The organism is Legionella waltersii (assembly GCF_001468085.1).
Lineage (GTDB): Bacteria > Pseudomonadota > Gammaproteobacteria > Legionellales > Legionellaceae > Legionella > Legionella waltersii.
The window spans coordinates 297,648-355,318 of sequence record NZ_LNZB01000051.1 but is presented as its reverse complement, the minus strand read 5'-3'; the positions used below and the strand labels follow the sequence as shown (position 1 = coordinate 355,318).

Below are 57,671 nucleotides of genomic sequence, written 5' to 3'. Positions count from 1 at the left end.
AACAACCCTTTATTTATAAGGCCTATCGGCTTTTTTTATAGCACAACTACTTTTATTGTGTTTTAATCATTTCTTCGACACATATTCGACACGTTTGAATAAGAGGGAAAATGAAAATCACAAAATCAGTCGTTGATAAATTACCATTACCCATTTCAACGACTCAGGGCAGAACCGCACAAAAACGATATTACGATGATGCAATGAAGGGCTTTGGAATCCGAGTTACCTCCGGTGGAACAAAAGCCTTTTTTGTTGAAAAACTAATAAAGAATAAACTGTCTCGCATTACCTTAGGTCGTTATCCTGAACTGACAGTTGAGATGGCAAGAAAGGAAGCTCAAAAACTGCTCGGGCAAATTGCGACTGGAATAGATCCAGTTGCCGAAAAACGCGCTGAAAAAATGCGCCAAATCACCTTAAGCGATGTATTTAATGATTACATCCAAGTCCGTAAATCGTTAAAACACAATACACTTTATAATTACAAAAAAGTGTTAGCCACAGGTTTTGCTGACTGGGTTAATAAACCCTTGCTGACCATCACCAAAGACAACGTTGCAAAGCATCATAAAAAACTAGGACAAGAACATGGAGAGGCTTACGCGAATTTAGCCATGCGTCTACTGCGCGCCCTTTTTAATTTTGCAGCCGGTCAATATGAGGATTCACAAGGCCGATCATTAATTACCGAAAATCCCGTAAAACGTCTATCCCAAACCCGAGCCTGGTATCGTGTTGAGCGTCGCCAAAGTTTTATTAAAGCCCATGAATTGGCGGCTTGGTATCTTGGCGTTCAACAATTACAAAGTGAGGTTTTGCGAGATTACTTAATGTTAATCATACTTACGGGATTGCGCCGTCAGGAAGCCGCGACTTTACGCTGGGATCAAGTTGATCTAAACGCTAAAACTCTAACTGTACTCGATACTAAAAACCATGAGTCCCATACACTACCCCTTTCTAGTTATCTCTATGAATTACTAGCATCACGTAGTCAAAAGAAGACTAATGAGTATGTTTTTCCTGGCACGGGTGCAGCAGGTCATATTATTGAGCCACGTAAGCAAATGGCTAATGTAACCAAGCTCTCAGGTATTCATTTTACGGTTCATGATTTAAGAAGAACGTTTATTACTATTGCTGAGGGACTGGATATCTCAGCTTATGCTTTAAAGCGTTTGATGAACCATAAAATGAACGGTGATATCACAGCCGGGTACATCGTGACCGACGTTGAGCGGTTGAGAAAACCAATGCAACAGATTACCGATTATTTTTTAAAGTGTATGGGTGTCCAACCATCCGCAACACTAATAGCGATCCAACAACAAGAAGTAGTTCATGAGTAATAACCCCTACGTTTTTGCACGAGCTTATCCTGAATTCAAAATTGGTGCACAGGTTGTGCCCCAATTACGCCACAAGCTGTGTCGCAATTAAAATAAGGACATATTGTATGCCTGGCGCATATGGTAAAAGAAGAGCATGAGCGGCAGAATAAAAATTATTTACATGAAATTTTAATAAAATTTTTTGCAAATTAGACAATGGCTGTATATAATATAACCATGAATACATTAAAGCGTGACAACCTATATTCCCATATGAAAGCCGGCTTCGTTTACCGGAGAGAGGATTTGTTGTCTTTTTCAAGCAATCTGGATAGAGATCTCAATACCTTAGTAGAAGCAAACAAACTCAAAAAACCAGCAACAGGCTTATATTACAAGCCAAAGCATTCTCGTTTTGGATTACTACCACCAACTGATGAGGCACTTGTTAAAGGTTTTCTTGATAAGCCCTTTCTCATGTATTCATGGAATGATTACAATAAATTGGGTTTAGGCCTGACACAGCTTTATAACCAAGTAGTTGTTTATAACAGTGAACGACATGAAGATAAAAGGCTTGGAAATCGTGTTTTCTCTTTTAAACGTCCAAGTAATGGTTTTCCAACTAAACTGACTAAAGAATTTTTATTGGTGGACTTATTAAACAATGCAAAATATTTAACGGAAGATGTAAGCCAATTGCATTCAAAAGTTGCTAAAAACATCGATCAGTTTGATAAAGTCCAATTGATGAAACTATCTTCCAAATATGGCAAAGTTGCCACCAGAAAATATTTACATACCCTTCTTGGAAACTAATATGTTTTTACACGAATTACCTGATGCAAAAGATTTATTCATGGTTATTTCCGAAGAAAAAGGCATAAGCCCCAGTATTGTTGAGAAAGATTATTGGGTTATGCATGCCTTGTGGGGATTGCAACAACAGCATGATTTTGAATTAAAAGGAGGAACATCATTATCGAAGGGATTTAATCTCATTAATCGATTTTCTGAAGATATTGATGTCCAAGTACATCCCAAGCCAGAACTGAACTTGAAGATTAGCAAGAACCATGACAAGGCAAGCCACATAGAAGCAAGAAGCACATTTTTCGATGCTGTATCTGACCAATTGACAATACAAGACCTATCTTTTAGCCGTGATCACGAATTTGACGATAAAAAAATGAGAAGTGCCGGAATCAGAGGCCAATATACCTCTCATTTTGAGCCGCTCAAAGCCTTGAAAGAGGGTATTTTGTTTGAAATGGGATTTGATAAAACAACGCCATATGAAGAAAAGGATATTAGCTCATGGGCTTATGACAAGGTAATAGCGTCTGGTATTAAAGTATTTGACAACCGGGCATTGAAAGTAAAATGTTATTACCCTGAATATACCTTCGTAGAAAAACTACAAACTATCTCTACAAAATATCGGAAAAATAAAGCTGAAAAAACCACGTCACCAGTTAATTTTATTCGGCACTATTATGATGTCTACATGTTATTGCAAAATGAAAGGATATTGGACTTTATCAGTACGGAGGAATACAAAACGTACAAGACTGAAAAATTTGGTCGAGATGATGAATTAGATCTATGCAAAAATCCTGCTTTCTTATTATCTGTAGCTGGAGAGTTGGATACCTTTAGCAAACTTTATGATCAAAAATCAGAAATATATTTTGGCAATCACCCACAATTCAGTGAGATTCTTGAACTTATCAAGCAGTTCAGCACAAAAATATAGGAAATCCACATATAAGGTAAATTTTTCCTGCACCTTTAGGCATGAAATTCAGGAAGAGTTTATTTTAATTTCATTATTTCGAGTAATACTAGAAATTTTAGGTTAAATATAAACCCTTAAAGTGAATCGGGCGCGCATTTCCTGGAGTAGTTCTTGTTTGTTATGCACCAACCATTTTCTGAAAAGCAGGGTTCTAAATGAAATATTGAGTATATACGATGGTTTATTCCTTTACCCACGAATTGAATTTGCGAAACAGCCCGTTTCGCGATTGTTGTGGGGTCACATTGTACGGATAATGCAGATGATTAAACATGAGCGGGAATAGTTATATTATTCAAAACATTATCACGAGAGTATTTTAAATTCGTTTTATCCATAAGAACTTGCCTCTGGAGATGAAATATCTGCGAGTATCGCCATCAATTTCAAAATATTTCTCGTAATCTGGATGCATTTTTTCGGACCAACGAAATTGGGCGCCCTTTATTTTTATCTGCGGTAATATGGGGAGAAATATAATTCAGATCTACTTCAACTATTTCCTCTTTATAATCGTCCAACGCAACCATCCTTTTGTTGCATAATTTAAGTATATAGGCATGTAATTTTAAAAAGGCATCTTTGATTTTTAAGGAAGATAAGAAATCCATTAATTTCTCTGATAAATCAATTTATATTTCAATTATAGATATAATGCTAGAGCTTAGATAGAGCGCTCCATTTTCCTCATCTGGATCAAAGACATACCCTTTTCTAGAGTGACATCTCCTGACATGGGGCAAAATTTACTAGAAACTCTGGGGATCTCTGTTAAAAATATACAGTAGATGAAACGATTGCCATACTTACCTTACGTTAACAATTACGGCACAAGCTGTGCCGCAATATACCTTATCCAAATCAATTCCCACTGATTTGAAAGGCAGTTTACCGACAGTTGAAGAAATTGAAGCTGAGTTAAATGAATAAGTTAATTAATTTGTAGAGGTCATTGGCATAATCTCCCTATTAAAAAAATAATAATGAAGAATTGGTTTAGATGAATTGAACGCATTTTCAACAATGTAATATTGTGAAACACTAGCCCCATCACCTGATGAAGAGAGTGGAACACTAATACAGAGATATTCAAGGTTATTAAATATTATTTTTAGCCAATCTGAAGTGGGTGCAATATCTGCACCTGGGGTATAAGAAGGATTAACTGAATGATTTTGAGCTGTATTTAAATTGATACGAGAGGATTGAAGAATGAGATAGTTTTCATCATTACAGATGATCGATCCAAAATTAAAAGTTCCTTTTGTCGATTCAAAATGATTTAAACAACCAGTCTCATCGTCACCTAGGCCTGCAGGGGATATAAGTTCACTTACAGTAACTGATGGATTAACTGCTTTAGCATTTTTGCAAGATCCAATCACTTCGACAGGTATTTCTGATACCGCAGTTTGAGCAATGGACATACCTAAAAATAAAAGGATCCCTCGTATTATCGACATTGTTTCACCCCTTTGGCATTCATAAATTCGTTTGTGTATTTCCAAAACACTGTTTCCCCATACCCAGCTGTGGATTCATAGGTGTAATCATATGCACCGTTTGCGCCCTGCTTGTTAGCTGGCTGACTGTCGCCAACAGACAGTACATCGTGTAGGGGATTTGTAAATTTATATCCCTTAAGATAATGTGGCTGTTTCGTCCCCAGAGTCACTAAGTCAAAACCATCCCAAAAACATCCGCCATTTGCATAATCAATCCCATTTGGATCGAGGGCATTTGATACCGCTTTATATATTTCAGGATATTCAATTTCAACATCGGAGCACATGACTAGGCGGTATCTTATCACTCTATTTTTTACTGCAGAAGAATAATCGGGCTTTTTAGCAATTAATTGATTAACTGATTTATAGTGATAAGAATCTCTGAACCGGATAACTGCATTAGCAATTGCAGCTTTTTCTTCAATGGTACTATTAACAGAAGCCTCCCCATAGACGATAGCAGCAAGTAATTTTATCTCAGATACTTCAGATGGTTTTGAAGAACAGTTTGGTTCTGGACGAGTGCAATATAATTCATCCGAACTGAGAGACCAGGTATTGTTTAGACATGCATGAAAGACATTGCAACTCCACCACGGAACATTGTAATAAGCGAGGCTACCATTGGCACAGTACCAGGTATCCGCACCTAATAGCATATTATTTGAAGAGGAATAACAAGCTGGCTCAGGCCTTTTTGAGGGTAAGACTTTCCAAAGATACCCATAAGTAATTAATTGGCTACATGCATCTTCATAGTTACTGCCAACTACAACTTTAGGCCCACCATTGATTATATAGGCTAACTCACTTTTGTAGTTAATTATTTCTGTGGATGGAATAGTCTCAGCATGTGCTTGGCAAACAAAGAAAAGCAAAAAGCAAAAGCGTAAGTGCAAAAAACTCATGGCTCAAAATGATTAAAAATGGAACATTTTAATGTTGATTTAAAGAAAATGACAGCCAATTTTCATTGTTATTGCTTCAATTTTTAGAAAAATTTTCTGATTAAAAAATACAAGGGATAAAGGGGACGAGTGGGACACCCACGCCCCTAGTAGTGTTTAGCTGCCCCACCCCTGTTTTTTCATGATGGGGCAGCTGGGACAATTCGATTTTTTTAACAAATTTAATTATCAATCAATATCATTCGATAACATCTCTTTTAATTCGATTTTTTTTGCTTGACAAGATTTGAAAGAATGCGCAATACTTTTTTCAAGCTTGAAGTAGAAGCTTTCATAGCCAACAGTGGCTAGTGAATTTCAAGTACTCATCCAAGGACATAAGGATAGCCATTTGAATTCATACACAGGGACGTGCAGGTCGGTAATTATACTGAATGAATGATCACTTGCGGAGATCCCCTATGTCTAGCCAAAAACCATCCCGTTTACATCTATTAAACGAATTCGAATCAGCGCCACATTCTACGCTTTTCAATCAACAAACCATTGCGGCAGTATTAAGCTGTTCCACCCAGTTACTTGAACGTAACCGTTGGGCGGGTGGTGGTGTTCCCTATTTAAAAATTGGCCGCAAGGTGTTGTACCGAAAAAGCGATGTGCTGAATTTTCTTCAACAACAAAAAATTTATTACTCAACCAGTGACGAAGGTCGGTTACAGCTCGTTGAGAACGCGTAAATTTAAAATCCGTCAGAATGAATTCACTTCATTTCGATGCATCATATGTTGTTGGAGAATAACCAATGTCACAAAATCATATTATTGAGCTACCCAATACACCAAAGCAGCGCCCCATTGTCTGCGATTACGCTGGTGGTCGTTTTCGATTAACTGCTGAGGGGTTAACTTTTATCGGCATCGATAAAGATGGCACTCCATTACCACCTCGGTGGATATGCGCTCCCTTGTTTGTCATTGCCAAAACCCGCGATGCCCAAAGTGGTGAGTGGGGGCGTTTGCTGGAATGGCAGGATGATGACGGAATCACACATCAGTGGGCAATGCCATTGGCCTTGTTGCAAGGTGATTCATCCGATGTGAGGCGAGAGCTGGCACGATTGGGATTGAGTATTTCTCCCAATAGAACTGCACGCGATTTATTGGCCTCTTATTTACAGGTCTTTCCGGTAGATGCACGTGCACGATGTGTTGATAAGCTGGGTTGGCATGGGGATGTTTTTGTAACAGCTTCCCAATGTATCGGGCAATCAACAGAGAAGATTGTATTTCAGAATACCAATGCCATTGAACCAGCAGTGTCTTTCAAGGGAAGCGTTGACGAATGGCGCGACTCAATAGGCCGTCTGGCATCAGGCAACTCAAGACTGGTCTTTGCCATATCTGTAGCTCTTGCACCTGTACTGTCAAAGATTGTTGGAGAAGACTCAGGCGGTTTTCATTTCAGAGGCGCATCCTCATCAGGCAAAAGCACTGCATTGAGTCTGGCGGCCTCTGTTTGGGGAAACCCACAATCCTATTGTCGTTTATGGCGTAGCACCACCAATGGGCTTGAAGGTTTGGCGTCATTACACAATGATGGATTGCTTATTCTTGACGAGCTTAGTCAATTGGATCCGAGAGAAGCTGGTGAGGCTGCATATTTACTGGCAAATGGTCAGGGAAAAACACGTGCCTCTCGAACTGGTACGGTTAAGCAATCTTCCCGATGGTCTTTATTCTTCTTATCTGCTGGTGAAGAGTCATTGACAGCACTTATGGCAAAATCAGGACAGCGCATTAACGCAGGTCAGGAAATCAGGCTTGCTGATATTGAAGCGGATGCGAGTTGTGGGATGGGGATCTTTGAAACCATTCATGATCAATTAAGCCCAGCTAGCATGGCCTTATCGCTAAAGAAATACAGCAGTCGATATCATGGCGCAATCGGTATGGCGTGGTTGAATCAAGTGGTTACCAACCGACAAACAATCAGCCGATATATCACCGACACCATCCAAACCTTTGTTGATGCAATTATTCAACCCGATGCAACAGGCCAGATAATCCGTGTTGCCAGACGCTTTGCATTAGTTGCTGCTGCCGGTGAACTGGCCAGTCAATTTGGTCTGACAGGATGGCAAAAAGGCGAATCGTTCCATGCTGCGAAGATTTGTTTCATTGCATGGCAGGATGCTTTTGGAGTTGATGGCCACCGCGAAGATCGCGCCATTATGGCGCAGGTACGTGCTTTCTTTGAGTCTCATGGTGCCAGCCGATTTGATAATGCCAACTCACCCAACAATGACAAAATTCTCAACCGAGCAGGATTTTATCATACAGATAGCGAAGGATTTCGAATCTACATGGTGTTAACCGAAACGTACAAAAATGAACTGTGCAAAGGCTTTGATCAACGCACAGTGACAAGAGTTTTATTGCAAGCTGGCTGGTTGAAACCCGCCTCTGATGGCAAAGCCTCACACAAACCAAGAATCAAAGGGATTGGCACACCAAGACTGTATGTGTTTACCGGTAAAATTTGGGGAGGTGAATAAAAATTGACTATATCATCGGTTTTTACGTTGAGCACCGAAGGTGTGAATAAGACTCGTGAAGTTTGGCAACCAGCTCGCTGGTTAGCTAACTTCACCTATCTTGCCCTGCATTTTGAAATTTATTTTGGAGCTGCAATTGGGTAATTATTCGTAATTGTTCGTCATATAACGATTAGTAACGAAAATAATCATGAATAAACGGAAATAAATAATAAATTACCGAAAATTACCAAAAAGGACTTTGCCAGTGACCAAAAAGGTCGAAAATAAATAGAAATAAACGATAAAACTCAAAGGATTGAATAACCATTTTTACGGAGAACCGCTGATGAAAAAATCCTTAACTGAAATAATCACGACTCGTGAACAGAACCCACAAAAAACCAACGCCAGAAAAAGTAAGGTTGAATTTCTAGCCTTAAGCGAAGAAATCTCTGAAGCTTTGGAAAAAGGGTGTTCCCTTACCTCCATATGGGAAACCCTGCACGACGAAGGAAGCTTCTCCGCCAGCTATAACACTTTGCGCTTATATGTATTGAAATACCTAAACGGCCAGATGCCGGGTTATAGCCAGAAGGAAAGCATTGACCGACGCCATAAGAAACAGGTAAACAAACCCTTTCCGGAGAAAATGACCGCGCCCATACCAACCTTTACTTACAATCCTATCCCAGATCCTGAAAAACTCCTCTGAAAGTGAGACGATTGAAACATGCTTTTATATAATTGTCCCTACTGCCCCATCTTGAATTTTGAGGTGGGGACGTCTCAAACCCAGTAAATATGCGGTTGCCCCAATTGTCCCCAGAGTCCCTGTAATTTTTAATAATTTTTCAATGGAATCAGAAATACCATTCGTAAATAGGCGTAGATACTGTCTTGCTATCAACGGTAACCAAAAATCAGCCAGCGTTATCAGATGTTCACTTGAAAGCCGTGCATAAAGCACTACCATTTCATAAGTTGACTTCATCAACCGTAACTTACGCAAAAATTTTCACTCTTTTGCAGTCTATTTTCAAGTTCATTAACTAAAACTCTAGGTAGAGAGCAGCCTGGGCTACCGTCTCTTTTTTTATCCACTTCTGCGAGGGATTTGCAAGTATTGGCCCATTCTTCTTTATATAATTCATAAATGTTTTGCAGGCAGTTATCAGTTCTAGTCTTTGTCCAGGCGCCATAGCCAAAAAATGCAATAACAGCAAAAACAATCGCGCCACCTATGGAGATGGAACTGGTTGTTTTGGAATTATCTGTGGGTGAGTAATCATTCATTTTTACCTCAGTTGCAATTTTTTCGATTTGTAGTAAGTGCCTTGTTTGGCCCAGGAGAATGGTCATATAGTACCCATGTATGCAAAAAATGTCCAATAGTGGGTCTTTTATACTCATAGTAGGTACTTATGCAATGTTGGCTAATGCTTTACTTCATGATCCTTGATGCTAATAATCAAATCTAAAAATCCCCTATACCCTACGTAGATAATTTGAGGTGGGAACGGTGTGAAGTTTTATTTATTGTGGTGTCCCGATTGCCCCGTGTATTTTTTATATGTCTGCAAATAAATTACTATAATGAAAGTTTGATTTCCCCATTTGAAATCAAACAGGCTCGCTAAAATAGGGAATGATGTGTAATATCATTCCCTGCATTACGCCTGCGGCTAATGCATCTACGCTTGCTAATTGAGCAGGTGTAATTGAACTTCCCGGACACAAGTAAGCGGGCTTGTATTATTTTAAATTATCTTCTATTAGCTTTGCTTTATTTAAAAGATCATTAAAACAAGTTTTTAACTCTTCAGAATCAGAGTCTGCAAAGACATATTTTTTGCATTCACAAAATATTTTTTTATTATAAGATTCAATTAATTCTTTTAGATTAATTTTGTTTCCATTTAAATTGGGCGGGTTGTTTATGTCATACACAACATTTTCATTAAAATTATTTCTGTTTACCATCAGTAGGCTCAAATTTTTAGAGAGTGGCATGTAAACACATACATCACACATTGCCAAACCTAATCCATAAAAACCTGTGCTGAGAGTGGGATGAGAAACATGCATGAAATTATCTGAGGTTATAAATGGTAGCCCCTTATTAGTTTCAATTAGAACCCATTTCATTTTTTGTAATAAAGGGGCTATTGATAATCCTAACATTACCATAGTTGCTAATGTGTAATCTTTGTTTTCAACAGAAATCTCATTGTTTAGAATATATTCCCTGTCTTTTTCTATGGCAGTTTCATCAAGTTCCGGATGTATTTTTTTGTAAACTGAATGAAAATAATTTTTATTGGAAGCACCTGCTTTTGCTCTTGTATTTAGCTCCCTTGAGTGCTGCATACGCAAGCTATCAATATAAGCAGGAGTTCTAACCATTAACATGCCAAAAAATAAAGATAATTTTTGTTTATCAGTCTCATTTGGAAATTCTTTATTTAAAAGTCTTTTAAATGCGGGTGAAGTTGGAGTTTCAACAGTTTTTTCAAAGTAATTTTCAATTTCATCTTTAGCATTTTCATTACTTTCTAAATGGTATAACTTTTTAACCAATCCCATATCACCGGGTGCACCATCAACAGGTTGCATAGGATTTGTTTTATCGTACATCCAAACCCGAGAATTAGAATCACAAAAACCCTTAAGATAGAAACGTGGAAGATAATGATTTCTCTTTTTTGTTTTAATCATAAATTTTCTCCCCGGATTTACCCCAACACCTATAAATTAATTTGTTTGTATGAAAAGTTAAAATTTGACCTCCAACAATTGAGCTAGCCCAGATAAGCAAACTATAGACCCAGAACCAAGCTTTAAATATTAAGGATTCAGATGGCGTGGATAAAATTTTAGATATTTGATCTTGTATTTGTTCTGTTTTCCATTCAATTAATTTCAATCTGATGAGATAGTTTTGTTCAGTAATAGGGAGTTTTTCAATTTGCGGGTCTATATTTAATTCTGCTTGAAATGTGGATTCGTTTTGAAAGGATTCTGATAGCTTTGTTTTAAATTCTTTATAATTTATTGGGGACGAGCTCTGAATGAGTGAATTAACTGACGCGAAATTATATTGTTCACTTTGTACTTGACTGGCACGAGCAACTGATTTTGCCATACCGATTATTTGACTAATTGAGAAGACAATCACAATAAAGCAGGCAATGAATACAAGCAGCGGCGCATAAATAGCTGCTAACTTATTTTGATCTTTAGTCGTCATTTCCATAACTCATCCTTGTTATAAATTTTGAAAAAGATTATTAGCGTGATTTTAAAGCACCCATCCACAATCTTTTTAAAATAGATCAGCATTCTGGTAATTGCTCTAGATTGTCCGTTTCTATGCCATTTGCAATAGTTCGGAGATATGCATCATTAGGTGTTAATATCCCATATCCGCGATTTATTACAATTACATTTATGGGATTTTGGGTGATTTGATCTTTAACATAGAAAGTACATTGCTTATTTGTAATCATTTGAATTGCTTGTTGAATACTTATTATTTGCTTTGATTGTCCATTTCTGTAACATATATGTGTGATTTTGTCATTTCCTAGTAGTAATCCCTTTGGTTTTTGTATACAAACAATTTCATATGAAATCATTATAAATCTTCCTTAATAAAATAGTTTTATAATATTCAGATTATAGATTATGAAAGAGGTAACAAAATATTAGGTGGTAAAGAAAATGACTTTCGGCATTTCACTCCAAACTTCGACACATATTCGACACGAAAAATTTAAGATTTAGAACAGAGAGTTTAGAAGCCTTGTGGGAATTGGCTCCCCGGGACGGGCTCGAACCGCCGACCTAATGATTAACAGTCATCCGCTCTACCGACTGAGCTACCGGGGAATTGAGGCGAAATCTTAAAACGATTCCGCGTTTTAATCAAGTATATTTTGGAATTAATTTTAAATTAGGTACAAAAACGATGTAATCTATTCAATGCGTCTTTTAATACATCAATTCCAGTTGCGAAAGATAAGCGGATACATCCTTCTGTTCCAAAGGCTGAGCCTGGAACTAAAGCGACCCCTACTTCATTGAGTAATTTTTCAGAAAACTCAATGTCATTGGCGTAGCCTCTTTGCTCGATAATGGATTGCACACTTGGGAAAATGTAAAACGTACCATCAGCAGGCGTCACTTCAATGCCGGGAATTTCATTCAGTCTGTCGGCTACGTAATCGTGTCGCTGATGAAATGCGTTGACCATTTCATTAACACTGTCATTACTGCCATTTAATGCAGCAACTGCTGCTCTTTGAGCAATGGAGCATGGATTCGATGTTGATTGGGACTGAATTGTTTTCATGGCATTTATTAAAGGCGCGGGACCACCGGCATAGCCAATTCGCCATCCCGTCATGGCATAAGCTTTTGAAACCCCATTTAATACAATCGTCCTGTCATAAAGTTCTGGGCACGCGTTTAAAATATTGGCAAACGGTTGGGTCCAAAGGATATGCTCGTACATGTCGTCGGTCGCAATCAATACCTGAGGATGATTCTTTAGAACCTTGCCTAACTCTTTGAGTTCCTCAAGCGTGTAAGCAACTCCAGAGGGGTTGGATGGGCTGTTCAAAAATATCATTTTTGTTTTCGGAGTGATGGCTTTTTCAAGCTGCTCAGCGTTGATTTTATAGCGTTGCTCTGGCGTTGTTTCAATGATGACAGGAACACCGTCAGCCAGCAAAACCATGTCCGGATAGGATACCCAGTATGGAGCAGGGATAATCACTTCATCCCCAGCATTTAAAAAAGCTTGGCAAAGGTTATAACAGCTTTGTTTACCGCCTACGGAAACTAAAATTTGATTTAACTGATAGTCTAGACCATTGTCTCGGCTGAATTTATTTTTTATCGCCTCTTTCAGCTCTGGGATTCCATCCACTGCTGTGTATTTGGTTTCACCCGCTTCAATTGCAGCAATTGCAGCTAGCTTTATGTGTTGCGGCGTGTCAAAATCTGGTTCACCTGTTCCTAGGCCAATGATATCGAGACCTTGGGCTTTCATTTGTGCAGCTTTTGCAGCTACAGCAAGCGTAGGGGAAGGCTTTACTTTTTGTACCCGCTTTGCCAATGCAATATTCATCAATTGCTCCTGTGAAATAGATTTAACCTAGCATATACTATAAATTATGAAAAATCTGTTTAAAATTTATTCTAACTTTGAACCCGCTGGAGATCAACCCTCCGCCATAAAATCGCTGATTGACGGCCTGCAATCTGGTTTAGCCAAACAAACACTGCTTGGAGTCACTGGCTCGGGTAAAACCTTTTCCATAGCTCATGTCATTCAGGCCATGAAAAGACCCGCCATGATCATGGCGCCGAACAAAACTCTCGCCGCACAGCTTTATGGCGAGTTTAAAGCGTTCTTCCCAGACAATGCCGTGGAGTATTTTGTTTCTTACTACGATTACTATCAACCCGAAGCTTATGTTCCAGCCTCTGATACCTTCATCGAAAAAGACTCATCCATTAATGAGCACATTGAACAAATGCGCCTCTCGGCAACAAAAGCACTTATAGAGCGCAAAGATGCCATCATTGTCGCGACAGTATCTGCTATTTATGGACTTGGTGACCCCGACTCATACCTGCGTATGGTATTACATCTATCCCGTGGAGAACAATCCGGTCAGCGTAAAATATTAAAGCGTCTCGCAGAAATGCAGTACGTAAGAACTACTTTAAGTCTTGAGCGCGGACAGTTTAGAGTTCATGGAGATGTCATAGACGTCTTTCCAGCTGACTCGGAAAAGGAAGCCATTCGCATCGAATTGTTTGATGATGAAGTGGAAAATATTGCGTGCTTTGATCCATTAACCGGTGAGGTTCTCCAGCGTTTACCACGGGTTACCGTATTCCCGAAAACACATTACGTTACCCCCCGTGAACGAATATTAGAAACGATAGAACACATTAAAATGGAGCTCCAAGAGAGGCTTGCTGAATTAAACGCCCAAAACAAGTTGGTTGAAGCTCAACGCTTGGAGCAAAGAACTCATTTTGATATTGAAATGATGTTAGAGCTTGGTTATTGCTCGGGAATTGAAAACTACTCGCGCTTTCTATCGAACCGCGAAGCTGGTGAGCCACCCCCAACTCTTTTTGATTATCTGCCTCCAGAAGCACTTTTAATCATCGACGAATCTCACGTCACAGTACCCCAAATTGGAGGGATGTACCGAGGTGACAGGGCTAGGAAAGAAACGTTGGTCAACTATGGTTTTAGACTTCCATCAGCGTTAGACAATAGACCGCTTCGTTTTGAAGAGTTTGAACAGTTATCCCCACAAACCATCTACATCTCGGCAACACCTGGGCCCTATGAATTGGAACACTCGGGAAATATTGCTGAGCAAGTGGTTAGACCTACAGGTCTTGTTGATCCTGAAGTAGAAATTCGCCCAGTGAAGACTCAAGTGGACGATTTGATGTCGGAAATCAATCTGGTGATAAAACAAGGTGGGCGTATCTTAGTCACAACCCTGACCAAGCGCATGGCGGAAGACTTAACCGATTATTTAAACGAACATGGAATTAAAGTCCGCTACTTACATTCAGACATCGATACCGTTGAACGTGTAGAGATCATCCGAGATTTACGCCTCGGGGAATTTGATGTCCTTGTCGGCATCAACCTCCTAAGAGAAGGTTTGGACATGCCAGAAGTGGCCTTGGTAGCTATTCTTGATGCCGATAAAGAAGGTTTTTTACGCTCCGAGCGATCCTTAATACAGACCATAGGAAGGGCTGCTCGAAACCTCCAAGGACGAGCCATTTTATACGCGGATAAAATCACCGGATCGATGGAAAGAGCTCTAGCAGAAACAAGCAGACGGCGAGATAAACAGCAAAAATACAATGCCATGCATGGTATCACCCCTACTGGAATCAATAAATCGATCGATGACATCATGGAAGGTGCTTACATCGGCAAACGAAAAACCAGCGTTGCTGAAAACACACCGAAATACGAGCATTGGTCAGTAAAAGATTTGGTTAAAGAAATGAATGCCCTTGAAAAACAAATGCATGAATACGCCAAAAACATGGAGTTTGAGTTGGCGGCTAAAGTTCGTGACGAGTACTTATTGCTAAAGGAACGATTGATTAAGGAGTAACCCGACAGTTATCGATTTTGAACCCTTAGGTTCAAGTGGGCAGCGGATGAATTGGTTCAGGCTTCCCACTAGATTGTGGGCTTGCACAACGCCAATTTCAGGATGCTTCCCAAGGTAATGAGTGTTGGTTCTAAAATCACTCACTATCGGGTTAATTAAATTATAGCATTGGTGATTGATTAAACATAGCCATTAAAACTTATGCGGGTCTCCCATTTCCCAGAACCTCTTATAAGGCTCTGGAACATCTCCAGTTAAAAATTGACCTGGGCGAACATAAGTATAAATTTGGTCCAAAGTTTTCGCTAGCCCAACACCTACTCGCCTCATAATATGATATGGCCTCAGATCGCTTGGGTTACTTAATCCTAAAGCACCGACCATTTCTAAGAAACTCTTAATAGTATTGTTGTGGAAATTAGCAACGTGTTGCTTTTTCTGATCAACCACCAAGCCATATTGCAGACGCTTTTTCTGGGTTGCTACCCCAGTTGGGCAGGTGTTCGCATTGCATTGCTTAGTTTGCAAGCAACCAATAGCCATCATCATTGCCCTAGCTGAATTACACATGTCAGCACCCAGTGCAATATTAGTAAGCATATCAAAACCATTTGCCACCTTCCCACTACAAATAATTCTTACCTTATCGCGAACACCTATCCCAACTAATGCGTTATGAACATATACTAATCCCGCTTCTAAAGGAGTACCAATGAAATTGACGTACTCCACAGGAGCAGCCCCTGTTCCACCTTCAGCCCCATCAACCGTGATAAAATCGGGTAATATGTTCGTTTCAAGCATCGCCTTACATAGACCAAACAGTTGATCCTTTCTACCTAGGCACATTTTAAAACCAATGGGTTTACCCTCAGATAAATCACGCAGCTTTTTCACAAATTGCAACAACTCCACTGGATTGCTGAAAGCGGAGTGAGCTATAGGTGATAAGACATCTCTACCCATGGGAACTTTTCTAACTCGAGCTATTTCCTCAGTTAGTTTTGCTGCAGGTAATATACCCCCATGCGAAGGTTTTGCTCCTTGTGATAATTTAATTTCGATCATTTTAACTTCTTCACGTCTTGCTTCTTTTATGAATTCCTTTTCATCAAACCGACCTTCATCATCGCGGCAACCAAAGTAACCTGTTCCAATTTGAAAAATAATGTCGCCACCCTGTAAATGATATGGGCTTAAACCACCCTCCCCTGTATTGTGTGCAAAACCACCTAGTTTAGCCCCTTTATTCAATGCCATGATGGCATTCGGTGACAACGAGCCAAAGCTCATGGCGGAAATATTCAATCGAGAGGCGTTATAGGGCTTCTTGCAATCAGGACCACCAACCATAATCCTTGGTTCAACTTCACCTAAGTGCTTTGGAGCTAATGAATGCAAAGCCCAGGTATAACCAACACTTAAAATGTTCCGAGTTGTACCAAAAGGGATAGTATCGCGACTATTTTTAGCTCGCTGGTATATCAAAGAGCGAACCTCTCTGTTAAAAGGCAGCTCTTCCTCATCAGTGGCAATAAAATACTGTTGGATTTCTGGTCTTAGAAACTCAAGAAAATAGCGGAAATGGCCCAGAACTGGAAAATTACGAAGAATAGTATGCTTTTTTTGAAGTACATCATAAATACTGAGTAGGAATACAGGTATCATAAAACCTATAAACCACTTAATGTCATGCAGCATTGCAAATAAAGCGAATATTGCTAAAAGAATGATCCCAAATCCAATATACCATTGGCGCCGCATGCTAACTCCCTTTACTTGGACGTGATTATTTTTGAGCAACTAACTCTGTTTCACCTTCTACAACTTTATGAATTCGGTTCTCTAATGAAGAAATAAACTGAGTGACTTGTTGACGTTGCTCCTCTTGAGCTTTTTTACAAACAACCAAATCATAGCTAATATCCAAGGCAGCAAGCAACAAGGTATGAAAATTATCGAGTTGTTTGAATTTACTTTTATTTTGTTGCATTTTCTCATTTAATTTTTCAGCTGCAAGCAATAAATTCGTTTCCTCTCCTTCTGGACATTTGATTTCATAGAATTTATTCAATAACTTAATTTTACAGGATTTAATGGTTGTCATCGCTAAGCCTTTGCAATTCCGGGATACAATGTAAATAGTAACAATTTTGGCTTACATCAGCAAATGAGTTATCATTGTGAATTTTAATATCGGGTTGCCTATGTCCTCTGAAGCTGATCATTTAAATTTGCCAAGTTATGATGATTTTACGGGTGCGATAGCGCCCTTGGCCCTCCCCATTTCAGGGAGCGAGCTACATGGCATCATGTGCGGTTACCTATGTGCTGGTGCAGATGCTCAAGGCGAAGCTTATATTCGCGCGCTACTCAATAACAGAAAAGATGAAGCAAGCCGTAATGGTCTTCTCACCCTATTTTCGGTTTTTTCAATTAGCCAACAACAAATCAATCACTTTAATTTTGATTTTCAAATGTTGTTGCCCGAGGATGAAGAGTCGCTACTTCTGCGTGCCAAAGCCTTTAGTGAATGGTGTGAGGGATTTACCCAAAGCTTAAACATTGCTGGAATCGGCGCCGATGAGTTTTATGAAGAAGAATCACAGGAAGCCTTTCAACATTTAATTGAATTCGCTGAATTGGACTATGAATCTCTTGATATTGGTGAAGATGATGAGAAAGCCCTTATGGAAGTCAGTGAATATGCTCGCATGGCTGTTTTGCGTTTACACAGCGATTTAATTATGCAAGAAAAAGAAAATAAAGATGACTCAGGTAGGCATCACTAAACCGATTAAATAAGGAAATGGATATGATTAGCCAAGCAGAATATCAGGCCAGAAGAAACCAATTGGCCTCACAACTACCTCCTGATAGTGTGGCTATAATCCCAGCAGCTCATGAGTTACTTCGTAATGGAGATGCCCACTATCGGTTTCGACAAGACAGCGACTTTTATTACTTAACTGGATACAATGAACCAGATGCCTTGTTGATTATTGCAGCTGGTAAAGACAATGAAAGTATATTGTTTAACCGCTCAAGAAATCCTGCTGAAGAACAATGGACTGGAAAGCGCTTAGGCCAAGAGGGTGCAGTTCATGAGCTGGGGATGAGCAGAGCTTTTCCGATAACTGAGCTTTCAGAAGAATTACCCAATCTCTTATGCGGAAAAACATCAATTTATTACAACCTTGGCCATAATCCCGCTATTGAAAAACGAATTCTGAATTGCATTGCTTCCATCAAATCCATGGTTCGCAAAGGAACAAAGTCCCCTGAATCATTTTGTGATTTAGAGCCGATTTTAAGTGAAATGCGACTGATAAAGAGCGATTCAGAAATTGCCCTCATGAGAAAAGCAGCGAGTATTTCAGTGAGTGCGCATAAGAAGGCAATGAGCGTCTGCCGAGAAATGGACTATGAATATCAACTTGAAGCAGAGCTCCTCTATGAATTCAGTCGACATGGTTGTAGAAGCGTGGCCTATGATCCAATCGTAGGGAGTGGAGCAAGCACATGTGTCCTTCATTACACGGACAACAACAAACCGTTGCGCAAGGGAGATCTTGTATTGATTGATGCTGGAGGAGAGTATGCCAATTACGCAGCTGATATCACTAGAACGTTTCCTGTGAATGGTGAGTTCAGTTCTGAACAGAAGAGCATCTATCAATTAGTGCTAAAAGCACAAAAAGAAGGGATTGCTGCGATTAAACCAGGTCTACCATGGAACCATGTTCAACAGATAATGCTACGAATTTTAACTTCTGGACTCTGTGAGTTAGGCATTTTAAAAGGGGATGTAGACTCTCTTATTCAAAGCGAAGCCTATAAACCCTATTACATGCACAACTCCGGGCACTGGTTAGGCTTAGACGTTCATGATGCAGGGCGATATAAAATTGATAATGATTGGAGACCCCTCGAGGCAGGCATGGTTCTGACTGTAGAGCCCGGCCTGTACCTGAGCGAACATATTGAAGGGCTGGATAAGCGCTGGTGGAATATTGGTGTAAGGATAGAAGACGATGTACTAGTCACCAAAACAGGTCATGAGGTATTAACAAAAGAGTTACCTGTTGAAGTGGACGAGATTGAGGCCTTAATGCGTGGTTAAAAATCAAGTTGATATACTGATTGTTGGTGGCGGCCTAACCGGCGCCACTCTATCCCTTGCCCTACATGGGCTCGGGGTTTCCTCTCTCTTGATAGATGCTAAACCCCTACAAGATAAAATAAATCCTGATTTTGATGCACGCTCGCTGGCTTTATCTCCAGCAAGTCAACGCATCCTAAATATGCTAGGACTATGGGAAACCCTTGAGCAATATGCCACGCCAATAGAAATGATTCACGTGTCGGACCAACACCGTTTTGGAGCTTCGCGCCTTCAGGCCGAGAAGAATAGGCCTCTTGGCTATGTCATTGAAATGCAATTCATCAATCTTGCCCTTTCAAAGCGTCTGGATAAAGAACAAATGCGTTGCCCTGCAACTGTCACGGCAATTGATTTAGCTCAAAGTCATGTTACTGTCCAAACCCAAACGGGTGAAGAGATTATTTCTGCTCAATTAATTGTTGCTGCTGATGGTACAGACTCTCATTTACGCCACTTATGTGGATTAAGTGCAAGCATTAAAGAATATAATCAATGCGCTATAGTTGCCAATGTCGGCTTAGCAAAACCTCATGAGTTTAAGGCCTTTGAACGCTTCACCACAAACGGTCCATTGGCATTATTGCCCATGCAAGACCATAGAATGTCCTTGGTTTGGGCATTAACACCCAATGATGCTAAACAATTAATGTCCCTAAACGATGCTGAATTTTTAAAGCAATTACAGAATGCCTTTGGTTATCGTCTTGGTCGCTTTGTTAAAATCGGTAAGCGGCATACCTTCCCTTTAAGCCAAGTGATTATGCCCCAACAAACCAAATGGCCTGTTGTGTTTGTTGGCAATGCAGCACACACATTGCATCCAGTTGCGGGTCAAGGTTTTAACTTAGGTTTAAGGGATGTAGCAACTTTAGCACAGTGTATTGCAGCTAATGGATTGAGTTCAAACATGCTTGAACAGTATTTGCAACTAAGAAAGCATGATCAACAATCAATTACCGCATTAACGGATGGACTTATTCAATTGTTTACGAAGCGCATACCAGGTATCGGTGTAGCACGTAACTTAGGGATGATCGCATTTGATAATCTGCCCCCATTAAAAAAGCTTTTTGCTCGTTATGCCCGTGGCTTTGGTGGAGTCATACCTGATTTGGTCTGTGAAATAGCATTAAATGGCAAGGAGGTCCAATGAGTCCAACTTACGATGTACTCGTAATCGGTGGAGGAGTTGTTGGTCTTAGTGCTGCTTTAGCAATGGCAAAACGCCAACTTCATGTAGCCGTGATAGACGCCGGCCCGATTTATAAAGAGTCGGACTCCATCGATTTGAGAGTCTATGCAATTAATAGGGCTTCGCAAGCATTGTTCACCGAGTTGGAAGTTTGGGAGGAGATATCAGCAAACCGTACAGCACCCTATCAAAAAATGCATGTTTGGGACGCAAGTACTGGTGCACATATTGATTTTGACTCACGAACAATTGCTGAGTCGAGATTGGGTACGATTGTCGAAGAATCCTGTATTAAAAAAGCATTGATGTCTAAAATATCAGCGATATCAAACATCAAACTATTTCCTCAACACAAAATTGATAAGGTGATGACCTTAGACCACTCTATCGAGGTTGCAAATGGCACTACTGTTTGGGCTGGGAAGCTCTTAATGATCTGTGATGGAGCAAACTCGACGACAAGAAATTTATTGAATGTGCCTTTAACCACATGGTCTTATCAGCAAAATGCACTGATTGCCATGGTTAAAACAGAACTCCCTCATGAGCGTACTGCCTATCAAGTCTTTAACGCAGATGGCCCTTTGGCATTTCTACCTCTGGAAGAAGCCCATCACTGCTCAATTGTTTGGTCAACCACCCCCGAACGAATTGCCCATTTAATGGCATTAAGCTCCGACGAATTTAATCAAGAGCTTGCCATTGCTTTTAATCATCGTTTGGGTAGGGTTGAATTAGAAAGCGAGCGCCATCAATTTCCTCTGCATATGAGACACGTGAAACAGTATGTTGGCACTCGCTGGATGTTATTGGGTGATGCAGCGCATACCATTCATCCCTTAGCCGGGCTTGGTTTAAACATAGGTCTTGCTGACGTTAAAGCATGGATGAATTGCTTAGAAAGAAACACTGGGGCTTTAGTTTCAAATAAAGTTCTCAGAGCCTACCAACGAGAACGTAAACATGCTGTCTGGCAATCCATTTTACTCATGGATGCTTTCAAACGCTTATTTAGCAACACGTCTTCTCCCTTATCGAACTTAAGAAAGCTTGGTTTAAATTTTTGTAATGAATTTACTCCGATCAAACGATTGTTTATTCAACATGCAGCGGGCAATTAAGGGCGAAGTTTGGGGACGGACCCCAGCGGGGTCCGTCCCCGTGTTGGTCATTTCAACTTCTTCTAAAAATAACTCCAAAGGCTCCCTAAGCGCTGTAAAATCCTTTGCATTTGAAGAAGTTGCTTCCATGACTAGTTGCAAGTCGTCTAGTTGGTAGCGTACCTTATAGTCTAATTTGTGCTTCATCGTTTGTTTAACTCGTTCGCCAAACCCCTTTCATCACGACAAGATCAATCACAAATCAAAATGATCAACATTTAAACCACAAGAAGAAAATTATATATAAATAATAGCTTAGAGATCACCATGCTTAATTTTCAGTTAATAATTGGCTGGTACAATTCCTTTATCAGAGCACCAATTTTAGACAAAAACTAAGAGGGCATCATGTTTTCTAAATTTACCTTGTTTAAAGGGGCAATGAAAGGGATAGCATTTCGCCAGCCAATGACAAAGTTTGCGTATTCAACAACAAAAATGAACTTCGGTTTAAAAGAGACGTTTTTTAACTATTCAGAGAAACTTATAAGGATAACAAATCCTACAATAGGTAAGGATATGCTTAAACTTGAAAGTTCTGGTGTGTTTTTACGTGTCGATGGGAGAGACCCTTCCGTATTTCACAAAGAGGGTGGACTTAAACCTCGGGTGGATAAGAAGCACTTGGATGCACTGACATTCGATGACGTAGTACAGTACCAACGTTTCAACCAAAATCCCTTTGGTTGGGGCACCTGTAAAACATTCGAAGAACTGGCTGTATTTATTAGAAACAATCAATCACATGTTGATTCAAAATGGATATTTGCCTTTTATGGAAAAGGAACTTCATTGCTTGAATTAAAATTCCACACGGGTATCGAGTCGGATGGGTATGATATCGAAGCAGAGCATATCGTATTTAGCCATGTCCCCTTTGATAACATGCTAGCAGCAACATGTCCAAAATACAGAACGAAATTTATGGAAGACATGTTAGTTCCTAATGCCCTGCATGATTTCAATCAATCTCTTCCTAAAGTACTAAGAAAGGAAGATATTTCGTCGAGTAAAAATGTATTGTCTTGGTTATTGAAACACAATTCAGAAGATGCATTTATTAGTGTTTGTACTCATCTATACCGAGGCAAGTCTGAGGACACTTTAACAATGATGTTGGAAGGCGACAAGTTTCTTGTTGCAGCAGTTAAAACAGCTCTGAAAAAAGCCGAACAAAATCAAGAATTGCGCATGGATATGTAATGCTGTGAACAGCAAAAAGAGGGGCTAGCTTACTAGCCCCTTTTCATTCTAAACTAGACTTTTAGACTACTTCCAGATGTTAGCTCAGCGCTTTTCACTAATTCAGCACTGTAATCAGGGTGAATTTGCACACCAACGTGGTTCTCAGGTTCAAGAATCCTAGGATTTGTATGGTGAACCTGGTCCATTCGTAATGAGGAGTTAAGACCAATCATGGCTTCAACACTTCCATATCCCCATTCATTCCCAGTAAGGGCAAATACATCTGATGGATTAACAAGGCACGGGGTAAACTCTTCTATCTCCTGCTCGGTGAATTCAAGCACGTCTCTTCTTGTTCGGTAGACCTTGACTGGGCCTTTATAGTCTTCAAAGACGCCGTCGAACTGCATTTCTTGTAGTTCATTAAATACAGGGAATTCAATTTGCGCCACCCAAGGATAAGTATGCTCTTCAAGCAGCTTTTTATAAGCTCTTAAATAATAAGGGAATAACAAATGTTGTATGTCATAAGCTCCGTCAATCTTAGCAAAAAATCCCATTCCCACAGCAGTTGCTTTTAGTAAAGCGGGCTTTCCTGCTTCGTGTGCGGATTCGTTTGTTGCACTAAGAAGCATGGAAATATCTTCTAATTGATGTCGAAAATAGGGTTTGGTTAAAAATATAACGGAACTGTCTTTTCTAAACGTTGGATAATACACACCAGAGCCAGTCCTGGCTAACAGAGTAAAACCAAGTCTTATCCGTGACAAATCATCTGTTCCATCGTAATTCCCAATTTCTTTTTTAGCGGCGCTAAAGTCGATTGGAACTCCTTTGAACAATGAATCAAACGGAGTACCCTGCTTAATCGCGGGGTTATAAAGATCCAGCATGAATAATCTGCTGTGCAGATAGTCGTTCTCAAATGAGGCGCCTGCCAACGAAAAAATACGTGCGTGGAATGGTTTTTTATAGAGTCTCAATGGATTATTGGAGGGATAACCACCTCTAGCAAAAACCACACTGTCTGAATGTACTATCTTTTTTCCTGCATTAAGCCTTTCTTGGGGTGACAACAATTCAGGATGTCCTTCAGGTATTTGCTTAAAATAATCACGCTTACCAGTAAATGGGACTCCACTCTGAAATACGACATCTCTATCACCAGAAACGTTGATTGCCGGTACTTTAACTAAGGAATCATGCACTTTTCTTGAATCTTGCAAATAGTTTTTATTAAAATACACTTTTGTAGAAGGGAGTGACTTTTGGAGTTGGTTTCTTGATATTTTTTGCATCAAACCAACCGAATCCAGCTGAGATTTAAACCAGCTAGAATGGACACCTTTTGGAGCATGTGATGAAAATCCCTTAACTCCGTGCACAAATAATGAACCGCCTTTTCTAAAAAACATACAATTCCTTTACTAGTCTATGTTATAGTATATTCCATTGTGGCACAAAATAAAACCAAATATCAAATAATTTCTCAAAACTAATGTTTACAAGCTAAATTCATTTTGCAATACTTCATAACCAGGACTTACGAAAAACCCTGAGCTCAAGGCAAAAAATGGTTTGAATAAGGAAGTTTAGATAACCTAAATGACTCAATTAAAACCATTTTAAACGAAGAGATCCGGTTTTTTGAGTAAGCCCTGATAAAAAATGGATATTGAGGTGAACCTATGCTTTGGAAACTCTGTAAATCGTTTTTAGGAAAATCGAGCTCTAAGGATCTACCCAAAGTTTTTATTGGCCGTATGCCCGCAGATATGACTCATGCAGCTATCAAAACAGAACTGGAGTTTGAAGTAAAACAACATGGTCTAAGAAACCTTGGAAAGACCATTGAACAAGAACAAGTTGCTTTGAAAAAACTACTCCTTGAAAAACAGGAAGCTGAACAGAAAGTCCAAGAGGTATGCTTAAACCCATTACTAAAGAGATTTGAACAGGGTTATGACATTAAAGGCTTAACCTGGCAATTAAATCAAGAACGTCTTCATAAGATCTTACCCACTGAAGAGCTTATGGAAAGGGAGGAAAAAATTGACTGGATAAGAACGCGATACGCCTTGTTCAAATCGATGGAAAAGTCTCCTAAAGTAGACTCTAAATACATGGGGCTGTTTATTCACTCTACCCCCTAGAAAACTCCTGTCGACAAAAATTGACTTTATCTAATGTAGATTCATTTTGAATCTCATGAAAGCGCTCTTCTATAGCCCTATATCGCTTAAGACCGCCTTCTCTATTGGCGATTTGAATGTTTAGTCCGGGCCTAGCATTTAATTCAAGCATTAATGGTCCATTGTCTTTATCAAGAACGATATCCACCCCAAGATATCCAAGACCAGTCAATTCATAACAGCTAGAAGCGATTTCTAGAATTTTTTCCCAATAGGGTACTTCAATACCTACAATAGGATTTAATGTATCTGGGTGATAATCAATAGGATCATTATGAAAAACTCCACCTAGAGTTTTACCCGTAGCCAAATCAACTCCCACTCCGATGGCGCCTTGGTGCAGGTTTGCCTTACCACCTGAAAGTCGAGTTGGCAACCTAACCATGGCCATCGCAGGATACCCTAATAGAGTGATTACTCGGATATCAGGAATACCTTCATAACTTACTTCTGCAAAAACAGGATCAACAACGACTCGCTTTTCAATGATCGCGTAATCGGATGATCCGCCCAAGCTATACGCACCAGAAAGTAAGCGTGATAAATGATAACTAAGCTCTTGAACGGTCGTTAACTTTCCGTTTATCTGTCGGTAGCGACCATACACTTTGTCTTTAAAGACTAAAATACCGTCTCCACCCGAGCCTCTTGCGGGTTTTATAACAAAATCGCTATAGGGTGCCAACCTCTGTTCTATGGACTTGATTTGTTGTTCTGTTTCAATAATGTCGTAAAGCTCTGGTACACAAATCCCTGCCTTCAACGCCAATTTTTTGGTTTTTAATTTATCGTCCACAAGCGGAAATAGCTTCCTAGGATTATAGCGCAAAACAAAATCAGAGTTTCGCTGGTTGATGCTCAAAACCCCTTGATTTTTTAAACGACGAAATAAATTAATCATTGTACACTCGCCAATGATTTAAAGCGTTTAAGTTCAACCAATCGATACCCTCTATATTGGCCAAACCATAAAATCATGGCTAAAAGCACGAGCAACAATTCTGGGAAAGCAAAAATCAAGTACTGTAAAGGCTCATAGCTCATCGCCCAATAAGATAACACCGCAGCCGCTAAGCTCCCAATGCCTGATTTAATGGCTTCTGAGGCGCCTCTCTCATCCCAGGTGATGCACATGCGCTCGATAGTCATCGTTAAAATAACCATGGGGAAAAGGGCGACAGACATTCCCGTATCTAAATTAAGATTTTGTGAAAACACACTGATAAATATCATGAGCAATATAACTACGGTTAAAATTGCTGCAAGCCTCGGGACAAGGAGCAGACGCAATTGATCCAAATAAAATCGGGCTAACAAACCAAACGATATAATGATGATGAATAAGCTAATGCCCCAAACAACATGCGTTTCCCTAAAAGCTAAAGCAATCAGTACCGGCATAAACGTTCCAAATGTCTTGATCCCCACAAAATTGCGCAAGAGCAGGATAATAAATGCCCCGATGGGAACAGTTAAAAGAATTTTATAGATTCCTTGGACATTGACTGGAAGCTGCAGCAGTGAAAAACGCAACAGCTGAGAATCAGATTGCAAACCTCTGGATTTTGCAACGCTTAAGGCGTTTATTGGTGTTGGAGAAACCGTTAATGAAAATTGGGCCTTGCTTCCACCAGATACGGTAAACAATGGATTATTACCGTATTGCCAAATTAAAAATTCCTTAGGCAATCCAGCACTCCCTGTTTTAGGATTAATATAAATCCATTTTTTCCCCGTATAAACTGCTAATAAGGAACTCAACTCGGCTTTTCTCTGTTGAGTTAAATAAATGCCCTGCACTGGAACAGCCGCTATTTTTGATTGATTCAAAACAAGAATCGCTGCATTTAAAATGTGCTCGTCGTCAAAGTTGTTCTCTAGTAAGAGTTTGACATTACCCTCTTTCTTATTGAGTTCTTTTATAGTGCCTTGTGCAAAAGTCTGTATATCCGCTGAAGTAGAGCGAACCTGATTAACAATCGTATCTACAGCTGCTCGCTGGCTTTCATCCAACGGTTGTGATTTCACTGCTGAGGGTTTTGGTAGAGCTGATTCATTGCTGTCCGTTTCTCTAAAAATGACTCGATAGTACAGTGATTGGGCTCCATGGCCTCTTCTAATGGACCATACTGTTTCACGATTGCTTCCGTTTAAATTCGTTGTTACCCCATAGTTTCTTGAGACAAAATACTCATCCAATATTGCAAAATGCGGTGGCAAATAGGGAATGTTAAAACTTGCTTTTACAGGCATGTTGGGGTCAGCTGTAAAACGTAGGTTCGATTCAACCATCCAACTATTGATCGTTTCAGTATCTGTTAATGGAACATCCAAGGCAAAATGTCGATATAAAAAGAGTGTCGACCCTATAACAAGTAGGGTCAAAATTAAACCATAAACATGACGAGTATTGTTTTTCATTCTATCACTTAGCTCTTGATTTCGAAGTTGTAAATGTTAAGGCCGGATTTACTGCGCCATTAAAGTCAATGATTGCATCACGCCCCAAAAGCAATGGATATATAAATCGCTTTCTATTGGTTAAATTCACTTGTATTGCCCGCACTTTATCGCCTAGTTTCACATTGAGTAATACAACAGGGCGTTTCATAGGAGTTGACTTTAATAATCCGGGGTTTGCCTCACTTTCACGAACCTTAATTTTCACCTTACCGATGTACTCCCCTTCAAAGGTAAAATCACCCTGCTTAGTCGGAACAGTAAAACGCAAATAGGGAATACCCTTTTTTTCAATTTGTATAATATTCACTGCATGCAGCGAAGCTGATTTGGCCCCTGTATCCAGCTTTGCTGATAGAGCCAATTTGTGATCAATCAAAGTCACTTTCTCAACGTAACCATAAACTTGGGCTTCACTTTTTGCCATAAGAGCTCCCGTCATCATTGACATAATAAAAAAGAGAGCAAGTGTTGATCTCATTTAATCCTCATTTCAGGAGTAATATTTTAGTGCAATATCCTAACAGGTTTAAACCTTTAGTCACAGTACACGAGTCATTTTTGGGGTTAATTTTTTTCACTTCAATTTGTCATTTTCTTAATTCGATGTGATATGATACCAAATTCCATCCAAGATCTGTATCCTTTTGATTCAGGGTGAAAATTAAATTGACATGAAGATCAATAATACATAGAATAGCGCGCATTCTTATCTAATGCCCATCAAGAGCAGAAATGGCTCAAGTGAGTGATGATAAACCGCCCCTAAAGCATAAAGAATTAGTTTTCATTCTAGCAATTGCTGGACGAATCGACGCGCAAGCAAGATTACTCGCCAAAGAACTTGATAAAGATCAATACGTTTACTACACCTATGCTGTAATTGACTCGCTAAGCTCGTCCTACACCATGTTCAAATATTTCTTTGACGTGTTTATATCAACCAACAACACCGATTTGATGCACGAGGTTCTTTGTTCACCTGTCGGAATGCTTACAGTTGCTCTTGAGTCACTCTTTTTAGTTTCCTATTCCTTCTTTGCCTTTAAATATGACAGTGAAAAGGAAGATAATTTCAAAAAATTCATTGCAACTTCCTGGCCCTATTTCAGAGATGTCATGAAGGGCTTAAAAAATGCCTACAAGGGCTGGCGAGCTGCTGTTGTTGCCTATAGCTTAATCTCTGGTCTCGACACAAAATATTTGATAGTCCCAGTGGGTTTGGTGCTCGGAGTACTTTCTGCGGCAAATCGTTTTTGGATTCGGGGGATGTTAGAAGCCCGGAAACAGATGATGATTTCTAATGCTGCGCTGTTGACTGAGATAAAAAAACTCTCTTCGTTAACTCATGAAGAACATGAAGAATATTTAAAACGCATTCAATACCAATCCCTTGATACTCGCAGAGGAGCTTTACTCTCTGCCGCAGCCGGTGGACTGATTGATGGATTATACTTGTACGTTGGAGTATTAAGCCTAGCCACACTGGCACCACCTACCTTAACAATCATGGCGACAATATGTGTTTTTTATACGATTTCTACCATCATCACGAGACTCTATGAAGAATATGATTTTCAGTTGAAACTATTAATCACTCACTCTAAATGCAAGCTAGCTTTAACCAGTAAAGAATTGGAAACCTGTTATGCCAATTTATTAGGACTAAAATCTCAAGAGCATAAATCCCGCAAAGATCTTCTAGAAATTGCTCGTCTTGAAAGGGAATTAAAAGGTTTAATGAATCAGTTTGAAGAACAGCGTAAAATTTTATCCGAGCAATTAAACCGTGGATATTACTCCTCATTCTTGTTGGGCTTAAAAAATGGGTTATATGCCTATGGGGCACTAGCAAGTCTTATGTTTTTTGTTGGAAGTGCAATTGCTTTAGCAGGCATTGCTTTCCCCCCTGCATTGCTTATTGCCTGTGTCAGCTTAGGATTAATTATCATTGCTGGTTTTTTAGCTGAGGCCATCATTAGTGATCACTGGAATTCAAAGAATCCCCCTCCCCAAAAAGAGGAACACCTGTATCAAAATATTCTTGTGTTGAAAGATGAACTCGAACACGGTTTAGATTCAACACTCCCTTCCAAAGAAGAATTTAAAAAGGCCATCAACGATGGCCTAGATATTAAACCCGCACATCAATATTTCTACCAAGAATGGTTTGAAGTGTTTCGCTCGCTATTTTCTGGTTTTGGTAAAGGACAAAAATTTGTAAGTTTTGCAGGTAACTCCTTTCAGGAAATGGATGATCAAGGACATTATCATGATACCTTCATCATGAACTGTCTGGCAGTAGTCAGTGGCCTGTTTTTTGGAGCAGTACTTGCTCTCAGGGCCTTAGCTAGGGGGCTTGGAAGGCAGCAATTAGGCCAGGTAAGCTTAGTATCAGAAAGTGAATCCCCTTCCCCACCTCCTCCCAAAGAACAAACAAATAAACAACCCACTACTTCACCTGCACCCAAACCTAAACCTACAAAATCAACCTTTTCAAACCCCCATGCAGACACCCTATTTAGAGTGAAATCTGCCAAAGGCCCAGTGGATAAAACCCTACCGTTTCATCGCTCCACCAGTGTACCAGCCCTCCATCAAGGGGATTCTAGTGAGGAAGAGGATGATATAATTCTGGGTTTAAATTAGGATCATTATACATTTTAAATTGATGATATACTCTAAACGTGCGTGTTTCTGTTCTAACATCGTCAAACAATTGTTTCAGGCACAAAGAGAGTTGATTTAATTGTTGATAAATGACTTCTAACTTCATCGCACAGTTAGCCCTATGTTCATCTGACGCCTCTGTACGATTTGCCTGTAACTCCATGTGGTAGGACTTTAAAGACAAAATGGAAAGACGATCGATAATCATTCCAGGAGACTCTGAGTTCACGGGGCAATTCGCAGGCGAGGCTGGTTTTAACGACATGTACAGCCACTCATCCATTGCTTCCATCCGATTGTTTCTTTGTTGATTGCAAGCATCTATTTCTCTCTTTGCATGATAGACAAACTCAAACCCCATATCCTCACGCCGAGCTCTGTCTTCAGCATGCCATAATTTAAAATTAAACGCATGGTTCTCCTCCACCAATCGAAGAAATGCTTCCTTTTGATAGGTAACCCCTTGAGCTTTCCAGTGCACTATTGATTGTTTATGGAGATCAGTAATGATCAATGGATCAATTGTTTCTTGCATTCTAGTTTCCACCACGTTTAGTTTGGCAATAGTTTAACTCGATGCAAGCATTTATTGAACTATTTACTGCATTCAGATAGGCTAGGTATTTATTACGCAACTGGATCAAGACACAATCAGATCACTTTTATCAACAACAGGAATGATAAACTGATTCAATCATGCTAAAAACCTCGTCTTTAAAACATAATTTTTTTAATCGAACGAACTCATCGATACCTGAATTATCTTTTACGGAAGAGGAATTTAATTTATCCCTGTTGAGTTTAGAGTTTTCCACGCTGTATGAGCTCTTCTTGTCCAATAAAGAACGATTGCAAGCAAACAATGGAATGGTTTTGTATTTGAATTTTCTGTGCAATTATTTGATTTCATACTATCAAACAGATTACGTTGCTGAAAATTTAAACCAACTTTTGATGAAGAAAAACGAACTGGATCGTTTTATTGAAGAACAATCCATTCAAAACAAAAGGAATAAAAGGGAACCTCTTGAAGCAAACTGCAAAGCGCAACCCAAGAAAAGCTCCGACGAATTTATTCATTCTTTTGTAAGCAGTTCGAAAATTCGCAAACATCTGTCAAGCTTTATCAGTAATCGTTCGTACTGGAATTACAGCCGCGCACTTTCAAATCATGTGATCAACTATCTGCAGAAAATAGGAGCTGTTGATTCCTTAAAGGAAATTAATGAGCTGTTTGGTCTCAATTACTCACCAGAAGAACTAACAGCCCTATTAGACAAACCTCAAATAGCTCTTCGACTTTTAGGATTTATTTTGTATGGTCTACGATTCGCATTAAATCTGCTTATCATGACCAAACACGTTGTTCTCGCTGCACTGAATCCCAAATTATCCAGCAAAAAAGTATTGGTTCAAGAAGTAGAAAAACGAAGCTACACCATGAGCACTGATCTATTTTGGGGGACGGTTAATTTATTTAACTTTTTTGGTCCACATTGGGGAATAGATGCATTTCTACTCGCAAAAGTTAATTTGTTTTTTTTGATGATTGATATTGCCCTATTTTTTGTCCTGTGGCATATCGAAAATAGCCAATACCAATTCTGTGTGAATGAATTGCTGTTGCAGAAGCATGAAGCAACCTCTTCTCTAGAGCGTGCTATCATTGAGCGACAGATTGATATTCTTAATGATCAAAAAGAAATTCAACAAAATTACTATCTTTTTAATATCGCAGCAGCCAATGTGTTTGTGTTGGCTTTTGCAGCGTCATTAATAGTATCAGGCCCCCTCACTTTAATTGGTTTAGCCGCCGCAAGCATGCTGGGAAATGCCATGTACAATACTGCTGAAGAGTATAAACAGTATAGACGCTCTATTGCTGATCTTAAGCGCGAAACACTGAATGGAACCCTAGTGGCGGATGACTATCATGATGTGTTAATGCAGAATTTACGTGTGGAGCAAGCAGCAGCCCAAACTAAGTTTTGGAAAAATCTAATGTTTAACACTGGTTTCACTGCTCTTATTATCACAGCAGCTGCAGTGTCTTGGCCAATTGCACTCAGTCTAACTCTTGTTTACATTGGCTGCAAAACAAACAATGAGGATCGATGGCAGCCAAAACAATCAGAATCGAAACCTGAGCACTTGAATATTTACCGTTTGTTTAATGCCAATAGCACAAACAAACCACCAAGAGCAGAAGAAGCAGTGTCTTTGCCCTTATCGATAACTGAGTAATCAGTAAGAACTCAAGGTTGAGACAAGAATTCATGTTAATGAGTGAAGCGGAAGTCGTGATCACTTATTGGCTAAAATACGCATTGTATATATTCATGTAACTCCCATCATTTTCCATGTTTAAAAGAGCCTGATTAATTTGTTTAATTAAATCAGCGTTTGTCGTTAATGCAAACATCGCATACCCTTCGCCAATAGTAAATTTATTGCCAACTGTTTTAAAGTTATTCACCATGTTGCTGATGATGAATGAGGCGGAGCGTTGGTTGATAATCACCGCATCAATCTGTTTATTCAATAAAGCGGTACCCATATCAGCAGCTACATTATACTCTTTTAAATTAAACATATTTGCGTATTTGGAGTTGGAAAGGTTATCGTAGAACGTATAGCGCAACACGCCCACGTTTTTCCCGTCAAGGTCTTCAACTTTATTAAAATTGCTTGATCTTAATGTAAGTATCTGCGCCTCACTCGGCAAATAGGGCAAGCTAAAAATGTGTTTATCGCCTGTATTAGTATGGATTGGAACAGGAGCAGAGATAACATCCACTTCTCCACTATCAAGTTTAGGAATCAACTGAACAAGTGGTAATCCTATAATTTTGCATTGAATGTTCAGATGATCACAAATACCGTTGGTAAGATCCACATTAAACCCGAAGAACTCCTTTCCATCTCCAGAAGGACTAGAGAAAGGAGGTGCATTATTTACCACTCCGAAAATGATGGGCCGTCCATAAGCAACTAGATTAGTAGTAAAAACTATTAAAAACATGATTATTTTCATGTTTAAAATCCTTTTTGGTTGTACTTAAAATCTAGGAGCAATGAGCTGATTTGTCAAATATATCATCACATTGACCACATAAAAACCCATCATTCGTTAACCATGGGATGTTCCACACCCTTACGGTGCAGCTCAGTTGGGATGCAATTCAGGAGGAAACCATCCAACTTGCTCGAAGGTATATTGCAAATTAAACGGATCAAGGTATAGTAAAATTGTTGTTTGTTTAGGATTTATTCAGGATATTCTAGGGAAACGTTGTAATGAAGTTGCTGATAGCCTCCATAAAGGAATACATGCATCAAATCTCAATAAAGGAAGTACTCTCTTTATTATCAATCTATTTGACTAGACCAGAAACAGCGACAAATGACGCCCGTGATGAAAAGCCCTTGGCCGATATACTAAACACCTATCAACAGGCTTGGCCCCTATTGATGACCTTAAAGGAACAGGGGGCATCGCAATTAATTCATGTCCTTGAAAACGCAGAGCCTACCTCATTAAAAGCATTTAACTCACTCACAATAGGTACTGAGCTCAATGAAGTGGTAAAACCATTTTTAATTGAGAATCATTACGAATTATCCTCTTTTGATCGTTCCAGAGTCATTCAATTACTCAGTCAGCACGATTTACAAAAATGGCTTGATTCATTTTTAAATGCATTCATTGAAGAATCTTCCCAGTTTTTTTCAGCTCAGATTCTTCTAGATTGCTTTATCCCTCATGATAAAAACAGCTATCGAATGAAGGATCTCACCAATCTACTTTCTACAAGTTCTCTTGAGATTACACCTGAGTGCTTAAGTGTTCTTATTAACTACTATGAAGGTTTATCGGAGCCCCTTTCTCCAGAAATCAGTGCGCAAATCGATCAGCTATTGGAGTATTTTTTCAGAAATTCTAGTATCGAAAAACAAGTTCGGTGGATCAGAAGCCTCAGTAAAGAATCCTTATTAAAACTCATTGACCGCTTTTTAGTGCCATTCGATGAACAACATGAGCTGGCGCTACAACTTATCCCATTGCTATGCTCTGAATGGATTGTTGCTAATCCAAATTACTTAAAGGAAATAAGGCTAAAACTAGAATCGAGCACATTAGCATCTGATCCCTCCTTTGAGCTAGCCTACAAAGCACTAACAAGTGCTGAAAAGCACTCCCATGAAAGCGCACTAAATACCTCAATTGCTACTTTATTAAATTCACCAAAGTTTGTTAGCACGACTTCCCCGGAAAAACTGCGCCAATTATCAAACCGATACCGGCTATTTTGTTTAACCTTAAGTGCAAAAGAATTTGCCAACTCTGAATTTTTCAACTCTTTATCCCCATTTTTTACTGAACTGAATGAGCAGCTACGTCAGATTGAAACAGCTCTTTCCGTACAAGATAGGAACACTACTGGAATACTAAGTGATAAGGCTAATCTCATGGTGTTTAGATCAAATGAAAGTTTATTTGCTCTATTAAAAAATCTTGAGTTACAATGCCTCAATCCAGGCCAGCTTGATGCTCGTATTGCCAAACAAGCATTAACCTCACTGTATCATTTATACTGTCAGGACTCGCAATGCATCCGCCATGATCTTTATTTAAGGATCATTGATCATTTCTATTCAAACTCATTGATCAACAAATACACACAGCCTCCCCAAAAACCTCTGATGATCAGATGGTTAGAGAAGCTACTCTTGGCAGCAAGAAAACCTGTTGAAGTATTAGCCCACACTCATGAATATTGCCTATATAACTCTGAAGGCAGAGCCGTGGCTTATCTCACCGAAGACAATCAGGCTTTTACCTTTAGAAATGGGGCTTTACTTGAATTCAATCCATCTCCAACAACGGATGGTACAAATCGATTTTACGATAGGGACGGAGAAGTCCTTGGATATTTCCTTAAAACTGGACAATTTGTGTATTATAACGACTTCAGCAAAAGGATCTTAGTTTACATTCTTAACGGAATTTCAGAATGGGAGTTAAGTAAGTACCCAGAAAGCTTTGACCTGCTTCTCCGTCAAAGCCTCTATGATTCATCCATCTCAAAGGTGTACAAAGAACAGGTATCCCGAAGAAACCCAAATGTACTCCCTTGGCTGGAAAGGCAATTAACGAGAGTATTAACTCAACAAGGCCCATTCCCTATTCAATCGGTCAAATCATTATTTAGTGTGTTGCGAGAGGAGTATGCCTTTGAACTTCTCGGACTTATTAGAGATAGACAGGTTGCACTAGAGTTGCTTGACAGCCTATTATTGAACAAAGTTTGGAGAAAACATTTACTGTTAAGTCTTTACGCAAGCGACGTTCATCAATTTCTAAAAATACACGATCCCGTAGTTTGTCTCGCATACTGTTTATTAAACCATTATAAATCTCCATGGATTTTTGATCTGATTAATCGCTTTACTTTTTATGGGAACAAAACTGATCAACCCTATTTATTCTTGGAGGCCTTGTCATTGGTTGCACAGCAAGCTGCTCATGACCCAGCAAAAACGAAAGCACTTCATTTACTCTTGCTAAAAATAATCAAATCCGATTCAGGCATCGCTTTGCTTATGAAAGAGATAAACACCTATGAAATAAATAAGGAATCAAAACAAGACCCAACACCAGAGATCATTCATTTCTTTAACAAGAATCACCTCATAGCGGCATTAAAGTTAATCCATAAGACAGCTGATCTAGAATACAGCAAGCAATATCAGTTTATAGTGTATCTATTGGCCAATAACCATGATGCGTTGTTTCAATCCGGCAGTGGCGATCATGAAATGCGCAATTTATTTACTGCCAAAGAAATAGCACTCTTAATTGAGTTTACAAATCGCCAATTAAATAGTGAATCAACCAATACCACCAATTCACTTATTGGAAATCGCATCCTCGGAGATTTATTATTCCGCTCCGCTAGAAAAGGGATCATTTCTTTATTCTATTCAAACAACCGGTTTAATCCAGCAATGACTAGAAAAGCCATACTCATGCCTTATTTTAAAAGCTTACTGTATAAATTTTGGTTGCCGGAAGAAATAAAACAAAACCTACCTCACACACGAACATGGACAGAAGATACCCGAAAAGTTGAGGTTCAATTAAAAGAATGTCCGCTGCTCTTTGATTTGTTTCAATTAAGCAAACAAATTTGGAATAAGGCTGATTTAAAACAACTACCAATCATCTGTGTGTTTCTTTTAAGTTATCAAGGAGAAAAGGGAACCCTGTTGCAATTACTCAACGACTACATTCATTATTTCCAAGATAAAAAGTTGTATATCTATACATTGGGTAAACTCCTTACTATGTATCCGGGTCGCCAGGTTTCAGCGGTTATCTATGAAGCCTTAGAAAGAGCGATAGATAGAAACACAAGTCTATTGGATGCTAATCTATTCAATACCATGGCCATTTATCGTGGCAAGCAATCCAACTCGCAAGATGACGACAAACTCAATCTACTCAAGATATGGGGGCAAAATAAGCAATACTCACTGGTGGAGGCAGCCTGTAATCTATTGATAATTAACGCTACTAAAAACAAATCGTTATACGTACGCATCAGGAATGAAGCCCGAGCAGAGCTCCTGCTCGAAACTTTTCAAGAAGGATTTCCTTTTAATGTCATTAAATACTTTTTGCGATTATGGCATTATGGATGGAGCCCTGAAAAAAATTGTACCCAAATCGTTAGATTCTGTGACGATGGTTTACCCACATCACATTATAACGCCACTCTATCGTGGATTGATTCGCCTGTAGACAATCATGAACAGTTATCTCTAGCAACATCCTTTACAAACAAGCATAAGCAATTTATTAATCTACTCAATACCATTGCAACTGGCCCAAGAACTTATGAAAAGTCACAAACGTTATCTGATAAACAACACGTATTTTTTGGGCGCTCCTGTACAGAGATTAATACCCCTGAAGTCAAACCTACAAGTAGCCAGGAACTTCCGATGTCTATATAATGGGTAAAAACACGTTGAGGAAAATAAATGAGATCCCTTTTCTCTTTATGCATATTGCTCTTTTCCAATGCATTGGTTGCCGAGACAATCATGCCCGATGGATGCCAAGGTCTTCAGGTACAAGGAGAAGCCGTAACCATAGTCGCCAAAAAGAGCAAATTAATACTAATACACAATACATCACAACATGATATCTGGATTACTCATCCTGTAAGTGATCCCGGAGCTAGCGCTGGATGGACAAGTAAAATATCAACAGGCAACTGGTCTGCGTTAGTCGTTGATAAGCCAAACTTTATTCTCAATTGCATTGAATCTACACCTGGACATGAGCAACAAACTCCATGTGAAGGAGCAATTGTAGCCTGTAAATGGAAGGGAGTGAAAATTCCTACTAGTAATCAAGGCACTTTTTGGGCCGGTGAAGACATGTCTTTATCAGGGCTAAAAACTGCTTTGGGTGGTCGTGGTTTTGTTATACCCAATAAGTAGTTAAATGCGATGGTGATCAGTGAGTAGAAAATCTAAAGACCCTTATTATAAAAGGGAAAGCGAAAAATACGCGGAACCCATTCCCAGTCGAGAATACATCCTGCAAATTCTTGATGAGTATGGAAAACCTATGTCTCGCCATAAATTGCTGGATAAATTGCGTTTGCATTCTGACAGCGAACAAGAGTCGCTGGGATTTCGTTTACGCGCCATGTTGCGTGATGGGCAAATCATGCAAGATCGCAGAGGTCGTTTTTGCCTCCTGCAAAAAATTAATTTGCAAAGAGGAACCGTTCAAGGACATCCAGATGGATATGGTTTCTTTATTCCAGATGATGGCAAAGAAGACATGGTGCTCTCTGCCAAAGAAATGAAAGAGGTTATGCATGGTGATGTTGTATTAGCCTTCCAGACTGGGCTAGACCGCCGAGGAAGACCTGAAGCGAAAATTCACGAAGTTCTTGAGCATGCAAATGCAACCGTTGTTGGCCGTTTTTTTACTGAGCATGGTATTGGCTTCGTTATTCCTGATAGTAAAAGACTCACTCAAGACATATCAATCCCGCCTGAATTTTACAGTGACGCTAAAAACGGACAAATGGTATTGGTTGAGTTAATTGCCTTTCCAAATAAACGCTCCAAAGCCATTGGAAGAATCATGCATGTTTTAGGGGAGCACATGGCCCCTGGCATGGAAATACAAGTTGCTATTCATGCTCATGGAATTCCTTTCGAATGGCCAGAAGATGTTCTTGTTGAAGTGGCTAAAATTCCTCAAAAAATCGAAGAGCATCAACTAAAAGGGCGCACTGATTTAAGAAATCTTCCGTTTGTAACAATTGATGGTGAAGATGCAAAAGATTTTGATGATGCAGTCTATTGCTACGAGAAGCCCAAAGGCGGCTTTCAGTTGTACGTTGCGATTGCGGACGTTAGTTTTTATGTTGCAAAAAATTCCGCTCTTGATAAAGAAGCTGCGCGACGAGGAAATTCGGTCTACTTTCCAGGCAAAGTGGTCCCAATGCTACCTGAGGCCCTCTCGAATGGGTTATGCTCTTTAAATCCGCATGTTGACAGACTATGTATGGTGGCTGAATTGTCGATTAGTCCCGAAGGAAAAATCGCTCGTTCACGTTTTTACAGGGCAGTGATTCATTCTCATGCTCGCTTAACTTATACGAAAGTTGGACAATGGCTACAAGATGGCAAAACCGATGAACAACATGAGAAACTATGGCCTGCATTACAATCGCTCTATGCACTTTATAAAGTCCTATTAGATACACGCAAACTCCGTGGAGCAATGGATTTCGAGACAACAGAAACCAAAATAGAGTTCGATGAAAACAAAAAAATAAGATGCATCGTTCCAGTCATTCGCAATGATGCGCATAAATTAATTGAAGAGTGCATGCTTGCAGCCAATGTAGCAACGGCGCGTTTTCTTGAAAAAGCTGAAATTCCAACTCTGTATAGAGTTCACGCTGCGCCTGAAGAAGACAAGGTCACTGCATTGCGACAATTTTTAGGTGAAATGGGTTTGCAATTAACCGGAGGCAAAAAACCAGGGCCCAAAGATTTTCAACGCACCATGAACATGATTGGAGACAGGCCTGAAAAGCACCTCATTGAAACCGTCATGCTGCGGTCATTGAAACAGGCCATGTATGTTGAAGCCAATGAAGGGCATTTTGGACTTGCCTATTCCGCATATACTCATTTTACCTCTCCTATACGAAGATACCCAGACTTGCTGATCCATCGTGCAATAGGACATTTGTTAGATAACCATCCGGTCTATGAGTTTGAGTACAGTCATGACGACATGAATCGTCTTGGAAAGCATTCATCCATGACCGAAAGGCGTGCCGACGAAGCCACAAGAGAAGTAGTAGCTTGGCTCAAATGCGAGTACATGCAAGATAAATTAGGCCAAGTATTCAAAGGACGCATATCAGCGGTGACAAGCTTTGGCATATTTGTTGAATTGGATGACATCTACGTTGAAGGGTTAGTACACGTAACTTCATTAAAGAATGACTACTACAATTTCGACCCCATTAAACATCGTCTCATTGGTGCAAGAGGCGGTCAAGTCTATCACCTAGGAGATAAGATGACCGTGATGGTGGCCAAGGTTGATTTAGACGAGCGTAAAATCGATTTTGAACCCGTGGAGGATGAAGCTCCACATGACTGATCATCTTATTTATGGCGTTCATGCAGTAAATGCCGTACTAAATAACCCACACAGAGCCATTAAAAAGCTCTATATTAATCAAGAGCGAATGGATAAACGGCTACAAGACTTGTTAGCTAAAGCTGAAAAAGCTCACCTTGATATTGAAAAGCTAAGTGTCCAAAAAATGAATCAACGTTTTGCCGAATATTCTCATCAAGGTGTTGTTGCACTGGCAGCTCCTTTACCTGATTATGGAGAAGCAGATCTGCTTTCCCTTTTAGAGTCTTGCAAAAAACCGGCTTTAATATTAATTCTAGATGGAATTACTGACCCTCATAATTTAGGCGCCTGCTTGCGAACTGCAGATGCTACAGGGGTCGATTTTGTCGTCATTCCCAAAGATAAAAATGCAAGCATTACTCCCGTAGTGAGTAAGGTAGCTTGTGGAGCTTCTGAGTCCATTCCCTTGGTGAAAGTAACTAATTTAGTGAGAGCTATGGAGCTTTTAAAACAACAGGGAATCTGGATTTATGGAGCAGCTGGAGAAGCGACCAACTCTTTATATCAAGTAGATTGCACCGGTAACGTGGCCATTGCCATGGGGGCAGAAGGAGAAGGGTTAAGACGATTAACTCGAGAGCATTGTGATGGACTATACTCTTTGCCAATGATAGGAACCGTAGAAAGCTTAAATGTATCCGTTGCTACGGGGGTTTCCTTGTATGAAATAATCCGCCAAAGAGGAATAAATAGTGAATGAATTAAAAATACAGGCGGCTAAAGCAGCCCTAGCTTTTATCGAAGAAGACAGTATTATCGGTGTTGGCACCGGATCAACCGTCAATTGTTTTATCAAAGAATTAGCAGCAATTAAACAAAAAATAGAGGCTTGTGTAGCAAGCTCTATTGCCACTGAAAAATTGCTTCGAGAAATAGGCATTCCGGTTGTTGACCTAAATTCAGTACCCGATTTGCCGATTTATATCGATGGGGCTGATGAGGTTACTGAGCAAGGAGAGATGATTAAAGGCGGCGGTGGTGCACTAACTCGTGAAAAAATTGTAGCGAGTGTGGCTCAACAGTTTATTTGCATCGTCGATCAATCAAAGGTGGTAAAACGCTTAGGAGAGTTTCCTATTGCAGTTGAAGTCATTCCAATGGCTCGTAGCTATGTTGCCCGAGAAATAGTAAAACTAGGCGGGGATCCGCAATACAGAGAAGGATTTACCACGGACAATGGCAACATTATTCTCGATGTATTTAATATGAATTTAATGCCTCTCACCCTCTTAGAGGATAAAATGAATGTCATTCCGGGAGTTGTTGAAAATGGCTTATTCGCGAAGCGTATCGCTGATAAAGTTCTCGTCGCCTCACCAGAGGGTATAATAAATTTGAAATAAGTAAGGTTTTATCGAATGGAAGATCACAAGGTTTTTGTTAATCGCATTCTCAATATGAAGAAAATCAAACTCATCGGTTTGGATATGGATCACACGTTGATTCGCTATCACACTAAGAATTTTGAATCCTTGGTTTATGATCTGATTAAAGAACGCCTAGTTGAGCATTTTAGCTACCCTGAAGAAACGAAAGCGTTTAAATTCAACTTCGATGATGCCATTCGCGGTTTAGTGATCGACACCAAGAATGGAAACATTCTGAAACTTAGCCGTTATGGAGCAATTCGACAAAGTTACCACGGCACAAAGCAAATCAGCTTTAGTGATCAACAATCAATTTATCGCAGTATCTATGTTGATTTAAGCGATTCGAATTACATGGCGATAGACACGTCGTTCTCGATTGCTTTTTGTGTTCTTTATGGGCAATTGGTGGATTTAAAACAGAAGTACAATCATGAAATGCCTAATTTCCAAACCATTGCCCATAACGTGCAATATTGTGTGGATAAGGTACACTCTGATGGCTCCTTAAAAAACATAATCATCAAAAACCTCGATAAATACGTCATTAGAGAAAAGGCTGTTGTTGACGGATTAAAACATTTTATCCGCCACGGTAAGAAAATTTTTATATTAACCAATTCCGAATACTCCTACTCAAAACTGCTTCTGGATTACGCGCTATCGCCATTTTTGAGCAAAAATGAATCTTGGCAAGATTTATTTCAATTTGTAATTACTTTAGCGTATAAGCCCCGATTCTTTTATGACAATTTACGATTTTTATCCATTAACCCAGAAAATGGCACCATGTGTAATGTCAATGGTCCAATAACTCCAGGAGTTTATCAGGGGGGAAATGCCAAAAAATTCACCGAGGATTTAGGCGTTGGAGGGGACGAGATATTGTACATCGGGGATCACATCTATGGAGACATTTTGCGATTGAAAAAAGATTGCAATTGGCGAACGGCTCTGGTCGTAGAGGAACTTGGTGAAGAGATAAGTGCACAAACTAAAGCCTTGCCTACTGAGAAAAAAATTGTCGAGGCCATGGCCATTAAAAAAGAGCTTGAGCAACAATACATAACCCTTTGCACGCGCAGCATTGATGAAGACTCCGAACAATATGACAAAGAGATCCAAGCATTACAAGCCCAAATTTCAACTGTAGATACTAAAATAGCAAAGCTACTCACCGAACAAAGTCGTTTTTACAACCCCAAATGGGAGCGGGTGTTTCGAGCTGGAGCAGAAGAAAGCTATTTTGCTTACCAAGTTGATCGATTTGCCTGTATCTACATGGAAAAACTATCCGATTTATTAGAACACTCCCCCATGACCTACTTCAGAGCGAATAGGCGACTACTGGCTCATGATTTGGATGTATGAAAATCACAGTGGCATTTTTAGGCTTAATTGGCTATAATATGCCCAGTTTTGAATTGGGAGTAAACAATGGGTCCAACACAATTGCTTCGCTTAATTGGTGCAACAAAAAAAGAGTCTTACACAGAGGTACAACAAAAATATCAGACTTACCTAGAGAGTGTAAAATTACAAGAAAAATTAAAGAAAAAGGGGGCAATAGATACCCTAGCACACATGGATGTACAAGTTCAAAATACCAGAGTAACCTCAGAAGAAATCCAAGCCGCATGGAAAGAAATAGATTCTGAGCTTAAATTTAATCGATTTAGAAGTCTTTCAGTTAAAGCTACTGCTAAATCAACAGGCGAAAAGCCACCTGTTACACAGCAGGATGCGCCAAAACCATTATTACAGTCTATCGAAGAACAAGCGTCACCCCAAAAACATCAAGCAGAAGTAACACATACCCGGAAAGAAAGACCCTCCAGAAAACCAACCACAGATAGTGGCGTTGCGGTTTCAACCGAAAGTGTGCAGCAAAGCACGCCAATGGCCAATAAAAGCACTCGAGTTGTGACAAACAGACAGGCTCAACCAAGTACGGAACACCCTTCCTCCGTCACCAAGCCCAAAACTGGCCTTGAACCAGTAAGACGATCGAAACACGTAACGTTTCAAATAGCAACCTTGAATGAGTCGTTGATTGGAGCCATAAAAAATTACAAAAACTACCACCTAAATACAGGCGTTATTGATAATCGAGGGCAAGGAGCAGGTATTTTTAGTTTTTTCCGCCATGGTAAAACAGGGCTACAGAGAGCAGATGAACTATTGCAGTCATTAAGAAACAAAGACGAAAGCACAACACTTATCCTGATTGCTGAGTTTATGAGCAAGCAAACGGCCTACCATCACCATTCGCTCACCTCCTATTTAGCCGATGCATTGGCAGACAATGGTCTTATTACTGCCCATAAAGGTCAGAGATACAGTAAAGAGGACGTGGTTACTCAACTTTCCAGCACTCCCACACTTCACTTGTAAAAATTGAACACGTGGGTATTCTGAGTTTATCCGCGCTCTGACCGTCGCGACTCGCTTGAGCAAACTACAAATCCAAGCAGCGACTGTCAGGGAGCGGGCAATGAGAATTTCTTGTATAGCTAAACAATATTTATGCAAAATCCCTTTAAACAATACAGCAATCCAGTTAACATTAAACGACATCCTCTTTGATAAGTAGATATGCGAACAACAAGCTTCCTTGATAAATTTTTAGGCGAAGTCGATGGCGCACTGCGTACTTTATTGCCACCCCAACAAAGAAGATCCTTAAGGCTATCTCCTGCACGAAACATAGATGATACCGAGCTAACCACGAAGGAAAAGCGCCATATAGCAGGTCTTATGCGTGTCAATCATTCGGGAGAGGTTTGTGCCCAGGCGCTTTACCAAGGACAAGCACTTACGGCCAACTTGTCTCATGTAAAACAGAAAATGTCAGAGGCCGCTGCAGAAGAAATTGACCACCTAGCTTGGTGTGAAACTCGACTGAAAGAATTAGACAGCACTCCCAGCCTATTAAACCCCTTATGGTATATCGGGTCTCTATGCTTGGGAGCCCTTGCTGGACTAGCTGGAGATAAAATAAGCCTTGGATTTGTCGTGGAGACCGAAAAACAGGTCAGTAATCATCTGCAGACACACCTAGACAACCTGCCTGAAAAGGACATAAAGACAAAAGCAATACTCAAACAAATGAAGGAAGATGAAGAGTATCATGCGAACACAGCACTGGATGCCGGGGCAGTGGAACTACCTGCGGCAATTAAACAACTAATGAGCATTGTATCAAAATTGATGACCAGGAGTAGTTATTACATTTAATTAGGACGCAACTTATAATGGATTACAACACAATATTCATCCTCTTTGTCATATTCATTGCGTTTGTGTTTGACTTTATTAACGGATTCCATGATGCAGCAAACTCTATTGCTACTATCGTTACGACTGGCGTGCTTACTCCTAGGCAGGCTGTTGTGTGGGCCGCTTTCTTTAACTTTATTGCCTTTTTAATATTTAACCTAACGGTCGCTAAAACCATTGGTAGTGGGCTGATAGACACTCAGTTAGTCGATACCTTTTTCATTTTAGCTGCTCTTATGGGTGCAATATTATGGAACTTAATCACATGGTATTTCGGAATACCATCCAGCTCTTCGCATGCTCTCATTGGCGGTTTAGCAGGAGCAGCCTTGGCAAAAGGAGGTCTTGGCTCACTCAAAGCAGCCGGTTTCGCTAAAGTAGCTGTAGGAATTTTTGTCTCTCCTATTTTAGGTCTCATCATTGGTTTATTCATTTCACATCTTCTGTCTCGCCTACTTAAATATCGTAAAGAGGAAGAGCTAGAAGTCATGTTTAAGGGATTTCAGCTCATATCCTCGGCACTACTCAGCATCACTCATGGAGGCAATGACGCTCAAAAAACGATGGGTATTATTGCTATTTTGTTGTTTTCCGCATCCTGGCTAGATGGTGAATTCTATGTGCCATTCTGGGTTGTCATTTCATGCCAAGCAGTGATCAGTCTTGGTACCCTTGCAGGAGGATGGAGAATTGTTCACACAATGGGGACTAAAATAACAAAATTAAATACGATGAAAGGCTGTGCGGCAGAAACAGGTGCTGCTATCACCATTTTTGCAGCAACCGAGGGTGGTGTACCAGTTTCTACCACCCATACCGTTACCGGATCGATCGCAGGAGCAGGATTAATTAGTGGTATAGAGTCTGCTCATTGGAAAGTTCTCAGGAGAATATTCTACTCTTGGATGCTAACAATCCCTGCAGCCGGCCTAGTGGCCGCTGCAATTATTATTATCTAAGATTGAGTTTTTGTTGATACATCAGCATTTAACGTGCTATTAGTACGTCCAAAGGCAAAATAAATAATCATACCCACAGCCATCCATATTAGAAAGCGAATCAAGGTTACTAGAGGTAAGTTAATCACCAAATACAAACAGCTAAGAATACCCAATATCGGGATGTAGGGCATTAGGGGTGTTTTAAATGGCCTTTCCATGTCTGGAAAAGTATAGCGCATATACAGCACGCCTCCGCAAACCAGAATGAATGCAAATAGAGTCCCTATATTCACCAGTTCTGCTAAAGTGCCTATTGGGGCGACTGAAGCAAGAGAAGCCATAATAATACCACTGATCAAAATAATTCTTATGGGTGTATGTGTGTGTTCGTTCGTTTTGGACAACAGCCTAGGTAGAAGCCCATCACGAGACATCGCTAAAAATACTCTTGTTAGGCCATAAAAGAGAACCAGCATTACCGTCGTTAAGCCAGCAATAGCCCCTATTCCAACCAAACCAGCAACTGTTTTGTAACCAAGATTGAGCAATACATGGCTAATGGGTGATGGAACATTCATTGTTGAATAATGAGCGATCCCTGTGAGTAATAGGGACACCACCATATAGATAACTGTGCAAATTGCCAATGAGAAAATGATTCCTCTGGGCAAATCTTTTTGTGGATTTATAGCCTCCTCTGCCGCTGTGGATACAGCGTCAAAACCAATATAGGCAAAAAATATGATTGAAGCCCCTTTCATCACTCCGCTCCAACCAAAAGGCATGAATGTGGACCAATTTTCCAACTTAACTTCTCCAAAGGCCACAGCAATAAACACGAATATCACCAGTAACTTAATAAGTACCATCGCATTATTGAATCGAGAACTGGATTTCACTCCAATAATGAGCAATCCAGTCAAGATGGAGATAATACTGATTGCCAAGATATTAACATGCCCACCATCAAGTGGCCCATGAAGAAGGTCACTTGGAACATGAAGACCCAATGCGACTAAAAAATCATTAGCGTAACCACTCCATCCCACCGATACCGCTGCGACGGAAATTGAGTACTCTAATAACAAGTCCCAACCCACAATCCAAGCAATAAGCTCACCGAATCCTGCGTAAGCATAACCATAGGCGCTCCCACAGCCTCCAACACTTGCTGCAAGCTCGGCATATGACAGTGCCGCAAAAGCACAAGCAAACCCAGCAACCACGTACGAAAAAATAATGGATGGCCCTGTAAGGGTTGCAGCAACTATTCCTGTCAAAACGAAAATTCCGGCACCAATAATCGCGCCGACACCTAGAAACGTTAAATCAAATAAGGTTAGGCATTTAGTTAGGTGAGATTCATGTTCTAATGATCCTGTTACATCTTTTTTGCGAAACAAGTCCATGTTAGTATTCTCTCAGGTTTGCGGTTATTCTTCTTATTTCACTTAATTATGTTTTATAAATAAGCAGAATGCCAGTTAACACCCTATTAACACAACCTTAGTCAATTTAACTCTAACATTAAACAATGGTATTTAGATACTCCCATTATGACTAATATTTGCATGAGACGATTAATCTACCTCACTACCATGCTGTACTCATTCACGGCGGAAGCAGCTATTGACGCTTATGCAGAAAAATGCTCTAAATGGATTGGTTTCATGCAACCAGTGTGCCAACGCTTAAAACAAATTTGGTATGAAGGTCGTGATGAGCTCTACTTCTCAGGCTATGCTTGGCATAATCGGTACACGTACAGGGCAGAAAAAATTAAAACCTATAATGAAAGAGCCTGGGGTGGTGGTTTAGGAAAAGGATTATTCGATGAGAAAGGGAACTGGCATGGGCTCTATAGCATCGCTTTTCTGGATTCACACAGTCATATAGAGCCTGCAGTTGGGTATGCCTATTTAAAAGTAGCTAATCTAAGCAAGGATTTTAAAGCTGGACTTGGTTATTCCGTGTTAGTAACCTCTCGCGTGGATTATTTCAATGGCTTTCCATTTCCTGGAGCACTGCCATGGGTGTCACTGTACTATAAAAACACCACCCTTGCGGCCACCTATATCCCTGGCTCAGCAGGCGCTGGTAATGTGTTGTATATTCTCGGAAAAATTACTCTATAGATCATTAACAAGAGTCGTTGAAAACTCATTGAAAAATACTTTTCCCCTTGATAGTCTCAGTGTTGTTTTTTTACTGACGTCAAGGAGAAGTCTAATGATGTATAAGTCAAAATTGATTGTATTGCTCAGTTCTGTGTTGTGGGCTACTGCCTCTTTAGCAGGCCATGCTAAACCCGAGGCCTGTCCAAGCATCAACTCTATTCAAGCCGAAGGCGTTTCTATGTCTTCTGAGATAGTTCAGGGAGTCTATTTAACTTACAATCTTAATCACTACAACACGAGCTATAATTGGGTATTCATTGTTGGACCCATTTTAGCCGAAGATGACGACAACGCGATTGTTGAAGGCAATAAATCGTTAAGCATGATGTCCGGAAATCCTAATCCAGAAGATGATGGCGATGGTAATTGGATTTGCGAATACACCATGAATTCAGAGGATATGGCCGCTTTTGCTGTAGAAGCAGATGATATGATCTCACCTTTAAAAATGACTCGATATTTTAGAAAAGGACGTTGATTTTTGTGTTGGTGGAAGAGGTATTGAATGAAGGGGTTTCTTTGGTAGTTCTTTGATTTTGTGCTATGTTTTATAAGAAAGAATACACAGGAATGTGAACATGAAACCTTTTATTGCGCAAGCTCAATTATATGCCTCTTTCCATCAAAATCCAGTGACACGTTATACTCATTTTGCGGGCGTTCCTTTAATCATTCTCTCCATAATGATCTTGTTAGGGTTTGTTAAAATAGTGATTCCTGGCGTTTTAGCAACAAGCTTAGCATTTTTAGTAACCATCGCTCTGCTTGTCTATTATTTCATGCTGACTTGGGAGTTGGCACTACCATTAACCCCTATTTTGCTGTTTCTATTATGGCTTTCAAGCTGGTTTAGCCATGAAGGTCCAACTAAATTGGGAATCTGGTCTTTTGTTATTACCTTTGTTGTAGGATGGGGTTTGCAATTTTATGGACATTTTATTGAGGGAAAAAAACCCGCCTTTCTGGTCAATATAACGCAAATGCTAATCGCACCACTCTATTTAACTGCTGAATTGTTTTTTATGGCTGGCTATATGTCTGCAATGAAAGAACAGATTTACCAAACCCCAGAAAATGAAGATACGAATGAACCCATTAAGAAGAAAGGATCAAAAATTAACGATTAGGGTCCCTAAACTGAGGCATCATTATTTTATAACAGTGATGAATTTTACTATTCCGTTTAAAATCCACATCGATAGTCTGCTGTGAGATGTCTTGAACGAAATATTTTTCTTGCAAACGCTCATCCAATTTAAATTGACGCAAATTTGTTGAGAAATATAAAACACCGTCGGGATTTAATAACCTCATTGCTGAGTTAATCAGCAACACATGATCTCGTTGAACATCCAAGGTATCTTCCATTCTTTTAGAATTTGAAAAGCTGGGTGGGTCCAAAAAGATAACATCAAAACGATCGCGTGTTACTCTCAGCCACTCTCTGCAATCATACTGGATGAACTGATGCTTTGCTAAATTCAATTGATTTAATTTGAAGTTTTCTTCTGCCCATAGTAAGTAGGTATTGGATAGATCAACATTGGTTGTTAATGCACCAGCCAAAGCAGCATGAACACTTGCACTTGCTGTGTAACAAAAACAATTCAAAAACTTTGTCCCAGGTTCCATTTTTTCAAATTGCAGCCTAATGATACGATGGTCCAAAAACAAACCCGTATCCAAATAATCGTATAGATTAACGAATAACTTGGCCTTTCCTTCAGTTACTACCATTTTTTGACTTGTTTTGCTAAGTCGTTGGTATTGGTCTTTCCCTTTTTGTTGCTTTCGCTGCTTAACAACCAACTTACCAGGATCGATTTGCGTCACCCTTGGAACAACTTGCAATACTTCTATACTTCTTCTCTCTGCAATGTGAGTTGGAACACTGGCTGGTGCAGCATACTCTTGGAGTACAGCATAGTCATTGTATAGGTCAATCGCATAATTATACTCTGGCAAGTCAGCATCATAAATTCGATAACAAGAAATGTTGTTCTTATTAGCCCATTTTTTCAGGTGTTTATAATTTTTTTCCAAACGGTTGAGCAGCATCTGTGCATTTTGGGATAAACTAGCATTTTGAGCGGTCTTTAATTCATTGTTTGAAGACAATGAAAAGCAATACAATTTGCATTCGATAGGCCCATTAAATAAACTGTATTGCTTCTCTGACCGCAATCCTATTCCTTTTGACAACATTGGATTAGAGGTTAGAATTGCAGCCTCCCAACCGCTATAGTAGTCGTGCATAGTAACACCCAGCTGCTGGTACAACGGCAATAGATGAGAGGCATCTCCTAATCGCTCACCGTATGGTGGGTTAGCGATCAGCAACCCTTTGTCCGCTTGTGGCCTACAGTCTTTTATTTCCATGGATGAAAAGTTGACTAAGGGTAAAACTCCGGCCTTTTCAGCATTTGATAGGGCAATGGGAATCATCCTTTTATCCGAATCGGTCCCAACTAATTTAACCTGGATTGGCTTCACTTGTTGTAAGGCTTGAGACCTGATTTTTTCCCAAAGAGATCCTTGATGTTTAGCCCAATATTGTAACGATTGATCCTGACGAATTAAACCAGGGGCAATATGGGCAGCCATCATAGCGGCTTCAATCACTAAAGTACCAGAGCCGCAAAACGGATCGTAAAGGGCATACCCTTTAGAAGCTAACAAAGGCCACTTGGCTCTTAGTAACATTGCTGCAGCCACGTTTTCTTTGAGCGGAGCGTCACCGGCTTTTTTCCTATAGCCTCTTTGATGCAAGCTATAACCAACTAAATCAAAGCTCACTGTTAAAATCTCGTTTTTAAGGTATGCATGAAGTAATATCTGAGGTCTTTCTTTGTCAACCGATGGCCTTGATCCATTTAAACGTCGAAAATGATCCACTATCCCATCTTTTACAATTTGAGCACCAAACATGGTATTTCTTATTTGTTGAGAGGATCCATGAAACTCAATTGCAATCGTTTTTTCATGTGTGAACACGGTCTGCCAATGAAATTGGGTACATAACTGATGAATTTCCTGCTCTTTTGAGGCATGTCCGCTGAAAAGAATAAGCTGAACTCGGTTTGCAAGCCTCGACCATAAACAAATTTGATAGAGGGTAATTAGGCTTGCCTCTCCATACACTCCTTGTGGGCTAACTCGGTTAACAACTAGGCCCAAACCTTTAAGCTCTTCTTCGAGCAAATACTCTAATCCTTTAGGGCAACTAATAAATAATGAATAATTCATTTTATAGTAGACCTTAAATAACGAAATAAGGCTTTACTAGCCCCTGTGTTTTTTTCTTTTTGCACATCGTCCACAGCCTTTTTAATTAATTGCCTTAAGTGCTGATGATCCTCTGGATGATGCGAATTCATGAATTCAGTCAATGCCTCTTTTCCATCGTGAATAAGACGGTCTCGCCATCGCTCTACCTCGTGAAACTCGGCGGTTACAGCGCTATCCTCTTCCAGCATCGAATTATAAGCTGCAATAATAGCCTCATAATCAGCGGAGCGCATTAATTTACCAATGAGTTGCGCTTGTCGTCTTTTAGCGCCGTGACTTTTAATGGATTTGGCATCGAGAATTGCTTTGTGCAATGTTTCTGTTAAAGGCAGGGCGTCTAATTTAGACAAACTGAGTTCAATCAACTGAACGCCTATATCCTGCAAAAAATTGGCTTCTCTTTTCTTTTGAGATTTACTGACTGGTTCATCCATCGTTATACCGTGCTCCCTTATTCAGCTACAGCCAGTTTGATTGATCCTTTCATAATTGGCTCGGTTGGTCGTGAGCGCCAATAAGTATAACCAATTGCTACACAGTTGAAGACTAATATGAATAGTAAAAGAGAATGCAACCAAGTTACAGCAAGTTTAGTGAAAATAGGGATAGTGATGTAAACCCCTAAACATCCTGAAAGACTTAAAATCATTGTTTTCTTTAAAGGTATTTTGTTGTTTTTGAGGAACATTAATGTCGTTAAAGGCTGCTGCACAGCCCCAGCAGTAGTCATGATAGGAAAAGCAACTATAGGAGAAACATTCAACAGAAATAAAACCGCCTGGACCATTACAAACAAGCCAACCCCTACTGATGTTAATGCACCGCAAAGAACCATCGCTAAGAAACCAATCAATAATTTCCAAGAACACAGTTCAGTCAGTTCCCCACCCAGTGGTAATAACTGAAATTGATGCAAAACGAGTAGAACGATGATGACTGAAAATGAAGCCATCATTGACAAGCGAATGGCCTGCTTGCTTAATTGACTTACAATGTGTCCGCCTATTACGCCACCAATGCTCGCGCCCGCGACAAGAGTGAGTAAAGTGGTTAAATCCACCTCGACCAGATGCATGAAGAATAAGGCCTCTATGGCACCAGGTATGACCTGTGCGCCATTATTTACTGCTGGAAGCTCATCATCATTGAAGGTTCCCAGCAGCTTGGTCAATGTCACATTGACAGCAAAGCTACCCACCCCTAGAGTGTCTGCAATGAAGGCAACAATTCCACTAAACATTAACTTGATGTATTCGAAAATGGATAACGTTGGTGAAGGCTGTAGGCGTAACTTCAATACCATTATGCTTACACACAACACGCTTAATATCAGTATGCAATAAGTAATTAACTGCAATGCCATTCTGTTCCTACACTATTAGATCTTAAGTATCCAGATACCTAAATTTGTCCATTCAAAAGGACTGAAGATTATATACTAATTTTAATGTTCCACAAGCAACATTCAGTACAATATCAGTCTATTCCGAGCCAATTAAGCACAACCCGTTCATTGGGAGGCGCATCCTCTTGTGTCGACACCAACTTGATTAAATGCAGACCTAATCACATAAGGGTCCAACTTCATATCATTAGCAGCATGAATCACACCGCAAGCACCATCCTTAAAATCAGAATTGGGTGTCCAATATTTTGTGTTGGCAATTATCATAACCTGATAGGCAGTCTTTATACCTAGATTTTTTGACATTAAATAAAATGCTTTGTTAAATATTCCACTGGCTGTATGAACAATATATCCTTGTTGCTGAAAGGAGGGCACGTTTGCTTTAGCGTAGGCAACTACGTCATCATAACTGATAGCACAATACGCACCATTGCTTTGAGCAAGACTCTTGTCTAAGCAGTCAGCTGAACTTCCATCCGATGAAGGATAATCCATAAACCGTAAAGCCTTTCCAAAGGAATCTCGAACAATTGTTTCGCCAATTCCCCAAGTGACTTCCTTGGATTGCATGTAGGCTTTGCTGTATAACTGCGGTGATTTTTCCAAAAGATAAGCTCGAGAGGTCTGCCCTGCCATGTCAGACATGGATTCATTGATAGCACCTGATTGATCATGATATTCCAGTCCTGAATGCTGTTCTGTGAACCCATGCGTCACTTCATGACCTGCCACATCAAGAGATACGAGAGGATAAAAATCTTCTCCATCGCCAAAGGACATGGATTTTCCATCCCAAAAGGCATTATCAAAACTCTCTCCAAAGTGTACTCGCATAAGAAGTTTCATGGGTGCACCATTAGCCTCTTGGAGCGCATTAAGGCTATACCAATCCTTGTACATGTCAACGATGACCTGACCAAAATAGTAGGCATCATTGCTAGGAGAATAAGCACCATTAATATTTTCTTCGACATTTTTATTGCATGCATATTGGTGTGCGGTCAGAATCTTATTATCCCAGTCCCATTTTGAGCTCAGATTGATAAGTCTGACCTTGGAATTATCCATTATACAAACATCACCCTGCTGGGTTACGTCTAAGGCTGGTAAACCATCTTTTCCATACCAATATTCGTGTACCTTTTCATTCCCCCCAGGGCCGGCATCCGAATAGGTTTTCACGTTATTCCATGCCTGAATCACGGAGCCTGTTTGCGCATCAACAATGATAACAGGCCATATTGGTTTTTGATTTTGTTCCACGCCCTTAAAAGAAACAAGATAAACAAGCTTTAAATCATTTTGTTGACCTGGACGAATCTGTAGCTCAACGGACTCCTCTTGAATATTGATTGCTGAGTTGTCTTTAAAATAATAATTTTTAGCGAACTCTTTCGCCTCGGTTTTACTGATTCCTGGGGTTGTATTGATATGAATTTCATCCAATAAATACCCATTCACCTCTGAGTTAGCATCGTTTGCTATGCCATTTGAACCTTGTTTAGCAATCATGATTTGGGCACCAATGACAGGTATCCCTCGATACATCTGCTGGTATCTCGTTATCAACAAACTGCCTTCTTTGGTTTGATTGATCTGTTGTAATGAATTACTTGTTGCTGCTGCAGAACCCTTTAATAAAAGGCTGTTTTTTGACGATTGCAATAAAGGATATTGCTTTAATTTACTCATCGGAGCCTTGTAAAACTCTACCTCTGAATATGAGAACACACAGGAAGAAGCAAGCAACAGAGAAACACCTAAACATTGTTTGATCATACAATAAACCCCAAAAGCCTGTACTGGGCCAATAATGACACAAATATGGACATTTTGCAACAAATTTGGGAAGGCGGGGCGATTCGATTTGGACAACAATCCCAATAATGAAGCAGCAATAGAAAGACCGTTGACAATCCTAATGACCTACCCCATGATTAACTTTGCCTTTGTTCTGCAGGACTCTACTTGCTGCTTTCTATCAAACTGATAGACACAAAAGTATGGATTGACAGGCCTCGGGTAATTTCAATAACACTCAAAACAAACGAAAGAGGGAATTTCGATGAAAAAATCAAGCTCTGTATGTTCGTTGCTGTTGCTGTCCTTTGTTTCCGCTGCTGCCTTGGCAGGTCCGGTAAATCTAATCGTTGATGTATACTGCCCTTCGACTCAAGGACCAATGGTTCTAACCAATTTTGGTGATTACATTGGGGGCTATGGAATGGAAAATATATTGTCACAGAACAATCCAGTCTATTTTAAATCGATTTCAATTGCTCATGATGTGCCAGCAAACCTAACCACCTACTTCAATGAGTCTGTTAATTACAACAGCACGACTGGACAAGTAACTTGTAACTACATGAGCAATAACCCAACTGAGCCTCGATTTGGGGTAGCCTACTCCCTAACCAATGGAAAAGGTGGAGCCGTTCAATGGCAATCACAAAATAGCATCAATATAACTATTCCAGTTGGTTTGAGGAAGTAATTTCTTATCGTTTTGTCAGCTCCCATAATCAGTAAAAATCGGGGCTGATATTGGGGACGGACCCCGGTGGGGTCCGTCCCTAAGCCTTGCTGGTTTCCTCAAATGTCTCCGAACATTCCTGCCTAAAGAAAGCAGATGATGCAATAACTGGAGTTATCTAAACCTTATACCCACCAGCCAATTCTTGATACAAGCGTACAACCGACAACAACTGCTGCAATTTATCTTGATTTAATTGAATATTGATTTTATCCAACGCGATCTTACTGTTAAGAATGGAAACATAACTCTGAAGACCACTCTTGTAGAGTCGGTAATTTAAAATATACGCTTTTGCCAGATGCTGCTGGGCTTTGATGGTTCGTGCCAATTTATTGGTGTAACGGTCATGATCGGCTAGAGCATTGGTGGTATCTCTTAGAGCCTTTTGCAACACATCCACGTAATGATAATAAGAAACCTTATTCAAACCCTTAGCTTTACCAATTTCACCCAGAGCCGACATTTTAATCAAAGGCATTTTAAAGAGTTGATCATTGAAATACACTTTTTGGCGTGGCCAAGCATAGCGACTATCCCCAGCAGCCTGGCCTCCAATTAAATCCAACTGTATTGTTGGTAATAGCTCGCTTGCTGCTAATCCAATCCCCTCAAATGAAGCGCGCAATTCATTTTCAGCCATTTGCAAATCAGGTCTATTTTTTAAAACGGTTAGTGGAAGGGACCCAGGAATTATTTTGTGATTTTTAAGCCGCAAGAAATGAGCCTCTGTTTTCACTTCACCAGGGTTTTGATTTAATAAATAGCGAACAGCATTTCGGCTAATGACAATATTTCTCTCAGCAACTTCTAGCTCTCCTTGAATCACGCTGGCTTCACTAAATAATTCTTGCTGTTCAATTTCAGAGCTTAGTCCACCTTTATAGACTTTATCCGCTATTTTTGCATAGAGAACTAAATCTTGCTCCAACCTATCTAAAAGTTTCTTTCGTTCAAGCTCAGCTAAATACACAAAATAAGCCGCTGACAGTTGTGAAATAATAGTTAGCTTGAGGGCATCATCTTCTGCTTTTACTTGAGCCAATGTGTATTTAGCCCTTTTGTGCTCCTTCATTTGGTGGAAAAAATTCATGGTGTAATTCGGAATTAGTACCGCCAAAACTCCCGGAAATCCGGTGGCTGGATTGCGGGAATAGCCAGTCACCATGTCTAAAGTAGGAATCCATTGGTATCGTATTTTTTTTAACTCGCCTTCAGCTTCTTCAATATGTCCACGAGACATGTTCAGACTGGTATTATTTTGAACTCCTTGCTCGATCAACCGATTTAATGTTGGGTCATTAAAATCACGCCACCATGCCAAGTACGGGGTTTCTTGGGCATCGATTTGCTGAATATGCTTATCACTAACTGTCCATTGATTTCTAACGGGTGTTTTAGGTGGATTAAAGTGCTTCTCATAGAGACACCCTGTTAATAACCCTGTTAATAAACAAAGTTTAACCAGTTGCTGCATGAATCGCTCCATCATTAAGATCGATTTTTTCATCCGCTAAAACAAATGTTTTTAATTGCTCGATGTCCATTTGCACTTGTTGGAATAATTGATAATAGTTCAGCATATGATAGTGCTTGGTATAGTAAGCAATATAGACCGCTTTAAGTCCAATAAATATCCGGTTAGATAATTCGACAAAGCGATTAAATTCATCCCCGACAGCTCGTGTTGAACTTAGTACAAAATGCATATTATTCATTAACATATTCACTTCAAATAAGCTATCTGTCAATTTAATACAAGTTGTAAACCATGTTGATCGTTTCATTTTACCTTTGTTTAACAAACGAACCAGGGCATACAGATCGTTAATCACCTCACTTTGAGTAATCTGAATAAACCGTTGCATCAGGTTGTAGCGACGGAACCAAAAATACTCAAAGCTTAAAATGATGATGAAGGCGACTATCGTACACAAGGAGTAGTCCGTAATGTAATAAGTGACTGAGAGTGAGGTTTCAGAGCTAAAATACCCACTGCCGATAACAGAGGCATTAACAGTAAATACCGTAGGCACACTGTAAGCTCGCCCCATTAGAAAGTAAGCAAAAAAAACCGTCATTGGAATAATGAGAATTAAACTACGGTAATCTAGATGCCCTACAAACCACAAAATATACCCTGAAAATAGTCCAAGCAACACGCCCAGAAATCGTTGGTAAGTACGAAAGATAGTGGTTCCGATATCAAAACCGGCATAAATCATCATAACAGCAAAGCCAGTCCAACCAGCCCTAGGGTATCTCAGCCATTCTTGAACCGCTATAGTAAAGCAAAACACCGTGCTTATTTGGATGCATCGTAACTCCAAATAGTTAAATGCCTGCCGTCCTAACCATTTGCGCATAAATAATTCCAGCTTAACATTAATCGGTACAAGAGATGCAGCTCATGCGTTTCCCTTAGGGCCAATTGATCACTAGGTGTTAAAACCACAGCCCGTCCCTCTTTACAAGCAATTGCCAATCGCTCCAAATTGTTATGTAATCTTAGAATTTTCTCTTTGGGGATTTGATCTTGAAAGGAGAATAAATAAGACATAGTAAGAACCAATTGATAGGACAATAAGGTTATTCTAAGGATGCTATAGGTTTTAAGGTGTTTGGGGAGCATTTTTGAATAGCGCTC

At 39.8% G+C, this 57,671-nt stretch carries 53 protein-coding genes, 1 tRNA gene and 1 other RNA gene (1 of these 55 only partly in view); 29 read left to right on the top strand and 26 right to left on the bottom strand.

Annotated elements, in window-relative coordinates; genetic code table 11:
- Nucleotides 1–110 precede the first annotated feature (110 nt).
- The 3 genes from Lwal_RS11350 to Lwal_RS11340 all read left to right on the top strand — a co-directional run bounded on the left by Lwal_RS11350 (nt 111) and on the right by Lwal_RS11340 (nt 3,090).
- Nucleotides 111–1,352 carry a tyrosine-type recombinase/integrase gene (locus Lwal_RS11350; RefSeq protein ID WP_058480906.1) on the top strand — a complete coding sequence of 414 codons (1,242 nt, stop codon included), beginning with the start codon at nt 111–113 and terminating at the stop codon, nt 1,350–1,352.
- 198 nt (nt 1,353–1,550) lie between these two features.
- The gene (locus Lwal_RS11345) at nt 1,551–2,153 is read left to right on the top strand and encodes a hypothetical protein (protein ID WP_231950990.1); all 603 of its coding nucleotides are present in this window, start codon (nt 1,551–1,553) and stop codon (nt 2,151–2,153) included.
- A 1-nt stretch (nt 2,154) separates the two neighbouring features.
- Nucleotides 2,155–3,090 carry a nucleotidyl transferase AbiEii/AbiGii toxin family protein gene (locus tag Lwal_RS11340; RefSeq protein WP_058480905.1) on the top strand — a complete coding sequence of 312 codons (936 nt, stop codon included), beginning with the start codon at nt 2,155–2,157 and terminating at the stop codon, nt 3,088–3,090.
- A 977-nt stretch (nt 3,091–4,067) separates the two neighbouring features.
- On the opposite strand, the gene Lwal_RS11330 is transcribed toward Lwal_RS11340, so the two are convergent.
- Complete coding sequence (locus Lwal_RS11330) at nt 4,068–4,595, bottom strand: hypothetical protein (RefSeq protein ID WP_058480903.1); 528 nt, start codon at nt 4,593–4,595, stop codon at nt 4,068–4,070.
- Nucleotides 4,586–5,548 (bottom strand): hypothetical protein, encoded by a 963-nt coding sequence (locus Lwal_RS17945; protein ID WP_231950989.1) that lies wholly within the window; start codon nt 5,546–5,548, stop codon nt 4,586–4,588. The genes Lwal_RS11330 and Lwal_RS17945 overlap by 10 nt, the downstream gene beginning before the upstream one ends.
- Nucleotides 5,549–6,009: 461 nt before the next feature.
- Here Lwal_RS17945 and Lwal_RS11320 point away from each other — a divergent pair, with 461 nt between their 5' ends.
- From Lwal_RS11320 to Lwal_RS11310, 4 genes are all read left to right on the top strand, one after another.
- Nucleotides 6,010–6,285: a MerR family transcriptional regulator gene (locus tag Lwal_RS11320; RefSeq protein WP_058480902.1), complete on the top strand. Its 276-nt coding sequence runs from the start codon at nt 6,010–6,012 to the stop codon at nt 6,283–6,285.
- Nucleotides 6,286–6,350: 65 nt separating this feature from the next.
- Entirely contained in the window at nt 6,351–8,102 is a 1,752-nt protein-coding gene (locus Lwal_RS11315; RefSeq protein WP_058480901.1) for a DUF927 domain-containing protein, read from the top strand.
- Between the two features lie 3 nt (nt 8,103–8,105).
- A complete protein-coding gene (locus tag Lwal_RS17420; protein ID WP_157066284.1) occupies nt 8,106–8,246 on the top strand; it encodes a hypothetical protein in 141 nt (46 codons plus the stop codon).
- A 184-nt stretch (nt 8,247–8,430) separates the two neighbouring features.
- Nucleotides 8,431–8,796, top strand: coding sequence for a TraK family protein (locus tag Lwal_RS11310; RefSeq protein ID WP_058480900.1), 366 nt, complete (start codon nt 8,431–8,433; stop codon nt 8,794–8,796).
- Between the two features lie 24 nt (nt 8,797–8,820).
- On the opposite strand, the gene Lwal_RS11305 is transcribed toward Lwal_RS11310, so the two are convergent.
- The 7 genes from Lwal_RS11305 to Lwal_RS11275 form a co-directional block, all read right to left on the bottom strand.
- Nucleotides 8,821–9,075, bottom strand: a complete 255-nt coding sequence (locus Lwal_RS11305) for a hypothetical protein (RefSeq protein ID WP_058480899.1) — start codon at nt 9,073–9,075, stop codon at nt 8,821–8,823.
- Nucleotides 9,075–9,443, bottom strand: a complete 369-nt coding sequence (locus Lwal_RS11300) for a hypothetical protein (protein WP_058480898.1) — start codon at nt 9,441–9,443, stop codon at nt 9,075–9,077. The genes Lwal_RS11305 and Lwal_RS11300 overlap by 1 nt, the downstream gene beginning before the upstream one ends.
- A gap of 393 nt (nt 9,444–9,836) precedes the next feature.
- Complete coding sequence (locus Lwal_RS11295) at nt 9,837–10,799, bottom strand: DUF4238 domain-containing protein (RefSeq protein WP_058480897.1); 963 nt, start codon at nt 10,797–10,799, stop codon at nt 9,837–9,839.
- Nucleotides 10,792–11,337 carry a hypothetical protein gene (locus tag Lwal_RS11290; RefSeq protein ID WP_058480896.1) on the bottom strand — a complete coding sequence of 182 codons (546 nt, stop codon included), beginning with the start codon at nt 11,335–11,337 and terminating at the stop codon, nt 10,792–10,794. The genes Lwal_RS11295 and Lwal_RS11290 overlap by 8 nt, the downstream gene beginning before the upstream one ends.
- A 79-nt stretch (nt 11,338–11,416) precedes the next feature.
- Entirely contained in the window at nt 11,417–11,719 is a 303-nt protein-coding gene (locus Lwal_RS11285; RefSeq protein ID WP_058480895.1) for a DUF3892 domain-containing protein, read from the bottom strand.
- 177 nt (nt 11,720–11,896) lie between these two features.
- Nucleotides 11,897–11,972, bottom strand: a tRNA-Asn gene (locus Lwal_RS11280).
- A gap of 64 nt (nt 11,973–12,036) precedes the next feature.
- Nucleotides 12,037–13,215, bottom strand: a complete 1,179-nt coding sequence (locus Lwal_RS11275) for a pyridoxal phosphate-dependent aminotransferase (protein ID WP_058480894.1) — start codon at nt 13,213–13,215, stop codon at nt 12,037–12,039.
- Nucleotides 13,216–13,261: 46 nt separating this feature from the next.
- Here Lwal_RS11275 and uvrB point away from each other — a divergent pair, with 46 nt between their 5' ends.
- The gene (gene uvrB, locus Lwal_RS11270; protein ID WP_058480893.1) at nt 13,262–15,253 is read left to right on the top strand and encodes an excinuclease ABC subunit UvrB; all 1,992 of its coding nucleotides are present in this window, start codon (nt 13,262–13,264) and stop codon (nt 15,251–15,253) included.
- Here the strand turns inward: uvrB and ssrS are convergent.
- The 3 genes from ssrS to Lwal_RS11260 form a co-directional block, all read right to left on the bottom strand.
- Nucleotides 15,248–15,409: non-coding RNA, 6S RNA (gene ssrS, locus Lwal_RS16800), on the bottom strand. The two genes, uvrB and ssrS, sit on opposite strands and share 6 nt — an antisense overlap.
- A 36-nt stretch (nt 15,410–15,445) precedes the next feature.
- Nucleotides 15,446–17,017: an FMN-binding glutamate synthase family protein gene (locus tag Lwal_RS11265; protein WP_058480892.1), complete on the bottom strand. Its 1,572-nt coding sequence runs from the start codon at nt 17,015–17,017 to the stop codon at nt 15,446–15,448.
- Nucleotides 17,018–17,042: 25 nt separating this feature from the next.
- On the bottom strand, nt 17,043–17,360 hold the full coding sequence (locus Lwal_RS11260) for a cell division protein ZapA (protein ID WP_058480891.1): 318 nt from the start codon (nt 17,358–17,360) through the stop codon (nt 17,043–17,045).
- A gap of 100 nt (nt 17,361–17,460) precedes the next feature.
- Between Lwal_RS11260 and Lwal_RS11255 the strand changes: the two genes are divergently transcribed.
- From Lwal_RS11255 to Lwal_RS11235, 5 genes are all read left to right on the top strand, one after another.
- Nucleotides 17,461–18,045, top strand: coding sequence for a UPF0149 family protein (locus tag Lwal_RS11255; RefSeq protein WP_058480890.1), 585 nt, complete (start codon nt 17,461–17,463; stop codon nt 18,043–18,045).
- Nucleotides 18,046–18,068: 23 nt separating this feature from the next.
- Complete coding sequence (pepP, locus tag Lwal_RS11250; protein ID WP_058480889.1) at nt 18,069–19,376, top strand: Xaa-Pro aminopeptidase; 1,308 nt, start codon at nt 18,069–18,071, stop codon at nt 19,374–19,376.
- Nucleotides 19,369–20,571 (top strand): 2-octaprenyl-6-methoxyphenyl hydroxylase, encoded by a 1,203-nt coding sequence (gene ubiH / locus Lwal_RS11245; protein ID WP_058480888.1) that lies wholly within the window; start codon nt 19,369–19,371, stop codon nt 20,569–20,571. Before pepP ends, ubiH begins: the two co-directional genes overlap by 8 nt.
- Complete coding sequence (locus Lwal_RS11240) at nt 20,568–21,731, top strand: FAD-dependent oxidoreductase (RefSeq protein WP_058480887.1); 1,164 nt, start codon at nt 20,568–20,570, stop codon at nt 21,729–21,731. The genes ubiH and Lwal_RS11240 overlap by 4 nt, the downstream gene beginning before the upstream one ends.
- A gap of 387 nt (nt 21,732–22,118) precedes the next feature.
- The gene (locus Lwal_RS11235) at nt 22,119–22,973 is read left to right on the top strand and encodes a hypothetical protein (protein WP_058480886.1); all 855 of its coding nucleotides are present in this window, start codon (nt 22,119–22,121) and stop codon (nt 22,971–22,973) included.
- A gap of 53 nt (nt 22,974–23,026) precedes the next feature.
- On the opposite strand, the gene Lwal_RS11230 is transcribed toward Lwal_RS11235, so the two are convergent.
- Complete coding sequence (locus tag Lwal_RS11230) at nt 23,027–24,370, bottom strand: type IV secretion protein Dot (RefSeq protein ID WP_095197453.1); 1,344 nt, start codon at nt 24,368–24,370, stop codon at nt 23,027–23,029.
- A 273-nt stretch (nt 24,371–24,643) separates the two neighbouring features.
- Between Lwal_RS11230 and Lwal_RS11225 the strand changes: the two genes are divergently transcribed.
- Complete coding sequence (locus Lwal_RS11225) at nt 24,644–25,108, top strand: hypothetical protein (protein ID WP_058480885.1); 465 nt, start codon at nt 24,644–24,646, stop codon at nt 25,106–25,108.
- On the opposite strand, the gene Lwal_RS11220 is transcribed toward Lwal_RS11225, so the two are convergent.
- The 3 genes from Lwal_RS11220 to Lwal_RS11210 are packed head-to-tail and all read right to left on the bottom strand — an operon-like array spanning nt 25,098 to nt 28,088.
- Nucleotides 25,098–26,048 (bottom strand): alpha-L-glutamate ligase-like protein, encoded by a 951-nt coding sequence (locus Lwal_RS11220; RefSeq protein WP_058480884.1) that lies wholly within the window; start codon nt 26,046–26,048, stop codon nt 25,098–25,100. The two genes, Lwal_RS11225 and Lwal_RS11220, sit on opposite strands and share 11 nt — an antisense overlap.
- Nucleotides 26,045–27,568 carry an inactive transglutaminase family protein gene (locus Lwal_RS11215; RefSeq protein WP_058480883.1) on the bottom strand — a complete coding sequence of 508 codons (1,524 nt, stop codon included), beginning with the start codon at nt 27,566–27,568 and terminating at the stop codon, nt 26,045–26,047. Before Lwal_RS11215 ends, Lwal_RS11220 begins: the two co-directional genes overlap by 4 nt.
- A 4-nt stretch (nt 27,569–27,572) precedes the next feature.
- Nucleotides 27,573–28,088 carry an ATP-dependent zinc protease family protein gene (locus Lwal_RS11210; protein WP_058480882.1) on the bottom strand — a complete coding sequence of 172 codons (516 nt, stop codon included), beginning with the start codon at nt 28,086–28,088 and terminating at the stop codon, nt 27,573–27,575.
- 254 nt (nt 28,089–28,342) lie between these two features.
- On the opposite strand from Lwal_RS11210, the gene Lwal_RS11205 reads away from it, so the two are divergent.
- Entirely contained in the window at nt 28,343–30,256 is a 1,914-nt protein-coding gene (locus Lwal_RS11205) for a hypothetical protein (RefSeq protein WP_058480881.1), read from the top strand.
- On the opposite strand, the gene Lwal_RS11200 is transcribed toward Lwal_RS11205, so the two are convergent.
- A complete protein-coding gene (locus Lwal_RS11200) occupies nt 30,216–30,812 on the bottom strand; it encodes a DUF4254 domain-containing protein (protein ID WP_058480880.1) in 597 nt (198 codons plus the stop codon). The two genes, Lwal_RS11205 and Lwal_RS11200, sit on opposite strands and share 41 nt — an antisense overlap.
- Nucleotides 30,813–30,973: 161 nt before the next feature.
- On the opposite strand from Lwal_RS11200, the gene Lwal_RS11195 reads away from it, so the two are divergent.
- Nucleotides 30,974–32,521, top strand: coding sequence for a hypothetical protein (locus Lwal_RS11195; protein WP_058480879.1), 1,548 nt, complete (start codon nt 30,974–30,976; stop codon nt 32,519–32,521).
- 64 nt (nt 32,522–32,585) lie between these two features.
- Here Lwal_RS11195 and Lwal_RS11190 read toward each other — a convergent pair whose 3' ends face one another.
- A complete protein-coding gene (locus Lwal_RS11190) occupies nt 32,586–33,311 on the bottom strand; it encodes a transporter substrate-binding domain-containing protein (RefSeq protein WP_058480878.1) in 726 nt (241 codons plus the stop codon).
- Between the two features lie 263 nt (nt 33,312–33,574).
- Here Lwal_RS11190 and Lwal_RS11185 point away from each other — a divergent pair, with 263 nt between their 5' ends.
- The 9 genes from Lwal_RS11185 (at nt 33,575) to Lwal_RS11145 (ending at nt 45,636) form a co-directional block, all read left to right on the top strand.
- Nucleotides 33,575–37,297: a hypothetical protein gene (locus Lwal_RS11185; protein ID WP_058480877.1), complete on the top strand. Its 3,723-nt coding sequence runs from the start codon at nt 33,575–33,577 to the stop codon at nt 37,295–37,297.
- A 27-nt stretch (nt 37,298–37,324) separates the two neighbouring features.
- Entirely contained in the window at nt 37,325–37,789 is a 465-nt protein-coding gene (locus Lwal_RS11180) for a hypothetical protein (RefSeq protein ID WP_058480876.1), read from the top strand.
- Between the two features lie 19 nt (nt 37,790–37,808).
- Nucleotides 37,809–39,989, top strand: a complete 2,181-nt coding sequence (gene rnr / locus Lwal_RS11175) for a ribonuclease R (RefSeq protein ID WP_058480875.1) — start codon at nt 37,809–37,811, stop codon at nt 39,987–39,989.
- Nucleotides 39,982–40,731, top strand: a complete 750-nt coding sequence (gene rlmB, locus Lwal_RS11170; protein WP_058480874.1) for a 23S rRNA (guanosine(2251)-2'-O)-methyltransferase RlmB — start codon at nt 39,982–39,984, stop codon at nt 40,729–40,731. Before rnr ends, rlmB begins: the two co-directional genes overlap by 8 nt.
- Nucleotides 40,724–41,374 carry a ribose-5-phosphate isomerase RpiA gene (gene rpiA, locus Lwal_RS11165; protein ID WP_058480873.1) on the top strand — a complete coding sequence of 217 codons (651 nt, stop codon included), beginning with the start codon at nt 40,724–40,726 and terminating at the stop codon, nt 41,372–41,374. The genes rlmB and rpiA overlap by 8 nt, the downstream gene beginning before the upstream one ends.
- A 15-nt stretch (nt 41,375–41,389) precedes the next feature.
- Complete coding sequence (locus Lwal_RS11160; protein WP_058480872.1) at nt 41,390–42,769, top strand: HAD-IG family 5'-nucleotidase; 1,380 nt, start codon at nt 41,390–41,392, stop codon at nt 42,767–42,769.
- A 66-nt stretch (nt 42,770–42,835) separates the two neighbouring features.
- Entirely contained in the window at nt 42,836–43,792 is a 957-nt protein-coding gene (locus tag Lwal_RS11155; protein WP_058480871.1) for a hypothetical protein, read from the top strand.
- Between the two features lie 201 nt (nt 43,793–43,993).
- A complete protein-coding gene (gene coq7, locus Lwal_RS11150; RefSeq protein WP_058480870.1) occupies nt 43,994–44,635 on the top strand; it encodes a 2-polyprenyl-3-methyl-6-methoxy-1,4-benzoquinone monooxygenase in 642 nt (213 codons plus the stop codon).
- Nucleotides 44,636–44,652: 17 nt separating this feature from the next.
- Nucleotides 44,653–45,636 (top strand): inorganic phosphate transporter, encoded by a 984-nt coding sequence (locus tag Lwal_RS11145; protein WP_058480869.1) that lies wholly within the window; start codon nt 44,653–44,655, stop codon nt 45,634–45,636.
- Here the strand turns inward: Lwal_RS11145 and Lwal_RS11140 are convergent.
- The gene (locus tag Lwal_RS11140) at nt 45,633–47,027 is read right to left on the bottom strand and encodes an amino acid permease (protein ID WP_058480868.1); all 1,395 of its coding nucleotides are present in this window, start codon (nt 47,025–47,027) and stop codon (nt 45,633–45,635) included. The genes Lwal_RS11145 and Lwal_RS11140 overlap by 4 nt on opposite strands.
- Nucleotides 47,028–47,189: 162 nt before the next feature.
- On the opposite strand from Lwal_RS11140, the gene pagP reads away from it, so the two are divergent.
- The 3 genes from pagP (at nt 47,190) to Lwal_RS11125 (ending at nt 48,922) form a co-directional block, all read left to right on the top strand.
- Nucleotides 47,190–47,753 carry a lipid IV(A) palmitoyltransferase PagP gene (gene pagP / locus Lwal_RS11135; protein WP_058480867.1) on the top strand — a complete coding sequence of 188 codons (564 nt, stop codon included), beginning with the start codon at nt 47,190–47,192 and terminating at the stop codon, nt 47,751–47,753.
- Between the two features lie 94 nt (nt 47,754–47,847).
- Nucleotides 47,848–48,273, top strand: coding sequence for a DUF4949 domain-containing protein (locus Lwal_RS11130; RefSeq protein WP_058480866.1), 426 nt, complete (start codon nt 47,848–47,850; stop codon nt 48,271–48,273).
- Nucleotides 48,274–48,373: 100 nt separating this feature from the next.
- On the top strand, nt 48,374–48,922 hold the full coding sequence (locus Lwal_RS11125; protein WP_058480865.1) for an Mpo1 family 2-hydroxy fatty acid dioxygenase: 549 nt from the start codon (nt 48,374–48,376) through the stop codon (nt 48,920–48,922).
- Here the strand turns inward: Lwal_RS11125 and rlmKL are convergent.
- The 4 genes from rlmKL to Lwal_RS11105 form a co-directional block, all read right to left on the bottom strand.
- On the bottom strand, nt 48,912–51,041 hold the full coding sequence (rlmKL, locus tag Lwal_RS11120; protein WP_058480864.1) for a bifunctional 23S rRNA (guanine(2069)-N(7))-methyltransferase RlmK/23S rRNA (guanine(2445)-N(2))-methyltransferase RlmL: 2,130 nt from the start codon (nt 51,039–51,041) through the stop codon (nt 48,912–48,914). The two genes, Lwal_RS11125 and rlmKL, sit on opposite strands and share 11 nt — an antisense overlap.
- Nucleotides 51,038–51,517 (bottom strand): ribosome biogenesis factor YjgA, encoded by a 480-nt coding sequence (gene yjgA / locus Lwal_RS11115; protein ID WP_058480863.1) that lies wholly within the window; start codon nt 51,515–51,517, stop codon nt 51,038–51,040. The genes rlmKL and yjgA overlap by 4 nt, the downstream gene beginning before the upstream one ends.
- Nucleotides 51,518–51,534: 17 nt before the next feature.
- Entirely contained in the window at nt 51,535–52,446 is a 912-nt protein-coding gene (locus Lwal_RS11110; protein ID WP_058480862.1) for a sulfite exporter TauE/SafE family protein, read from the bottom strand.
- Between the two features lie 147 nt (nt 52,447–52,593).
- Nucleotides 52,594–54,270, bottom strand: coding sequence for a M4 family metallopeptidase (locus Lwal_RS11105; protein WP_058480861.1), 1,677 nt, complete (start codon nt 54,268–54,270; stop codon nt 52,594–52,596).
- A gap of 286 nt (nt 54,271–54,556) precedes the next feature.
- Here Lwal_RS11105 and Lwal_RS11100 point away from each other — a divergent pair, with 286 nt between their 5' ends.
- Complete coding sequence (locus tag Lwal_RS11100) at nt 54,557–54,985, top strand: hypothetical protein (protein ID WP_058480860.1); 429 nt, start codon at nt 54,557–54,559, stop codon at nt 54,983–54,985.
- A gap of 157 nt (nt 54,986–55,142) precedes the next feature.
- Here the strand turns inward: Lwal_RS11100 and Lwal_RS11095 are convergent, their stop codons facing one another.
- The 3 genes in view from Lwal_RS11095 to Lwal_RS11085 are tightly spaced (each overlapping or abutting the next) and all read right to left on the bottom strand, a layout consistent with a single transcriptional unit that may run on beyond the window.
- Entirely contained in the window at nt 55,143–56,501 is a 1,359-nt protein-coding gene (locus Lwal_RS11095; protein ID WP_058480859.1) for a TolC family protein, read from the bottom strand.
- A complete protein-coding gene (locus tag Lwal_RS11090; protein WP_058480858.1) occupies nt 56,485–57,390 on the bottom strand; it encodes an FUSC family protein in 906 nt (301 codons plus the stop codon). The genes Lwal_RS11095 and Lwal_RS11090 overlap by 17 nt, the downstream gene beginning before the upstream one ends.
- On the bottom strand, nt 57,375–57,671 hold the final stretch of the coding sequence (locus Lwal_RS11085; protein WP_058480857.1) for a hypothetical protein. It continues 636 nt past the right edge of the window; the window shows 297 of its 933 coding nt (coding positions 637–933); the start codon falls outside the window, past its right edge; it ends in the stop codon at nt 57,375–57,377. Before Lwal_RS11085 ends, Lwal_RS11090 begins: the two co-directional genes overlap by 16 nt.

Bases quoted from the DNA above. Each gene is read 5' to 3' on its own strand.
- Lwal_RS11350 (WP_058480906.1), top strand. From the start codon at position 111: ATGAAAATCACAAAATCAGTCGTTGATAAATTACCATTACCCATTTCA.
- Lwal_RS11345 (WP_231950990.1), top strand. From the start codon at position 1,551: ATGGCTGTATATAATATAACCATGAATACATTAAAGCGTGACAACCTA.
- Lwal_RS11340 (WP_058480905.1), top strand. From the start codon at position 2,155: ATGTTTTTACACGAATTACCTGATGCAAAAGATTTATTCATGGTTATT.
- Lwal_RS11330 (WP_058480903.1), bottom strand. From the start codon at position 4,595: ATGTCGATAATACGAGGGATCCTTTTATTTTTAGGTATGTCCATTGCT.
- Lwal_RS17945 (WP_231950989.1), bottom strand. From the start codon at position 5,548: ATGAGTTTTTTGCACTTACGCTTTTGCTTTTTGCTTTTCTTTGTTTGC.
- Lwal_RS11320 (WP_058480902.1), top strand. From the start codon at position 6,010: ATGTCTAGCCAAAAACCATCCCGTTTACATCTATTAAACGAATTCGAA.
- Lwal_RS11315 (WP_058480901.1), top strand. From the start codon at position 6,351: ATGTCACAAAATCATATTATTGAGCTACCCAATACACCAAAGCAGCGC.
- Lwal_RS11310 (WP_058480900.1), top strand. From the start codon at position 8,431: ATGAAAAAATCCTTAACTGAAATAATCACGACTCGTGAACAGAACCCA.
- Lwal_RS11305 (WP_058480899.1), bottom strand. From the start codon at position 9,075: ATGAAGTCAACTTATGAAATGGTAGTGCTTTATGCACGGCTTTCAAGT.
- Lwal_RS11300 (WP_058480898.1), bottom strand. From the start codon at position 9,443: ATGACCATTCTCCTGGGCCAAACAAGGCACTTACTACAAATCGAAAAA.
- Lwal_RS11295 (WP_058480897.1), bottom strand. From the start codon at position 10,799: ATGATTAAAACAAAAAAGAGAAATCATTATCTTCCACGTTTCTATCTT.
- Lwal_RS11290 (WP_058480896.1), bottom strand. From the start codon at position 11,337: ATGGAAATGACGACTAAAGATCAAAATAAGTTAGCAGCTATTTATGCG.
- Lwal_RS11285 (WP_058480895.1), bottom strand. From the start codon at position 11,719: ATGATTTCATATGAAATTGTTTGTATACAAAAACCAAAGGGATTACTA.
- Lwal_RS11275 (WP_058480894.1), bottom strand. From the start codon at position 13,215: ATGAATATTGCATTGGCAAAGCGGGTACAAAAAGTAAAGCCTTCCCCT.
- uvrB (WP_058480893.1), top strand. From the start codon at position 13,262: ATGAAAAATCTGTTTAAAATTTATTCTAACTTTGAACCCGCTGGAGAT.
- Lwal_RS11265 (WP_058480892.1), bottom strand. From the start codon at position 17,017: ATGCGGCGCCAATGGTATATTGGATTTGGGATCATTCTTTTAGCAATA.
- Lwal_RS11260 (WP_058480891.1), bottom strand. From the start codon at position 17,360: ATGACAACCATTAAATCCTGTAAAATTAAGTTATTGAATAAATTCTAT.
- Lwal_RS11255 (WP_058480890.1), top strand. From the start codon at position 17,461: ATGTCCTCTGAAGCTGATCATTTAAATTTGCCAAGTTATGATGATTTT.
- pepP (WP_058480889.1), top strand. From the start codon at position 18,069: ATGATTAGCCAAGCAGAATATCAGGCCAGAAGAAACCAATTGGCCTCA.
- Lwal_RS11240 (WP_058480887.1), top strand. From the start codon at position 20,568: ATGAGTCCAACTTACGATGTACTCGTAATCGGTGGAGGAGTTGTTGGT.
- Lwal_RS11235 (WP_058480886.1), top strand. From the start codon at position 22,119: ATGTTTTCTAAATTTACCTTGTTTAAAGGGGCAATGAAAGGGATAGCA.
- Lwal_RS11230 (WP_095197453.1), bottom strand. From the start codon at position 24,370: ATGTTTTTTAGAAAAGGCGGTTCATTATTTGTGCACGGAGTTAAGGGA.
- Lwal_RS11225 (WP_058480885.1), top strand. From the start codon at position 24,644: ATGCTTTGGAAACTCTGTAAATCGTTTTTAGGAAAATCGAGCTCTAAG.
- Lwal_RS11220 (WP_058480884.1), bottom strand. From the start codon at position 26,048: ATGATTAATTTATTTCGTCGTTTAAAAAATCAAGGGGTTTTGAGCATC.
- Lwal_RS11215 (WP_058480883.1), bottom strand. From the start codon at position 27,568: ATGAAAAACAATACTCGTCATGTTTATGGTTTAATTTTGACCCTACTT.
- Lwal_RS11210 (WP_058480882.1), bottom strand. From the start codon at position 28,088: ATGAGATCAACACTTGCTCTCTTTTTTATTATGTCAATGATGACGGGA.
- Lwal_RS11205 (WP_058480881.1), top strand. From the start codon at position 28,343: ATGGCTCAAGTGAGTGATGATAAACCGCCCCTAAAGCATAAAGAATTA.
- Lwal_RS11200 (WP_058480880.1), bottom strand. From the start codon at position 30,812: ATGCAAGAAACAATTGATCCATTGATCATTACTGATCTCCATAAACAA.
- Lwal_RS11195 (WP_058480879.1), top strand. From the start codon at position 30,974: ATGCTAAAAACCTCGTCTTTAAAACATAATTTTTTTAATCGAACGAAC.
- Lwal_RS11190 (WP_058480878.1), bottom strand. From the start codon at position 33,311: ATGAAAATAATCATGTTTTTAATAGTTTTTACTACTAATCTAGTTGCT.
- Lwal_RS11185 (WP_058480877.1), top strand. From the start codon at position 33,575: ATGAAGTTGCTGATAGCCTCCATAAAGGAATACATGCATCAAATCTCA.
- Lwal_RS11180 (WP_058480876.1), top strand. From the start codon at position 37,325: ATGAGATCCCTTTTCTCTTTATGCATATTGCTCTTTTCCAATGCATTG.
- rlmB (WP_058480874.1), top strand. From the start codon at position 39,982: ATGACTGATCATCTTATTTATGGCGTTCATGCAGTAAATGCCGTACTA.
- Lwal_RS11160 (WP_058480872.1), top strand. From the start codon at position 41,390: ATGGAAGATCACAAGGTTTTTGTTAATCGCATTCTCAATATGAAGAAA.
- Lwal_RS11155 (WP_058480871.1), top strand. From the start codon at position 42,836: ATGGGTCCAACACAATTGCTTCGCTTAATTGGTGCAACAAAAAAAGAG.
- coq7 (WP_058480870.1), top strand. From the start codon at position 43,994: ATGCGAACAACAAGCTTCCTTGATAAATTTTTAGGCGAAGTCGATGGC.
- Lwal_RS11145 (WP_058480869.1), top strand. From the start codon at position 44,653: ATGGATTACAACACAATATTCATCCTCTTTGTCATATTCATTGCGTTT.
- Lwal_RS11140 (WP_058480868.1), bottom strand. From the start codon at position 47,027: ATGGACTTGTTTCGCAAAAAAGATGTAACAGGATCATTAGAACATGAA.
- pagP (WP_058480867.1), top strand. From the start codon at position 47,190: ATGAGACGATTAATCTACCTCACTACCATGCTGTACTCATTCACGGCG.
- Lwal_RS11130 (WP_058480866.1), top strand. From the start codon at position 47,848: ATGATGTATAAGTCAAAATTGATTGTATTGCTCAGTTCTGTGTTGTGG.
- Lwal_RS11125 (WP_058480865.1), top strand. From the start codon at position 48,374: ATGAAACCTTTTATTGCGCAAGCTCAATTATATGCCTCTTTCCATCAA.
- rlmKL (WP_058480864.1), bottom strand. From the start codon at position 51,041: ATGAATTATTCATTATTTATTAGTTGCCCTAAAGGATTAGAGTATTTG.
- yjgA (WP_058480863.1), bottom strand. From the start codon at position 51,517: ATGGATGAACCAGTCAGTAAATCTCAAAAGAAAAGAGAAGCCAATTTT.
- Lwal_RS11110 (WP_058480862.1), bottom strand. From the start codon at position 52,446: ATGGCATTGCAGTTAATTACTTATTGCATACTGATATTAAGCGTGTTG.
- Lwal_RS11105 (WP_058480861.1), bottom strand. From the start codon at position 54,270: ATGATCAAACAATGTTTAGGTGTTTCTCTGTTGCTTGCTTCTTCCTGT.
- Lwal_RS11100 (WP_058480860.1), top strand. From the start codon at position 54,557: ATGAAAAAATCAAGCTCTGTATGTTCGTTGCTGTTGCTGTCCTTTGTT.
- Lwal_RS11095 (WP_058480859.1), bottom strand. From the start codon at position 56,501: ATGCAGCAACTGGTTAAACTTTGTTTATTAACAGGGTTATTAACAGGG.
- Lwal_RS11090 (WP_058480858.1), bottom strand. From the start codon at position 57,390: ATGCGCAAATGGTTAGGACGGCAGGCATTTAACTATTTGGAGTTACGA.